Annotated in this window: 55 protein-coding genes and 1 tRNA gene; 48 read left to right on the top strand and 8 right to left on the bottom strand. The window is 66.0% G+C overall.

Going from position 1 to position 40,476, the window contains the following annotated elements; translation table 11 throughout:
• A partial coding sequence (locus BST13_RS40505) for a helix-turn-helix domain-containing protein (RefSeq protein ID WP_158087257.1) occupies nt 1-307 on the bottom strand: 307 nt, incomplete at its 3' end.
• Between the two features lie 126 nt (nt 308-433).
• Between BST13_RS40505 and BST13_RS35380 the strand changes: the two genes are divergently transcribed.
• The 17 genes from BST13_RS35380 to BST13_RS40030 all read left to right on the top strand — a co-directional run bounded on the left by BST13_RS35380 (nt 434) and on the right by BST13_RS40030 (nt 9,448).
• Nucleotides 434-640: a helix-turn-helix transcriptional regulator gene (locus tag BST13_RS35380; protein WP_158087256.1), complete on the top strand. Its 207-nt coding sequence runs from the start codon at nt 434-436 to the stop codon at nt 638-640.
• Nucleotides 637-1,092 carry a hypothetical protein gene (locus tag BST13_RS35375; protein ID WP_083170535.1) on the top strand — a complete coding sequence of 152 codons (456 nt, stop codon included), beginning with the start codon at nt 637-639 and terminating at the stop codon, nt 1,090-1,092. Before BST13_RS35380 ends, BST13_RS35375 begins: the two co-directional genes overlap by 4 nt.
• 56 nt (nt 1,093-1,148) lie before the next feature.
• The gene (locus tag BST13_RS40045; protein ID WP_245839938.1) at nt 1,149-1,895 is read left to right on the top strand and encodes a CDGP domain-containing protein; all 747 of its coding nucleotides are present in this window, start codon (nt 1,149-1,151) and stop codon (nt 1,893-1,895) included.
• Nucleotides 1,895-2,470, top strand: a complete 576-nt coding sequence (locus BST13_RS35365; RefSeq protein WP_083170533.1) for a 3'-5' exonuclease family protein — start codon at nt 1,895-1,897, stop codon at nt 2,468-2,470. The genes BST13_RS40045 and BST13_RS35365 overlap by 1 nt, the downstream gene beginning before the upstream one ends.
• Nucleotides 2,467-2,835: a WhiB family transcriptional regulator gene (locus BST13_RS40285; protein WP_281254789.1), complete on the top strand. Its 369-nt coding sequence runs from the start codon at nt 2,467-2,469 to the stop codon at nt 2,833-2,835. The genes BST13_RS35365 and BST13_RS40285 overlap by 4 nt, the downstream gene beginning before the upstream one ends.
• A complete protein-coding gene (locus BST13_RS35355) occupies nt 2,832-3,014 on the top strand; it encodes a hypothetical protein (RefSeq protein WP_083170529.1) in 183 nt (60 codons plus the stop codon). The genes BST13_RS40285 and BST13_RS35355 overlap by 4 nt, the downstream gene beginning before the upstream one ends.
• Entirely contained in the window at nt 2,995-3,354 is a 360-nt protein-coding gene (locus BST13_RS35350) for a hypothetical protein (protein WP_083170527.1), read from the top strand. The genes BST13_RS35355 and BST13_RS35350 overlap by 20 nt, the downstream gene beginning before the upstream one ends.
• 50 nt (nt 3,355-3,404) lie before the next feature.
• On the top strand, nt 3,405-4,280 hold the full coding sequence (locus tag BST13_RS35345) for a DUF2303 family protein (RefSeq protein WP_083170525.1): 876 nt from the start codon (nt 3,405-3,407) through the stop codon (nt 4,278-4,280).
• A complete protein-coding gene (locus BST13_RS35340) occupies nt 4,277-4,474 on the top strand; it encodes a hypothetical protein (protein ID WP_083170523.1) in 198 nt (65 codons plus the stop codon). The genes BST13_RS35345 and BST13_RS35340 overlap by 4 nt, the downstream gene beginning before the upstream one ends.
• Nucleotides 4,471-4,692 carry a hypothetical protein gene (locus tag BST13_RS35335; RefSeq protein WP_083170521.1) on the top strand — a complete coding sequence of 74 codons (222 nt, stop codon included), beginning with the start codon at nt 4,471-4,473 and terminating at the stop codon, nt 4,690-4,692. Before BST13_RS35340 ends, BST13_RS35335 begins: the two co-directional genes overlap by 4 nt.
• Nucleotides 4,689-5,384, top strand: a complete 696-nt coding sequence (locus BST13_RS35330) for a helix-turn-helix domain-containing protein (RefSeq protein WP_083170519.1) — start codon at nt 4,689-4,691, stop codon at nt 5,382-5,384. Before BST13_RS35335 ends, BST13_RS35330 begins: the two co-directional genes overlap by 4 nt.
• Nucleotides 5,381-6,241, top strand: coding sequence for a helix-turn-helix domain-containing protein (locus tag BST13_RS35325; protein WP_083170517.1), 861 nt, complete (start codon nt 5,381-5,383; stop codon nt 6,239-6,241). Before BST13_RS35330 ends, BST13_RS35325 begins: the two co-directional genes overlap by 4 nt.
• Complete coding sequence (locus tag BST13_RS39240) at nt 6,238-6,375, top strand: hypothetical protein (RefSeq protein WP_158087255.1); 138 nt, start codon at nt 6,238-6,240, stop codon at nt 6,373-6,375. The genes BST13_RS35325 and BST13_RS39240 overlap by 4 nt, the downstream gene beginning before the upstream one ends.
• 319 nt (nt 6,376-6,694) lie before the next feature.
• Nucleotides 6,695-7,066: a DUF5131 family protein gene (locus BST13_RS40035; RefSeq protein ID WP_245839937.1), complete on the top strand. Its 372-nt coding sequence runs from the start codon at nt 6,695-6,697 to the stop codon at nt 7,064-7,066.
• A 48-nt stretch (nt 7,067-7,114) separates the two neighbouring features.
• Nucleotides 7,115-7,903, top strand: a complete 789-nt coding sequence (locus BST13_RS35315) for a helix-turn-helix domain-containing protein (protein WP_142282927.1) — start codon at nt 7,115-7,117, stop codon at nt 7,901-7,903.
• Between the two features lie 222 nt (nt 7,904-8,125).
• The gene (locus BST13_RS35310; protein WP_083170513.1) at nt 8,126-9,004 is read left to right on the top strand and encodes a DUF1922 domain-containing protein; all 879 of its coding nucleotides are present in this window, start codon (nt 8,126-8,128) and stop codon (nt 9,002-9,004) included.
• A 54-nt stretch (nt 9,005-9,058) separates the two neighbouring features.
• Nucleotides 9,059-9,448 carry a hypothetical protein gene (locus tag BST13_RS40030; RefSeq protein ID WP_245839936.1) on the top strand — a complete coding sequence of 130 codons (390 nt, stop codon included), beginning with the start codon at nt 9,059-9,061 and terminating at the stop codon, nt 9,446-9,448.
• Between the two features lie 11 nt (nt 9,449-9,459).
• Here BST13_RS40030 and BST13_RS39235 read toward each other — a convergent pair.
• Nucleotides 9,460-9,576, bottom strand: a tRNA-OTHER gene (locus tag BST13_RS39235).
• Between the two features lie 107 nt (nt 9,577-9,683).
• On the opposite strand from BST13_RS39235, the gene BST13_RS38550 reads away from it, so the two are divergent.
• The 30 genes from BST13_RS38550 to BST13_RS35155 all read left to right on the top strand — a co-directional run bounded on the left by BST13_RS38550 (nt 9,684) and on the right by BST13_RS35155 (nt 37,286).
• On the top strand, nt 9,684-10,130 hold the full coding sequence (locus tag BST13_RS38550; RefSeq protein ID WP_095533842.1) for an HIT family protein: 447 nt from the start codon (nt 9,684-9,686) through the stop codon (nt 10,128-10,130).
• A 14-nt stretch (nt 10,131-10,144) separates the two neighbouring features.
• A complete protein-coding gene (locus BST13_RS38545; protein WP_095533841.1) occupies nt 10,145-10,375 on the top strand; it encodes a hypothetical protein in 231 nt (76 codons plus the stop codon).
• A gap of 488 nt (nt 10,376-10,863) precedes the next feature.
• Nucleotides 10,864-11,211, top strand: a complete 348-nt coding sequence (locus tag BST13_RS35285) for an HNH endonuclease (RefSeq protein ID WP_083170509.1) — start codon at nt 10,864-10,866, stop codon at nt 11,209-11,211.
• A 119-nt stretch (nt 11,212-11,330) separates the two neighbouring features.
• Entirely contained in the window at nt 11,331-11,936 is a 606-nt protein-coding gene (locus BST13_RS38895) for a hypothetical protein (protein ID WP_142282926.1), read from the top strand.
• Nucleotides 11,908-13,386, top strand: coding sequence for a terminase (locus BST13_RS35275; protein ID WP_083170505.1), 1,479 nt, complete (start codon nt 11,908-11,910; stop codon nt 13,384-13,386). Before BST13_RS38895 ends, BST13_RS35275 begins: the two co-directional genes overlap by 29 nt.
• Nucleotides 13,383-14,861 (top strand): phage portal protein, encoded by a 1,479-nt coding sequence (locus BST13_RS35270; RefSeq protein WP_083170503.1) that lies wholly within the window; start codon nt 13,383-13,385, stop codon nt 14,859-14,861. The genes BST13_RS35275 and BST13_RS35270 overlap by 4 nt, the downstream gene beginning before the upstream one ends.
• Nucleotides 14,842-16,635, top strand: coding sequence for a VG15 protein (locus tag BST13_RS40025; RefSeq protein WP_245839935.1), 1,794 nt, complete (start codon nt 14,842-14,844; stop codon nt 16,633-16,635). The genes BST13_RS35270 and BST13_RS40025 overlap by 20 nt, the downstream gene beginning before the upstream one ends.
• Nucleotides 16,632-16,835 carry a ribosome modulation factor gene (locus BST13_RS35260; RefSeq protein ID WP_083170501.1) on the top strand — a complete coding sequence of 68 codons (204 nt, stop codon included), beginning with the start codon at nt 16,632-16,634 and terminating at the stop codon, nt 16,833-16,835. The genes BST13_RS40025 and BST13_RS35260 overlap by 4 nt, the downstream gene beginning before the upstream one ends.
• Before the next feature lie 128 nt (nt 16,836-16,963).
• Nucleotides 16,964-17,578, top strand: coding sequence for a hypothetical protein (locus BST13_RS35255; protein WP_083170499.1), 615 nt, complete (start codon nt 16,964-16,966; stop codon nt 17,576-17,578).
• Between the two features lie 12 nt (nt 17,579-17,590).
• Entirely contained in the window at nt 17,591-18,511 is a 921-nt protein-coding gene (locus BST13_RS35250; RefSeq protein WP_083170497.1) for a phage major capsid family protein, read from the top strand.
• A gap of 157 nt (nt 18,512-18,668) precedes the next feature.
• Nucleotides 18,669-19,154, top strand: a complete 486-nt coding sequence (locus BST13_RS35245; protein WP_245839934.1) for a hypothetical protein — start codon at nt 18,669-18,671, stop codon at nt 19,152-19,154.
• Complete coding sequence (locus tag BST13_RS35240; protein ID WP_083170495.1) at nt 19,147-19,506, top strand: hypothetical protein; 360 nt, start codon at nt 19,147-19,149, stop codon at nt 19,504-19,506. The genes BST13_RS35245 and BST13_RS35240 overlap by 8 nt, the downstream gene beginning before the upstream one ends.
• Nucleotides 19,503-19,895: a hypothetical protein gene (locus BST13_RS35235; RefSeq protein WP_083170493.1), complete on the top strand. Its 393-nt coding sequence runs from the start codon at nt 19,503-19,505 to the stop codon at nt 19,893-19,895. Before BST13_RS35240 ends, BST13_RS35235 begins: the two co-directional genes overlap by 4 nt.
• A 2-nt stretch (nt 19,896-19,897) precedes the next feature.
• Nucleotides 19,898-20,134, top strand: coding sequence for a hypothetical protein (locus tag BST13_RS35230; protein WP_083170491.1), 237 nt, complete (start codon nt 19,898-19,900; stop codon nt 20,132-20,134).
• 93 nt (nt 20,135-20,227) lie between these two features.
• Entirely contained in the window at nt 20,228-21,043 is an 816-nt protein-coding gene (locus BST13_RS35225) for a hypothetical protein (RefSeq protein ID WP_083170489.1), read from the top strand.
• 96 nt (nt 21,044-21,139) lie between these two features.
• The gene (locus tag BST13_RS35220; protein ID WP_083170487.1) at nt 21,140-21,538 is read left to right on the top strand and encodes a hypothetical protein; all 399 of its coding nucleotides are present in this window, start codon (nt 21,140-21,142) and stop codon (nt 21,536-21,538) included.
• Between the two features lie 122 nt (nt 21,539-21,660).
• Complete coding sequence (locus BST13_RS35215; protein ID WP_245839933.1) at nt 21,661-21,948, top strand: hypothetical protein; 288 nt, start codon at nt 21,661-21,663, stop codon at nt 21,946-21,948.
• Nucleotides 21,949-26,370: a VldE C-terminal domain-containing protein gene (locus tag BST13_RS40280; RefSeq protein ID WP_281254788.1), complete on the top strand. Its 4,422-nt coding sequence runs from the start codon at nt 21,949-21,951 to the stop codon at nt 26,368-26,370.
• On the top strand, nt 26,370-27,572 hold the full coding sequence (locus BST13_RS35205; RefSeq protein WP_083170483.1) for a hypothetical protein: 1,203 nt from the start codon (nt 26,370-26,372) through the stop codon (nt 27,570-27,572). The genes BST13_RS40280 and BST13_RS35205 overlap by 1 nt, the downstream gene beginning before the upstream one ends.
• Complete coding sequence (locus BST13_RS39230; protein ID WP_158087254.1) at nt 27,572-27,739, top strand: hypothetical protein; 168 nt, start codon at nt 27,572-27,574, stop codon at nt 27,737-27,739. The genes BST13_RS35205 and BST13_RS39230 overlap by 1 nt, the downstream gene beginning before the upstream one ends.
• On the top strand, nt 27,736-29,502 hold the full coding sequence (locus BST13_RS35200) for a Gp37-like protein (RefSeq protein ID WP_083170481.1): 1,767 nt from the start codon (nt 27,736-27,738) through the stop codon (nt 29,500-29,502). Before BST13_RS39230 ends, BST13_RS35200 begins: the two co-directional genes overlap by 4 nt.
• Nucleotides 29,499-29,924, top strand: a complete 426-nt coding sequence (locus BST13_RS35195) for a hypothetical protein (protein WP_083170538.1) — start codon at nt 29,499-29,501, stop codon at nt 29,922-29,924. The genes BST13_RS35200 and BST13_RS35195 overlap by 4 nt, the downstream gene beginning before the upstream one ends.
• A complete protein-coding gene (locus tag BST13_RS35190; protein WP_083170479.1) occupies nt 29,921-32,167 on the top strand; it encodes a hypothetical protein in 2,247 nt (748 codons plus the stop codon). Before BST13_RS35195 ends, BST13_RS35190 begins: the two co-directional genes overlap by 4 nt.
• Nucleotides 32,168-32,178: 11 nt before the next feature.
• Complete coding sequence (locus BST13_RS35185) at nt 32,179-32,496, top strand: DUF7572 family protein (RefSeq protein WP_083170477.1); 318 nt, start codon at nt 32,179-32,181, stop codon at nt 32,494-32,496.
• On the top strand, nt 32,496-33,662 hold the full coding sequence (locus BST13_RS35180; RefSeq protein WP_142282925.1) for a glycine-rich domain-containing protein: 1,167 nt from the start codon (nt 32,496-32,498) through the stop codon (nt 33,660-33,662). Before BST13_RS35185 ends, BST13_RS35180 begins: the two co-directional genes overlap by 1 nt.
• Before the next feature lie 11 nt (nt 33,663-33,673).
• A complete protein-coding gene (locus BST13_RS35175; protein WP_083170474.1) occupies nt 33,674-33,952 on the top strand; it encodes a hypothetical protein in 279 nt (92 codons plus the stop codon).
• A 15-nt stretch (nt 33,953-33,967) separates the two neighbouring features.
• Nucleotides 33,968-34,351, top strand: a complete 384-nt coding sequence (locus BST13_RS35170; protein ID WP_083170473.1) for a phage tail fiber protein — start codon at nt 33,968-33,970, stop codon at nt 34,349-34,351.
• Nucleotides 34,352-34,536: 185 nt separating this feature from the next.
• Nucleotides 34,537-36,096, top strand: a complete 1,560-nt coding sequence (locus tag BST13_RS39565; protein WP_083170471.1) for a glycoside hydrolase family 19 protein — start codon at nt 34,537-34,539, stop codon at nt 36,094-36,096.
• Complete coding sequence (locus tag BST13_RS35160; protein ID WP_083170469.1) at nt 36,093-36,572, top strand: phage holin family protein; 480 nt, start codon at nt 36,093-36,095, stop codon at nt 36,570-36,572. Before BST13_RS39565 ends, BST13_RS35160 begins: the two co-directional genes overlap by 4 nt.
• Before the next feature lie 132 nt (nt 36,573-36,704).
• A complete protein-coding gene (locus tag BST13_RS35155) occupies nt 36,705-37,286 on the top strand; it encodes a hypothetical protein (protein WP_083170467.1) in 582 nt (193 codons plus the stop codon).
• 227 nt (nt 37,287-37,513) lie between these two features.
• Here the strand turns inward: BST13_RS35155 and BST13_RS39225 are convergent, their stop codons facing one another.
• The 4 genes from BST13_RS39225 to BST13_RS35135 are packed head-to-tail and all read right to left on the bottom strand — an operon-like array spanning nt 37,514 to nt 38,798.
• Nucleotides 37,514-37,687 (bottom strand): hypothetical protein, encoded by a 174-nt coding sequence (locus BST13_RS39225; protein WP_158087253.1) that lies wholly within the window; start codon nt 37,685-37,687, stop codon nt 37,514-37,516.
• Nucleotides 37,688-37,725: 38 nt separating this feature from the next.
• A complete protein-coding gene (locus BST13_RS35145) occupies nt 37,726-38,121 on the bottom strand; it encodes a CDGP domain-containing protein (protein ID WP_083170463.1) in 396 nt (131 codons plus the stop codon).
• On the bottom strand, nt 38,118-38,447 hold the full coding sequence (locus BST13_RS35140; protein ID WP_083170461.1) for a hypothetical protein: 330 nt from the start codon (nt 38,445-38,447) through the stop codon (nt 38,118-38,120). Before BST13_RS35140 ends, BST13_RS35145 begins: the two co-directional genes overlap by 4 nt.
• A 57-nt stretch (nt 38,448-38,504) precedes the next feature.
• Nucleotides 38,505-38,798, bottom strand: coding sequence for a hypothetical protein (locus tag BST13_RS35135; protein ID WP_083170460.1), 294 nt, complete (start codon nt 38,796-38,798; stop codon nt 38,505-38,507).
• Nucleotides 38,799-38,878: 80 nt separating this feature from the next.
• Here BST13_RS35135 and BST13_RS38890 point away from each other — a divergent pair, with 80 nt between their 5' ends.
• Entirely contained in the window at nt 38,879-39,052 is a 174-nt protein-coding gene (locus tag BST13_RS38890; RefSeq protein WP_142282924.1) for a helix-turn-helix transcriptional regulator, read from the top strand.
• Here BST13_RS38890 and BST13_RS35130 read toward each other — a convergent pair whose 3' ends face one another.
• Both BST13_RS35130 and BST13_RS35125 read right to left on the bottom strand, forming a co-directional pair.
• Nucleotides 39,053-40,048, bottom strand: coding sequence for a tyrosine-type recombinase/integrase (locus BST13_RS35130; RefSeq protein WP_245839932.1), 996 nt, complete (start codon nt 40,046-40,048; stop codon nt 39,053-39,055).
• A gap of 18 nt (nt 40,049-40,066) precedes the next feature.
• Nucleotides 40,067-40,312: a hypothetical protein gene (locus tag BST13_RS35125; RefSeq protein WP_083170458.1), complete on the bottom strand. Its 246-nt coding sequence runs from the start codon at nt 40,310-40,312 to the stop codon at nt 40,067-40,069.
• Nucleotides 40,313-40,476 lie beyond the last annotated feature (164 nt).

Raw genomic sequence — 40,476 nt, 5'->3', positions numbered from 1 at the left:
GTAATGAATAGGTCGGGGGTTCGATTCCCCCAGGCGGCTCCATGCCCCCACCATCGGGCCCACTGTCGGGTCGGATGGTTCCATCCTTGAGCCACAAATACGGCACGCCTGTCCGCATTGCCCACAGGCGAACTGACTGCGTGCTGGGCGGGGTGCGTCCATTTATCCACGCGCTCACCGTGTTTCGATGAACGTCTAGATAGTCAGCCATTTGCTGAACCGAGACGTCGGCGACTCTGAGTGCTTTCGCCAGGCGGTCGGCTAGGTCCCACTGGGGGACAAACACACCTTCTGTGCTTGTACTCATAGTCCGACTTTGACACATGTTTGTGCAAAGCGCAATGCGTACTGCATTCTACGGTTGAACACTCAAATTCATCGACACGCTGTGTTGACCTTGCGATGTGCAATGCACTGTGCAATGGTGACTCACATGCCAACGCACACCGATACCGAGTTCATCGGTTCAGCGGAGGTTTGCCGAATCCTGAAGGTCCACCAGGCCACCATTGGTCGGTGGGTCGCTGCGGGCGATCTCGAACCCGCGCACAAGCTCCCCGGGAAGAACGGCGCCTACCTCTTCCGCCGATCCGACATAGACGAACTCGCCGCCAAGCGCGCTGCTGAGGCCAGCGAATGACACTCGCTGGTGACATCCGCATGATCTCGGCGGCCGGCCTTCGTTTGGTCGCCGACATGCTCGACGGCCCTGAGCGTCTGGTGAGCGATCATGACGAACCCGTGGGTGGTGACGCTGGGGAAGCGTCGCCACCCACGGAGTTCTGCCAGCTGCCTGATTCGGTGATCCTCGGCAGGGCTGCGGACGTGATCGATTACGCCGCCAAGTTCACCGATGTCGCGATGACATTGCCGCCTGTCCGCACGTCGGACCAGTCTGTGCTCGACCGATTCACAGCCGAATTGCGTGACCGCGCTGCGCAATTCGAGGTGATCGAGTCTGATCCTGATCAGCTATCCGTGCGTCAGGACGATCTCGCCGCGCACATCTTCGGTTCGTGGCACGCGACAGGCGCTAGCTGGTCCGACGTCGCGCGCGAGCTACTCGCCGATTTCTACGTCACCAAAAAGTAAGCGGCCCGCGCCGGGTCGCACCCCGGGGCGGGCCTTTCGACAAACAGGAGGTACCCGTGTCTGCAACCACGATAGAGGAGCATCACGCGAAGTGGTCGCACCTACCGACGACGGTCGTCGCGTTGCCGCATTCGGAGCCGGTCACCGTCGATGACGTCGAATTCAGCTGCGACCTGGCGTACCTGCGTGATCTGCTCGACGCCATCGCCGACCAAGCCGTGGTCGACGGCAGCCAGTGGGATCCGATCGGCCTCACGGTCGCATTCGAGGACGCAGCGGCGATCGATGCCTGCCTGGACTGGCCCGTCGATCACGCCGCCGAGCTGCTCGACGCGTGGCGCCAGGGCACCTATCCGGTTCCCGAGATCGCCGACCTCGACGCATCGGTGCTCGGGACCGTGCCGGGCGCCCCGTGGCTGGTTCCGCTGAGTACTCGACGGCGGCCGGCTCGGCGCACGGTGCGTCGGTTCCTCGCCGCCATGGCCGCTGGCGCGGTCCTGGCCGGAACCGGGATCGCCTACGCCGCGCGGGCCGACGCGGCCCCGGGCATCGGCTGCCAGACCGTGCTGTGGGGATTCCTCGGCTCGCAGCGCCGCACCATCTGCGACAGCCCACAGCGCGCCGACGGCTCCTGGACCCGTGAGCGGACCATCTGGTGGCCCGAACGGTGGGTGCCGCTGGCCTGTGGCCGCTATTCCTGCTGGGGCGGCTACTGGCAGGACGCCGGCGGCAGCCGCGAAACCTACCCCGTCACCCCGGAGACGGTGCTGGCCGACGAGCCCGGTCATCTGGTGGGTGCCTGATGGGCGACATCGTGTTCATGGACACCGAGACCCTCGGCCTCGACCTGGATTCTCCGATCTGGGAATTCGCCGCCGTGCGCCGTGACGGTGAGACCGGCCGGGAGTACCCGCTGCATCTGTTCGTCGAGCACGACCCGCAGCCGTGGCTTGACACATTGCCCGCCGAGTTCGCGCAGGACTACGCGGCGCGCTACGACCACGACCGCGCGGTCGGCATCAACGCCGCAGCCGGGATGATCACCATGTTCCTGGAAGGCCGGCCGACCATCATCGGCGCGGTGCCGGACTTCGACACTGCACGAATCCGGCACCAGATGTTGCGTCCCAACGGGATTCAAGACCCGTGGCACTACCACCTAATCGACATCGAAAACGTGATCGTCGGGTGGGCCCGCGGGATCGCCACACCGACCTGGCCTGAGTTCTGGCCGATGACGATGCTGCCGCCCTACAGCTCCGACGAGCTGTCCGCTGCCGTCGGGGTCAACCCGGAGGACTTCGACCGGCACACCGCCATGGGCGACGTCGAATGGGTACGGGCGCAATGGGATGCCGTCATGAGTGGTGCCCGATGAGCAGTGCATGGATGGAGCGAGCTGCGTGCCGCAATAAGGACCCGGAACTGTTCTTCACCGAGAAATCCGGCAACGGCGGCCGCGCAGACGCCGCGCGAGCGGTGGCGATCTGCCAGCAGCAATGCCCGGTGATCTTGCAGTGTCGCCAGCACGCCAAGGCGACAGGCGAACGCCACGGCGTCTGGGGCGGGCAACTCATCGACGACGGAAAACCGCTACCGGACGTGCTGTGCGGCACCGAATCCGGCTACAACCGTCACCGCAGGCTCAAGGAACCCGTGTGCATCGCGTGCCGCAAAGCAAGCAACAAGGCGCGCGAAAAGCGGAGCGAACGCCGCGCTGCTCGTGAGGCGGCGCTCACGTGATCCGCGCAATCTGCATCCTCGTCGGCGCGGTCGCCAGCGGATCAGCCCTGGCCGGTATCTACCTCGGCGCCATCACCCTGTTCGGCGTCGGCCTGGCCGTCGCGGTCGCCGCCGGCCTCGGCGCCGATCTCCATCAATTCACTGAGAGGAACACAACGCATGTCCGACAACGGCTCTGACCCCAACGACTTCGCCGTCACGTTCGTACAGCACGCCAAAGGCCGCGCCAACGACGATGCCACGGCCAAGCTCAAAGAGGTTGTCGAGGCGGTCAACCGGACCGGTAAGCCCGGGAAGGTCGTCGTCGAACTCACCGTCAAACCCGTACCGAACATCGCCGGCACGTTCAGCCTCGAAGACAAGATCACCTACACCCTGCCGAAAGAACCGCGCAAGTCGATGTGGTTCGGCACCGACGACGGCCGCCTGACCCGCAACCAGCCCGGCCTCTACGGGCCCGTCTCCGCTGCCACCATGCCCGCACCCGACGGCAAATCCGCTGGCGCTGGCCACGACTGACACTGCCTGACCCTCCCCCAACAGCAACCAACCGGAAGGAATCCGAACCAATGTCCGACACCAACGAACTTGCCGATCTGGCCGAGCTGGCCGCCATCACCACGGCCAGCGTCGAGCACGCCCCACACGAGGCGCAGATCGTCGATAGCACCGTGGAGCACCTTCGCCACGCTGTCGCTGTCACCGAAAACGGTGGCCTGCAAGTAAAGGCGATCGACGACCGGGCCGCCGCCCTCGAAGCCTCCATCGTTCCACTGCGCGCCAAAGGCACCCGCACCGTGAGCGATGTCGACTCGTTCCTGCACGAACTGGACCGGCGCCCGCTGCCGTTGAATACCGGCACCCTGTGGGGAAACGCAGACCGCGGCAAGATCGACGCGATCTACAACGACCACGCCAGCGCTGTCGGCGGTGCCGCCGGATGGCGCGACGACATCCTCACCCTCAAGCTCACCGATGATCCGGATTGGGTGGCGTGGCACAAGATCTCGGGCCAGTACATGCCCCAGGGCAAGTTCGGCGACACGATCGAAGAACTGCGCCACTGCATCACCTCACCAGATCAAGCTGACCTCCTGTTGATCATCGACAGCATCAAGCAGTCCACCAAAGGCGAGTTCGAATCGGCCCCCACTCGCGCCAACGGTGCACTGACCTACGTCTACAAGATGGAGGTCGCCAGGACGGCAGGCGTCGCGGGCCGCGAACTCGAAGTGCCCGAACACATCATGCTGTCCCTGCGGCCGTGGGAAGGCCACCCGAAGCTCTACGACGTCCCGGCCTACTTCCGCACCGACGTTGTCGACGGACACCTGCTGCTCGCCGTCAAGCTGTTCCCGACCCGCGAGATCGTCCGCCAAGCATGGGCCGACCTCACCGCCCAGATCGTCGACCACCTCGACCTCCCGGTGTACGCGCAGCCATGAGTAACACCAAGTCGAACAGCAACGGGATCGGCATCGGCACAATCCTGTTCGTCGTCTTCCTCGTGCTCAAGCTGACCGGGGTCATCACCTGGTCCTGGTGGTGGGTCACCGCTCCGTTGTGGGCCCCGGCCGTCGTGATCGTCGTGATGCTCGGCCTGAGCGCTCTCATCATCAAGGCGGCCGATCGCCCGTGAATCCCATCCCGTCGCTGGACGACTGCAACTTCTACACGGTCCCCACCGGCGACGGACAGTTCATCGGCCGGGTGCGCGAGTTTCCCAACTTGCGCACCCGGCGCCGCGATCGCGCCCTCGACGCGCTCGACGACGTCATCACGCTCACCCGCAACCGCATCGCCGACCTCACCGGCATCGCAGCCCTGGTCGCCATCCAACAAAGGAACCACCCATGACCACCACACACCGCACCGCGGCCACCCGGTTCTTCTGGGCCTGGCTGATCGGCTCCGCGGCGGTGTCCATCGCTGGCAACGTCACGCACGCCATGCTCGGCGCCGCGCGCTCGCCCGTGATCGCCGCCGTTGTCGCATTCGTCATCGTCGCCATCCAACTGTGCGCCACCTACGGCGCCCACGCCCTGGTGCGCGCCCGCATCACCGGCGCCGCCTACCGCGCCGCCCTGTGCATCGCCGTCACGCTGGCGGTCGGCTCATTCGTGCTCATGTTCGTCGCACTGCGCGACCTCGTCATCACCTGGGCCGGCTACGCCCCCGTCACCGCGTGGATCGTCCCGCTCATCGTCGACCTCGGCATCACCGGCAGCACCGTTGGAATCGCCGCGCTGACCAACGCAGCCCGCGCCGAGCAGCTCACCACCACGCAGCCAACCCCGCAGGCCAGCGCCGCCGTGCACGTCGAAGTGCACACCGGAACCGCGCAGGTCGACGACCCCGCGCGCCACGACGCACACCACGCGACAGCAGTGCGCATCGTGGCGCAAGGCGCGGTACGCATCGCGCCCGAACGCGTCGCGCAAGTCCTCGCCGCACGCGCCGACGGCGCCAACGCGAGCACCATCGCGCGGACCCTCGGCGTGCACCACGCAACCGTTCGACGCATCATCGAGCACCAGGACGCAGCGTGACCGGGTCGACCTGCTCCAAGTGCAGGCGGCTGCGGCCACCACTGCGGCGCGGCCTATGCCCGAACTGCTACGAATCCGCGCGGCAGCGCATCGGGTTCGAATCGAAGTACGTCGACGCCGAACCAGCCCGCCAGCACGTCAACGCGCTCGTCGAGGCCGGCGTCTCACGCCGCCACATCTGCCGGATCGCAGGCCTACACCGCGGAGACCTGGCGACCCTGATGAACGGACGCGGCAAACGTGGACTCGCACCAAGTCGGCAGATCTTCCGCGACAAGGCTGATCGCATCCTCGCCATTCCGCTGCCCGCCGCGGCCCTGCATCGGCTGGTCTCTCCCGGCCAGTTCGTGCCGGCCGTCGGCACGCTGCGGCGGCTACGCGCACTCGTCGCGATCGGCTACACACAAGCGGATTTGAGCCGACGAATCGGGATCCTTCCGACCAACGGCTCCCGACTGTTCAGCGGCAAGCACACCGTGGTGACCGCCGCAACAGCGCTGCGCGTCGAAACACTGTTCAACGAAACGCAGCTGATCCCCGGGCCCAGCGAGCGAGCGCGCCGCCGCGCCGCAGATCTCGGGTGGCCACCGCCGCTGGCGTGGGACGAAGACACGATCGACGACCCGGCGGCCACGGCCGACCGCACCACCTGCAAACGCTCCCGCAAACCGGAGCTGTACGTCGAGCTGCGCGAACTCGGGTACTCCGACGCCCAGATAGTCCAGAAACTCGACACCACCGCAGTCGCACTGGAGCGAGCCCTCTACCGCGACAACATCCCAGTCAGGCCGGGACTGGTCGAGCTGGCCCGGGAAGAACGCAACGCACGCGTTGTCGACGAGCGGATGACGGCATGACCGACAACACCGCAACCACGGCGCTTCAGCACCACTGCCGACTGTCCATCGAGACGATGCACCCCCGATTCGGAAAGCTCGACAAGGCCGGCGGGTTCTCGATCGTCCTCACCGTGAACAGCGGCTACGAATGAATCGAGGCCGGATTCGGCGGGCCAGTCTGGCACGTCTCGGTCGCCCCGCTCCGGGCGTTCTACGGAGCAACCCTGTGCGGCCAGCGAGCCGAACAGGAACTCGACGGACTCGGAGACCCGCAACTCGGCGAATGGCGCGAATGGACCGGCCGCGCATTCCACCTCAAGCGACGACTCACACCCACCGAACAGTCCCAGGTCGGCCCGGCCGTCGACATCCGCCGCACCCCCGAGGCGGCCCGCCGCGCGCTGCAACTCAGCCCGCGGCTACTCGCCCTCGTACCTCCAGACGTACTCGCCGCCGAGATCGGAGATGCCCGTGAGCGATAAAACCAAGATCGAATGGTCCGACGCGACATGGAATCCCGTCACCGGCTGCACCGAGGTATCGGCGGGCTGCGATCACTGCTACGCCAAGACATTCGCCGAGCGTTGGCGCGGCACACCCGGTCACTACTACGAGCACGGGTTCGACGTGCAGCTCCGACCGGAGAAACTCGACCAGCCGCTCCGGTGGACCCGGCCGAGACGGATTTTCGTCAACAGCATCCCTCGACGGGGTGAGGCTTACCGGGCCGACTTTCCGCACCATCACCCGACCTCGATGTACCGGCTCGGGAAGGGGCGCGCTGGCCGCGAGCTGTACCACGACGGTCGCACCTTCGACGGGTACCCGAGGGGCGCAGCGTAGATGCTCACATTCGACAGTCGGAGGCAGTGGACGCGCCTGGTGCTCCGCATGCCGTGCAAAGAGCTTTCCGCGTCGTGCAAGACGGTCCTGCTGGCCCTGGAGGGCTACGCGGACTACCGCGACGGCACCGGTGCACACCCGGGCGAGCAGAACCTCTCTGAGGCCGCTGGGGTGGACGTGCGGACCGTACGGCGGGCCCTGGCCGCCGGCCGCGCACTCGGACTGATCCAGCAGACTGCGGCAGCAAACCCCAAGGCGGGCAAGGCCGCCGAATACCGCCTCACGCTGCCCGCGGCCGACGACAGTTCTACAGGACACGCCAGTCCTGTGAATAACTCCACCACCGGACACGTGGGTCCTGTGAACAACTCCACCGTAGGACACGTGAGTCCTGTTGAAACAGGCCACCACCGGACAGGAATGTCATTTCAACCGGACACGCCTGTCCTCTCACCTAAGCCCTACACCAATACCCAAGGGTTGTTACGTAACTCGGGTACGTCACCAGAGCCGCACATCGCCGAGATCCACCTCGACCATCCGCCCGCCAAATGCTGCCCCCAACACCGGGGCTACCGCGACGACTGCGGGCAATGCCGCAAAGCCTGGGGCGCATTCAAGGACTGGCAGGCCGTTGCCGCCGACCACGACGTCGCCATCGCCGCGGCCCGAGACGCAGACCGCCGCCGGGCCCGCCAAGCGATCGCCGATTGCCCCGACTGCGACGACTTCGGACGAGTCAGCATCACGCTCGACGATGACGGTGGCCGCGGCGAACACCTCGTGAAGTGCGATCACCCGAAAACCCAAGCAGCACAGGCGGTGGGCTATGCCTGACATGGATCGAGACGATGTCATGAACACCTTCGTGCGCGGTCCCGGACGTTGTCACCGTCGCCGTACCACAGGCGCGGTTTACGAGGCATACACCACCACGGGAGCCATCAATCGGCGGTGCCCGAACTGCGACGCCAAACCGCGGGCTTACTGCCGTCACGACGACGGCACGCCACGCACAATTCCCTGCACGCAACGACTCTCAGAGAGGCCAGGACGAGGATGACGACCAACTGCCTCAACCACGCGTGCAAACGGCCGTCACAGCTCTACCTATGCAACGACTGCACCCGAGTACTCGGCAACATGCTCGACCGCGTGCCCGAGCTGCTCGACGACCTCGACGCGCGCATCCAGAAACTCGACCGCGTACCGCACGGCACCATCGGCCGCATCCGCAGCGCCTCTGACCTCAACGTCATGGACTTCGACGCCGCAGAGACCGCGCGAGACACACGAAAGCTCCTGCGGCGCTGGGTCGAAACCATCGCCGAACGGCACACCGGCCGCCGCCCACCCGGCCTCGACACCATCGCAACCCGCGACCTCGCACGCTGGCTACAGGTCAACATCGAAGCGATCGCACGACTGGACTGCGCCGGCAACATCTTCGACGACGTCAACAAGCTCGTCGGATCGGGCGACAAGGGCGGCCAGCTGGTCTGCGCCATCGACCGCCGCGAACGACACTTCATCGGCCCCTGCTCGACGATCACCGGCCACGACAACGCCGGTCACCCGATCGAATGCAGCGAGATCCTCTATGCGCAGGTCGGCGATCGCACCGTCGACTGCCCAGCATGCGGCCAAGAGATCGACGTAGCTGCCAACCAGCGCCGAGCGCTCGCCAGCCGGGACCTGATGACCGAGCCCACCTTGCTCGAAGCGCTCGACAACGCCGGGGAGCCAATGAAACCCGAGACGCTCACCCGCTGGATCGCCATCAAGCGTCTACGTCCGCGCGGCTACCTGCACCAAGGGCAATTCGTCAAAACCCGTGTCCAAGAAACTGATCGGGCGCTCTACAGCTTCGACACTGCCCGCAGATTGCTGCGCCGCGACACCCGGCTCACCGGTCGACAAAAAGCGGCCGTCAAATGAAAAAGGCTGACGCAATTACCACTTATCGGCACAACCAAGGAGAGACGGAGAGAAATGACCATCACCGACCCCGATCAGGATCGCGGCCTGTACGGCAAGTACCGCGTCGAGAAGCTCAACGGAAAGCCGGTAGGCGAGTGCTTCGTGCTGGAAGCTCACGACCCCCACGCAATCGCGGCGCTGCACGCCTACGTAGGGTCATGCGCGGGCGAAAATCGCGCGCTCGCAATCGATCTCACGCGCATGGCTGACCGCTGGGAAACCGAGCAGAAGCGGCCGCGCGTCGAATTGCCGAAGTGCAGCTCATGCCACCGTGAGCGCACCCTCAACGACGCCTACGACTACAACCCGCTGCAGGTCGTCACTGGCCAGCCGCTCGGCTGGTACTCCGGCGACGACGGCGAAGTGTGCCCCGAGTGCATGACCAAGATGCTCCGCGGCTGACGTAACAGAGGTGGTACCGGTGACGGGACTTGAACCCGCAACTTCCGTCAGAAGGGCTCGGCTGTCGTGCGCATCGACAACACTCGTGGCCGCGATCCTCAGGGCTCTGCCGATTGAGCTACACCGGCGTGCCGAGACTACACGAATCATGCGCCGGTCGCCGTTCCGGCGATGCGGTACTCACGCAGCCGCGAGGGTCCGGCAGGCCTCCGGCGGCTGACGTAAGGAGGCGAACATGACGAAATGCCCGTTCTGCAAACCGAACTGGGGAAACCTGGACATCGTCCAGAAGTGGATGGGCGGATGCGTCGCCATCGTCAACCCGCTCAATCCAGTGACCGAGGGCCACGTCCTGGTCATCCACTGGGACCACGACGAGAGTGCGGCAGTCGATATCCACTCCTCTCGCCGCGCGGCCATGCTGATGGCTGTTGCCGCCGATTACGTGAACACGCAAGGCTTGCAGGCCAACATCATCACCAGCATCGGACCTGACGCCACACAGACGGTGTTCCACACCCACGTTCACGTCGTGCCTCGACGCCCGAATGATGGGCTGACGCTGCCCTGGACAGACCAGAGCCAGGCGTGCGGCGCGGTCGTGCATCCGAGCTACTACAGCGGGCCATTCGTCCATCCAGGGTCGCGCGATGCGTGCAAGATCTGCCCGCCGCTTACCTGACAGAAGGAACCGAGATGAGCGATACCGCACAACGATTCACGGTCGGGCGGGACATCTTCATGAGCGGGACCGCGCTCTGCCCCGTGTGCAGCCAGCCATTCAAGGGCGGCGAGCGCGTCTACGACCTCACCCACGATTCCACCCCATGGAGGGCCGAAGACGACGAAGACCGCGAGTACGCCAGCTACACCTGGCACGTCGACTGCGACCAAGGCTCACTCGCCGCCGCTAGCTACTCGAACTGACGTAAGGACATGCATGATGAGCGACAAGCCAATTGACCTTGGTTCTGCACTTGGTGCGTTCGGAGAACTCATCGAACCGTGTGAAGCCGTACCGCTGGGCGAGGTGTGGGCCGGGCCGCGCAACAGTGACCCGCTGCGCATGTTCGGGCCCGGAACCACCGACGGCGGCCGTGCTGAGGCTGGGTGGTTCAAGGTAGGCACGCTCGACGGCGACGGTCCAACCCTCATCCCCGATGGTCCATGCGAATGCGCTTGCGATGACTGTGTCAAAGGTCGCCACTGTGACCGAGCATCGTGCGCCCAACCGGCCTGACGTAGGGCCCGCGTAGCAACTCGCCGAGCTGAGCGGCAACACACCGCTAGAACCGTGCTGCGCAGATATGTCCATCCTGACCTGCTAATATCCCTTCCCGAGTCGGTACCCCCATGTCTGAACCCCTTCGGACCTGGGGGTTTCCTCGTTTCTAGCTACCTTCGCCGGAGGTGAAATGAGGACAGGACGAGCAGGCCGCGGCGGTGCACGCAGGGTCCAGCGCAACACCACGACACGCGACAAGCACCGCCGGATCATCAGGCTCGGCCTACCGCCGAGCCCATACGGCCCGAAGCCCGACTGCTACCACTGCGGCGAGCCGATCGACTACGACGCGGACTACCTCGATCCGCTGGAATTCACCATCGATCACCTGAAGGCCTTGGCCAAAGGTGGATCGGACACGATCGACAACATCGTCCCGGCACACCGCAAGTGCAACCGCGACAAGTCCGACAAAGACATCAATGACCTTCCCGCGGGCATCACCTTCGTGACCGCACGGCGTTGGTGGTCCGACTAAGCCCACCCCCCTGGGCGGTCGACCCGAGGGGGTCGGCCGCCGCCCCTCACGGCATAGGCGGCCCTCTCTCCCTGGGCTTTTCTTTGTTTTTCGATCCACAGGCAAGGAGGTGATCGACGATGGCACGCAACCCCGATACGCCCTGCTCAAGCTGCGGCAAGATGCTCTGGGGGGGTAGCAGATCACTTCCGGGGGGAACACGGCAGTGCCAGGACTGCCGTCAAGCTGGCCGGCCCAAGGATCACGTCCTGTTCAGCGACACGCCCGCACCGGGCCGGCACCTGGCCCTCGTCCGCGCCGACGGCACTGTCCCGGGCGCCGCCACTGCGGCGCCTGCCGCGTCGGTGCTGACCGCTGCCGAATCCGGTGACGAGCTGCAGCAGCTCATCGCGATGAGCGCGCGGGTCGCCCAGTCGATCGCCAGCCCGGGGACCAATGCCACGGCGCTGGCCGCGCTCGTGCGCCGCCAGCTCGAACTCCTGCGTGAGATCGCCGACCTGTCCGGCGAGCCGGTCAACCGCGACCGGCTGACCACGTTGCGTGCCCGGGTCGCTCGCGCTCTCGACGACACCCGGACCAGTCCCACCGCGCTGTCGGCGCTGACTCACCGCCAGGCCGACATCAGCCGCGAACTGGCCGCGCTGGCCGCCGCCGCCGGCGAAGGCCAAGACGGCGCGCTCGTCGCCACCACCAGCAATGAACTCTGGGACGCCTCGGCTATCTGAGGTCGCCCGCCACCTGATCCAACCGGCCGGCATCGTCTCGACCGCCTGGCCCAAGGTCCGCGACACCTGCGCCAACCTCGGCTGGGGCTTCGACAACTGGCAGGACGGCGCCGGCCGGCTGATCCTCGCTCTCGACGCCGAAGGCCTCTACGCCGCCGACACCATCGTCATCTCCATACCCCGCCAGGTCGGTAAGACCTACCTGATCGGGGCCATCGTGTTCGCGCTGGCGCTGATCATTCCCGGCCTGACGGTGATCTGGACCGCGCACCGCTTCAAGACCGCCCGCGAGACGTTCGACTCGATGAAAGCCATGGCCAGGACCGACAAATGCTGGCCGCACATCCGCGATATCTCCGACTCGCACGGAGACGAAGGCATATTCCTGCACAACGGGTCACGAATCTTGTTCGGAGCCCGAGAAAACGGCTTCGGTCTCGGGTTCACCGGCGTCGGCATCCTGATCCTCGACGAAGCTCAGCGGGTCACCGAAAAGGCGATGGACGACCTGATTCCGACCATGAACACCGTCAAGAATCCGCTGCTGTTCATGATGGGCACCCCACCCCGGCCGACTGACCCGGGCGAAGTGTTCACCATGCAGCGCCAGGACGCGCTCGACTCGGTCAGCAGCACCTGGGCCGACGAGGACAACCCATCGGTACACGGCGTCGGCACCGAACTGTCACTGTTCATCGAGTTCTCGGCCGACGCGGACGCCGAGCTCGACGACCGCGACCAGCTCCGCAAAGCCAACCCGTCATATCCGCACCGCACCGGGGAACGCGCGATCCGCCGCATGCGCAAGATGCTGTCCGACGACGCTTTCCGCCGTGAGGGGTTCGGCATCTGGCCCAAGGTCAGCGTTCACCTGGCGATCATCAGGGACGGTCAGTGGCGCAAGCTGTTCGGCGCCGGGCCCGACGACGACGTGGCACCCGACGCTCTCGGGGTGGACATGTCCCACGGCATGGACATCTCGGTCGGGGCAGCCTGGATCGACGGGCCCACCGCCCACGTCGAGGAAGTGTGGGCCGGATCCGATGTCGCGGCCGCCATCGACTGGATCGCGAAGACGGCCGGCCGACGCATCCCGGTGGTCATCGACGACCTGTCCCCGGCCGCGCAGATGATCCCCGGTCTCAAGGCCCGCAAGGTCACCGTGATCCGCTCCACGGCCCGCTACATGGCCAAGGGCTGCCTGTTGTTCCAGACCCGCGGCAAGGCCGGCACCGTCACCCACGCCGGCCAGGAGTCCGTGACCAACGCGCTCAAGGGCGCGCGGCGCCGGCCGATCGCCGAGGCCGGCGGATGGGGATATGACCGCCGCGACTCGACGGCCATCATTCATCCGCTCGTGGCGGTCACCTTGGCCTTGGCCGGGGCCACCGAAAAGCACCGACCAGCAAGGGATTCAACGCGATCAGGAAGGAGGGGAGGCGTCCTGTGACCTCCACCGAAACTGCCCGAGTGCGTTTGCCCGGTATCGGCAGCGACGACAATGCCCTGATCAATGGCCTGCTCGGCGAACTGGACAAGCGTCGACCGCGCAACTACCTCCGCGCCTGCTACTACGACGGTCGTCACGCGGTCCGCCGCTTCGGATCGGGTGTGGTGCCCCCGGAGTACTTCAAACTCGGCCTGGTGCTCGGCTGGTCGGCAAAAGCTGTGGATATCCTCGCGCGGCGCTGCAACCTCGACGGCTACACCTGGGTAGACGGCGACCTGGATTCCCTTGGCTACCAAGAGGTGTGGGATGAGAACTATTTCGGTGCCGAATCCTCCAGTGCCGGTGTCTCCTCCTTGATCCACGGGCCCGCATTCCTGATCAACACCACTGGGGCCGAGCACGAACCCGCCTCGCTGATCCATGTCGCTGACGCAATCACCACCACCGGCGAACTCAACGGCCGCACGCGCAGACTGGACAACCTGCTCTCAGTGCTCAAGCGCGACGAGGAACGCAACCCGCTGAGCTTGGTGCTATACCTCGACGGCCGCACCGTCACCGCGACCAGGGCCAGCATGGGTCGCCGCTGGACGGTCGAGGACAAACCCCACCCCTGGGGCGTGCCGGCGGAAGCACTGATCTACAAGCCCCGAGTCGGGCGACCGTTCGGTTCCTCGCGGATCTCGCGGGTGGTGATGTCGCTACAGGATCGCGCACTACGCGTGCTGACCCGGATGGAAGGCCACGGCGACCTCTTCTCCTACCCGGAACTGTGGATGCTCGGCGCGGACCCGCGCGAGGTGCTCACCGACGATCAGGGCAATCCGCTGCCGACGTGGAAGGCGATGATGGGCCGGATCAAAGGCATCGCCGACGATCCCGACGCGCCGGACGACAAGCTGGCCCGCGCCGACGTCAAGCAATTCCAGCAGTCCTCACCGGCCCCGCACATAGAACTGTTTCAGCAGTGCGCCAACGACTTCGCCGGCGAAACCGACCTGCCCGTATCGGCGCTCGGGGTACAGGCCAAGACCAACACCAGCCTCGCCGACGGCTCCGACAACGCCGAGAAACAGCTCATCGCCGAGGCCGAAGGCACCACCGACGACTGGTCTCCGGCGTTCCGCCGCTCCATGGCCCGCGCGCTCGCGATCAAGAACGACCTGGACGAGATCCCGGCCGCATGGGCGAGCATCGACACCAAGTGGCGCCCACCGGCCTACCTGTCGCGCTCGGCTGTCGCCGACGCCGGCATGAAGCAACTCGCCGCGGTGCCCTGGCTCGCTGAGACTGAGGTCGGCCTGGAGCTGCTCGGCCTGTCCGATCGGGACGTCAAGCGGGCCATGGCGCAAAAGGGTCGCGCCCAGGCGGGGTCGCTGGTCGACAAGCTGACCGCCTCCCCGGTCACCGAAGTTCCGGCGCCCGCACCGGGTACCGCACAACAGGCCGCGGCCAGTGCCGGTAGCGGTTCCTGAGTTTCAGCTGCTGCTCACGCAGCTGGCCGCCGACCTCGGCGTGAAGGTGGAGCGGCTGCTGAGCCGGATCGACCGGCTCGACCAGAGAGAAGCGCTGGCGTTCCTCACCGAGGCCTACCCGGCCTTGGCGATGCCCTACCTGGACCTGGCCGCTCAGACCACCGCGACGTTCTACGCAGACCAACCCGTCGGCCCTCAGCCACCGGGTCAGGAATTCGTCCCGGACGTTCCCACAGACCTGGTGCCGGCCGACCGGCTGGCGGCCTCCGCGCGGTGGGCCTTGTTGCAAGCCAAACCGATTCCCGCGCTGCAAGGCTCGGCGATGCGCGCGGTGTTCGACGGGTCGCGCGACACGATCATCCACAACGTCGACCGCGAGAAGGGCGCCCGGTGGGCCCGCCACGCTTCGGCCAACGCCTGCGCGTTCTGCCGCATGCTGGCCACCCGTCGCGCGGTATACACCTCAGAGGCCGCAGCGACCCGCGTCGTGGGCCGCGGGGTGGACCTGACCGAAGCGGACCGCAGAGCCATCCACGGCGGCCTGATGACCCGTGACGAGGCACTGGATCGCCGCGCGGTGTACCGCAACGCTCGGCAAGCCGCAGCGGCCGGCAAGAGCGTCGGGAACACCCGGGCCAGCATCGGCCGCACGCGCGGCACCCGCCCGCTCGGCGAGAAGTACCACGACCATTGCCACTGCGTCGCGGTCTGTGTGCGCCCGGGCGACACCTACGAACCGCCGGCCTACGTCGAGCAGTGGGAACAGGACTACATGGCGGCCGTTCGTGGTGCTGCCAAAGACGGCCAGACCAAAGGCGAATACGGCGCGATCGACATCACGGCCGTCGTGGGCCGCATGGAAGCCATCGAACGCGAGCGCACCGCAGCCTCGGTGCCCGCGGCCCGCACCCGGCCCGCCGGGCCCGCCAAAGATGCGGCACCGGCTCCGAAAACGGGCACCGACGGGCCACGTGGACCGAAGGACCCCGGCGGCGGTGGCCACACTGGGCTGGCCGATCCCGGCGACACTCCTGATCCCAAAGACATCGCCGCGTGGCTCGATGCCGAGGATGCGCACCGGGCCGCCGTCGAGTACTGGCGCCGCGTCGATGCCGAAGACCTGCACAGCATGCCGGCGCCGGCCGCCAAGCCGGTCACCCCGATGGAACGGGCCGCACGCGAACTCGACGAGGCCATCGCCTCTGGCGACGACGACCGTGTCGAACGGGCCGCCATCGCACTGGAAAACCTCGAGGACGCCGAACGCAAAGCCGCCCAACGCAAGGAACGGCGGCGCGAACGCGACCGCGCCCGCCGGTCGGCCAAGGTCAACGCGCAATCCGATGAGATCCTGGCCAAGATCGACCAGGGGTATGACCCGGCCGAGGCTGAGGCCGAGGTCACCGGCAAGTCCGTCGAGTCGATCCGCCGGCGCGACTTCACCCGCATGGCCCGCCTGGAGGGTCTACCGGGCGACAACTTCGAGCAGCTGCTCTCCTCGGCGTTCCACAAGCACATCAGCGAGCTCGCCATTGAGGCCGAGAACGCCACCAACGGGTTCATGCTCAGCGCCCGCTACGACGGCAAGGTAAACCCCAAAAACCTCTGGTATGTCAGCGATAAGAAGGCACGCGAGATGATGAGCGGCGACATGGCGGCATGGTTCGACGAGCACGGCGGGCGGATCACCCGGCAGATCTTCAAAAAGATGGTGCTCTCCGGGCAGTACTCTCTACGCAGATACACCGCCACCGGTGAGGACTTCTTGCAGTGATCACGCCCGAGGATTGCAAGCGCGCGCGGGCCGAGGGCCGCGCCGCGCAGCTCGGTGACGTCAACCCCTACGCCGGTAAATCGCTGGCCCTCGCCAAGCTCTGGGCCGCCGGCTACGAGGACATGACCCTCGCACGGCTGTACTCGACCCCCACGATGCAGCGCTATCTCGCCAACCGGACCGACGCCAACGACGCGTAGGCCGTAGGCCCCCTATTCGACCGTTCCCGCGCAACGTGGGGCGGCTATTCGACGTCCCCGGACGTCACCCCCCTTGAAACCACCTCGGCCGCAACGGCAGAGGACTACCCGAAACGGGAGAAACACGCATGTCTGAAATCAACGAGCTGCCCATCCACCCGACGACGGGGCTTCGCGCCATCGGCATCGGCAAGCGCGGTCCCTGGTGGCCGGTCATGGGCGGAAGCGGTGAGGGCGACGGCGGCGCCGGCGACGGCGACGGCGACGGTGGTCAAGGTGACGCCGCAACGGGGTCGCAGGGTGCCGATGGCGACAAGAAACCCACTGAAACAGTGGAGTTTTGGAAGGGCAAGGCCCGTGAGCAGGAGACCCGGGCCAAGGCCAACGCTGCGGCGGCCAAGAAACTGGCCGAGATTGAAGAGGCGAACAAGTCGGAAGCCCAGAAGGCAGCCGACCGCATCGCCAAAGCCGAAGCCGAAGTTGCCGGCGTGCCGGCGAAAGTCGCCGAGGGACTCAAGGCGCACCTGGTGGCGCTGCACAAGATCGCCGACGAGGACGCGGAACTGTTCCTCACCGCTACCGATCCCGATCTGCTGCTCAAGCAGGCCGCTCGGCTGCTCGCCCAATCAGGCGGCAAGCGCAAGAACAACAACTACGTTGCCGACCAGGGCAACGGCGACAAACCCGAAAAGCCCAGCGGCATGCGTGAATTCACGCGGGAGCTGTTCGGCAACAACACGTAAGGAGACGACATCATGGCGGTACTCACCAGCCCGCAGCTCAACCTTCCCAACGAGATTCTCGATCCGTGGCTCGGCAAAGTGAAGTTCGGATCGGCGATCGCCACCCTGTCCGGGGCCGAGCCGATGAAGTTCGGGACCGGCCAGTTCATGACCTTCGACATCGGCGAAGCCGAGTACGTCGGGGAAGGGGCCAACAAGGGGCCCTCGACGATCACCCCGACCACCAAGACCACCAAGCCGTTCAAGTTCCAGAAGACGGTGCGGTGGACCGAAGAGGTGAAGTGGGCCGACGAGGACCAGCAGCTGCACGCCATCGAACAGATCCTCGGCCTGATCCAGCCCGCGCTGTCCCGGGCGCTGGACTTCGGTGTGTTCCACGGCATCAACCCCACCGGCGGCGCACCGGTCACTGCGATGACTGAATACCTGTCGCAGACCACCAACTCGGTGGAGATCGTCGCAACCACACCTCCGCAACTGCTCCTGGACGCCGCTGACGCGCTGGTGTTGGCTGATCGCTATAACCCGCGGGATCTGGCTCTAGACCCCGTGTTCGCCGCCTCGTTTGGCAAGCAGCGCGTCCCGGTCGCCACAGGGGAACCGATCGGCCCGAAGATGTACCCCGATCTCGCCTACGCCACCGCGCCGGCCGGACGGCTGGAGAACCACAACACGTCGGTCTCCGACACCGTCGGCGCTGTCGGTGTCGCGGCTACGGCCACCAAGGTCTACGGATTCGACGGCGACTTCTCAGCGATCCGCTGGGGCATCCAGCGGGCCATCGGCCTGAAGATGATCGAATACGGCGACCCCGACGGCCAGGGCGACCTGCAGCGCAACAACCAGGTCGCGTTCCGCGCCGAGGTCGTCTACGGGTGGGGCATCGCCGCACTCGATGCTTTCGCCAAGCTCGTCGACGCGGTGGCCGGCTGACCATGCCCCGCTACCGCACGGAAACCGGTGTGGTCGTGGACGTGCCTCAGGACAAGGCACAACGCATCGGCGGGCTCACCCCCGCCGATGCACCGACAGCGCCGCGGCCCGGCCCGAAAAAGGCCGGCCAGAAGGCGAGCGGGCGGAGCGAGGACTGATGGCTGATCTGCTCACCCCGGCCGATCTGGCCAACTTCGCCGAGATCGATCCCGGCAAGGCCCAGGACATGATCGACGACGTGATGGGGCTGGCCATTCTGTCAGCCCCATGCCTCGGCGAAGACAACCTGGACCCGCTGAAAGCCAAAGCGGCCAAGGCGATCCTGCGCGGGGCCGTCCTGCGATGGAACGAGGCCGGCCAGGGTGGGCGGACCCAGGTGTCTGACACTGTCGGTCCGTTCCAGCACTCGGAAACCTTCGACAACTCCACACCACGGCGCTCGTTGCTGTGGCCGTCGGAAATCGCTCAGCTGCAAGCGATCTGTACGGGAGGCGGTGACCGGAAGGCGTGGAGCTACGACACCGCGGGCGGGGGGAGCGTGCAGCACGCCGACACCTGTGCGATCAACCTCGGGGCGACGTTCTGTGACTGCGGGGCGATCTACACCGGTGCCGGACCATTGTGGGGGTCCGGCTGTGACTGAGACCGTGACGGTCACACCGCTGTTCGGTATGGACGCGGGTAGCAACCCGCTGCCTGCGGGCGTTCCGGTCGTGCTGACTCCGCTCGTGGTCGCACCCGGGAACACGGCGCTCTCGTTCGGTGAGGACGGTGAGCAGGACACGGTGGAGTTCACCGTGTATTTCGGTCTCACCGCCTACCGGCCGGACACGGACGCCTGGGTTCAAACGACCGACGTCGTCAAAGACGACTACGGCATCAGGGTCCGTGACCGCGATTGCCTTGCCCGCGTTCGGGTATGGCAGCGACCGCGCACCGAACCAAGCGGTGTTGAGGTCCTGTGCAGGTCCACTACCGGTAGGTCCGTCGGATGACGCGCGTCCTGGCCGACATTCTCCCGGCAGTGCGTGGGTGGCTGGACGCCAACATGGCTGGCGTCCTGGTGCGCGACAACGTGCCGGCCAAGTGGACCCCAGCACAGGGATCGCTACTGACCGTCGCCGACGACAGTGGCCCGGCTCATTGGCCGGTGAAGTCGCAGCACATGTTGCGGCTGACCGCCTACGCCGCCGGCCGCGACGACGCGGTGCGCATCGCCACCGTGGCAGCGGGCAAGCTCGCCGAATCCAACCCCCGCCCACCGGGTGTCGCGAACATCAAAGGCGGCGACATGGGTGGGGTCCTCGATGGCCGCGACAAGGCCACCGGCGCCATGTTCGCGTCGGTGTTGCTGACCGCACAGGCACGAACGGTGGAGGTGTAGCGATGAGTTTCGAACTGGACCACAGGGGTGCCGAGGAAGTCCTCAAGAGAATCGCCGCAGGCGAAATCAACGCTCTGGCACGTAAAGTCGGCAGCCACGCCGGTGACGATGCGATCGTCGCCGAGTACACCACCGATCGTGCTGCGGCGTCGATCTCGGTTCCGGCCGAGCAGCAGGCCAAGGACGGTGTGCTCACGCGCGCCGCCGCGGCTGCTGGCCTCGAAATCCACCTCAGATAGATCCGCAACAACCCCATTCCAGCCCCGTCTACCTGGCGGGGTTTTTTGTTGGCCCGCAAGGGCTGTCAACGCCCTTGAAGGAGGGAAATCACCATGGCGTACACCATCAATCCCGATGTCACACTGATTCCGGACAAGGCCGAAGTCTGGCTCAAGCTGGCAGCCGACGTGGCGGACATCAACACGATGATCCCGGCGACACCGGACGCCGACCTGGAAGTCCTCGGTTGGCTGTTCTCCGGCCTGCTTGACGACAAGAAGGGCATCCCGCTCAACCCGTCGATCGAGAAGAAGGAGTACGACGGCTTCGGGCATCCCCTGTTCCGGGTGAAGCTCAAGAAGGGCAAGCTCGAAACCGGTTTCACCGTGCTGGAAGACAACGCGGTGACCCGCAAGGTCGTGCTGCCCGGCTCGGCGCCGAACAAGATCGGCGCGCCGAAGAACGTGCAGATCTACGTGCTGTACCGCGTCGTCGACGAAGACACCCTGCAGGGCAAGCGGGTGTGGGTGCAGCTGACCCCGGCACCGGTGGAGACCAAGAGCCACGGCGGCTTCATCGAGGGCGAACTCAGCTTCGCCGAACTCACGGTGCACCACACCCAGGACGCCAACGGCGATGTTTTCCAGGTCGTCGATGCCAGCTCGGATGACGTGGTCAAGACGTTCACGATCGCGGCCGGCGTCACCGCGTACACCGCCACAGCCGGTGCGGACACCACGGCGTCGATCACCACGAAGACCGCGAACGCGCTGCAGACCGCGTTGCGTGGCCTGGCGTCGGTGCAGGCGCTGCCCGCGCCCGGCGTGACCGTGGAAGGTCCGTCGGGTGGGCCGCTGGTGGCGACGTTCACCGGACCGATCACCCCTGTGTCGGCGGCCGGTACCGGCGGCACTGTCACCGTCGACTGACACCAAGACCCCCGGCCCGAGTGAGCATGGGACTCCCTCACTCGGGCTGGGCCTCCAAACCCACGGAGCCCCAACACCACTCGTAGGAGTCCAATCATGACCACACCCCGCAAAACCCCTGCACGCAAGGGCATCCCGGCGAATGCGCCGCAGCCGCAGGACCACAAGCAGAAGCGGTCCGCCGCCGCGCGCAAGGCCGAAGCCGAAGCCGAATCCGGGTACGTCACCATCGAGCAGTGCGGCATGGAGCTGAAGATCGCCGTCGGCGGCAACATGCCGCTCGACGCGATCCTCTTGTTCCAAGAGGACCCGGAAACACTGCAGGAGTACGGTATTGAGGCTGACGACCCCGGCAGGGACGCGAAGCTGAACCTCGCTGCAACGAAGCTGATGCTCGGCCCCGAGCAGTGGTCCGAGTTCCGCAAAAAACGGCCTACCGTCGATGAATTCAACGAGATCGGCGTGAAGCTCGAAGCGATATCGGGGGGAAACTAGGCCGCCTCTATCGCCTGCTCGACAAGTACGGCGACGAGATAGAGGCAGACCTCCTGCACTACTACCCCCAGGTCGACCTGCTCGACTTCTACCGCGGGACGCTGACCACGCGGCGGCTCTGGGTGCTGATCCGAGATTTGTTCAAGCGCCCAGAGTCCTCGCTCGTACGAGCCATTAATGACGGCCAGCCCGGATGGTCACCGACCGATCACCTGATCGCCGACCTGTGGGCACTGCTGCTGCGGGTGAACTCCAATCCGAACAGCCCACACCCCGATCACCCGGTGCGCGCCGCGATGGAAGAAAAGGCGCGCGCCGCGGCGCACGCGGCCCGAATTGCCGAATTGAAAGCCGACTACGCGAAGCGAAAACGCGCGTACAGCAAAGAAATACGTGAGGAGGCCATGTAGGTGACGACTATCGGCTACGCGACGCTGCAGCTCATTCCGTCGCTACGCGGGGTGCGCGAAGCCATCGCCACGGCAACGCGCGACTGGTCGATCACCGCACATGTCGACGTCGACGGCGCGCGCCAGGCCGGCCTACGTGCCGGCCGTGACATTCGGCAAGGCATCGACGGTTCACGATTCGCTGCAGGCCTGCACCGGCAGGTGGAGCAGGAACTCTCGACGGCCAACGCTTCCCGTGTCGGGAATCGGTACGGCGCGAGCCTCGGCGCCTCGATGTTGTCGGGCATCCGGGCCATCAGCTCCGGTGTCGATCAGGCGGCCTCAGGCGTCGGGTCCGTCCTGCGCAACGTCGGCGCGATCGCCACCGGCACAAAGGTCGCGTCCGTTGCCGCGCAGGGGCTGTCGAAATCGCTGCTCACCGCCGGTGGCGCGCTGACACTGCTCGGCGGTGGTGGGGTCGGGAAACTGGCGGTCGGCTTACAGCTGGTGTCGCGGGCCGCCGGTAACGCGGCCCGCGACATCGGTCGAGTGACCTCGTCGTTGATCCTGCTCACCGCCGTTGGCCGCGGACTCTCGACGCTCAACCAGCTCGGGAAGATCACTGCGCTGGGAACGATCGGCTTCTCGGCACTGCTGGGTGTCGCGACCGGCGTCTCCACGCTCCTGGGCGGCCCGATGGTCGCGGCGCTCACCGCAGTGGGTGCCGCGATGGGTATCGCCGCCGGCGCGGCAGCCGGCATCCTCGGCCCCGCGCTACTCGCGCTCACCGCCGGCTTCACCGGCCTGTCCGACGCCGCCAAGGCCTACGCCAAGAGTGACGGCGGCGCATCACAAGCCAAAGCCGTTGCAACGGCGGCAAAACAGGTCGAGCAAGCGGAGAAGGGCGTCGAACGCGCCAAGCGGGAATCCCGCGACGCCGAGCGTGATCTGACGCGGGCCCGCAAGGAAGCAGCCGACCAGATCAAAGACATGAACCTCCAGCTGCGGGGCGCCGCGCTGTCCGAAAAGGACGCGCAGTTGTCCCTCCTGGAGGCGCGGCGCGACCTGCAGGACCTCGGCCGCGACGGGCAGCCGGTCGACATGATCGACCGGGAGCGCGCGGTCCTGCGGGTCCAGGAGGCTGAGCAGCGGCTCGCCGAGACGCAGAACTCCAACAATGAGCTCGCCGACAAGACGGCTGAAGCGAATCGGCTAGGCGTCGAAGGCTCCGACCAGGTTGTCCAGGCCAAGCAACGAGCGGCCGATGCCAACCAGGCGGTCATCGATTCCGAAAAGCAACTCACCGAGGCGCTGCAGGCGGTGGCCGACGCCCAGAATAAGGGCCAGTCGGGGGTTGACCCGTTCGACGCGATGATCGGCGAGCGGATGGCCCCGATGCTCGATGCGGTCAAGAACTTCCGCCACGCGGTCACCGACGAACTGTCCGTTGCCCTCGCGCCCACGTTCACCATGCTCGGCGGCCTGGCCGACAACCTGTCCCCGAAGATCGTCGGACTGACCACGACACTGGGCAGCCTCGGCAACAAGATCACCTCCGGCCTGACCGCGCCGGCAACGATGGCCGCGTTCGACCAGATGATCGCCGCATCGGACAGCTTCTTTCAACACTTCATCGGCGGCAGCGGAATCGGCGCCCTGACAACGGGAGTCGCCCAATTCGCGGCGACCGCCGCGACGACGTTTTCGGGCGTCGGCAACGGTCTCGATGGTGTTCTGGCCAAGTTCGGGAACTGGCTGGGCAGCATCAGCCCGGAGCAGATGAAAGCCGTGTTCGAGACCATCTCCCAGCAGGTCCGCAACATCGGCAACGTCGTCGCCCCGATCTTCTCCGGCCTGCGGGAACTCGGCGCGATCGCCGCGCCCGCGCTGGCCCCGGGCTTCAAGGCGATCGGCGATGCGATCGCGCAGGCGACACCGGGCGTGACGACCATGGCCCGGGAACTGATGCCGGCACTCGGGCAGGCGATGCAGAACATCGCGCCGGTCCTGCCGGGAATCGTCAACGCGTTCACCCCCTGGGCGACAGTCGTCGCGGTGCTCGCACCACACTTGGCCACCGTCGTTGCGCACCTCGGACCTTTGGCGCCGATCATCCTCGCAGTCACCCTGGCGGCCAAGGGAATCGGCGCAGCAATGATCGTGTGGAACACCGCAATGGCCGCAGCGTCGATCGCACAGGGCGTGTTCGCCGCCGCAACCGGCGCGGGCACAGCGTCCCTGGGCACCAACACCATCGCGCTCACCGCGCACAAGGTGGCCATGGTCGCCGGCGCCGCCGCCACGAAAGCCGTCACGGCCGCGCAATGGCTGTGGAACGCCGCGATGAGCGCCAACCCGATCGGCATCGTCGTCGTGGCCATCGCCGGGCTCGTCGCGGGAATCATCTACGCCTACAAGCACAGTGAGACCTTCCGCAAGGTCGTCGACGCCGCTTGGAAGGGCATCAAGGAGGCCGCGAAAGCGGTCGTCGACTGGTTCGTCGACACCGCCTGGCCCTTCCTCAAAAAGGTCTGGGAAGCGATCGGCACCGGATGGAACTGGCTCGTCGACACCGCCGGCAAGGTATGGACCGGGATCAAAGACAAGTTCACCGCGATGGTCGACTGGTTCAAGGGCCTGCCCACCGCGATCACCAACGCCGCCAAAGGAATGTGGGAAGGCCTCAAGAACGGACTTGTTGCGGTGCTCAACTGGATCGGCGACAAGTGGAACGCGTTCGCCGACGCTCTGAGCTTCCACATCCCGAACCCGTTCGGCGACGACATCAACGTCAGCATTCCGAAACTGCCCAAGTTCGTCGCCGCCGAGGGCTTCTCGTTAGGCGGATACACCGGGAACCTGCCCACCAAACAGATCGCCGGTGTGGTGCACGGCGACGAGCAGGTCATCAAAGCGTCATCGCGACGCATGATCGAGGCAGCACACCCCGGCCTGCTCGACCACATGAACGCCACCGGGCAACTACCCGGCTACGAGCTGGGCGGTCGCGTCGGTTCACCGGTGAACAAGAGCGCCACCGCTGAGGGGCTCAACGCTGGCGCCGATTATCTGCGCACGCTGATCATGAAGACGTGGCCGCAGATTACCCGCATCGGCGGCCGTCGCGCCGAAGACGGCTACGGCGAGCACTCAACGGGCAACGCCATCGACATCATGATCCCGAACTACGGATCGCCGGAAGGCAAAGCGACCGGTGACGCGATTCTCGCGTTCCTCCAAAAGAACGGCCCTGCACTGCAAGTCGACGGCATCATCTGGCGGCAGACCAGCTACGGCTACGGCGGCGCGCTGACCGCCGGCACCGGCATGAGCGACCGCGGCAGCGACACCCAGAACCACATGGACCACCTCCACGTGATCCTGGGCAAGGGGAGAGGAGCTGGAGCGACACCAGTGGCCGCTCCGACCTCGCCGCTGTCGGGCGCAGCCGATTCAGGGGCCAATTCAGCCACGTCGTCGCCGTCTGATCTCAGCGGCTTGCAGGGCATTACGGATCGCAGCGCGCTCATGGCCCAAGCCGGAACTGGATCGGGGTCAGGGTCGTCAGGTAGCTATCCGACGACGCTGTCTGGCTGGGCAGGATTCGCGGCCGAGAAGTTTGTTGGCGGCCAAGTGTCCTCGCTGCTTGGGGTGCTGGGTATCCCAGACTCCCCGTCCTGGCTGCAGGGAGTCAGCTCCCTCGTCGGCGGCATATCGGTGTCCGACAAGGACGGCAACAAGATCTTCGGCGGCGGCGGATCAACCGGCGGTGGGCTGGCGTCACTGTTCAGCGGTACCGGAACAGGATCCCAGCCGCATGCGGGTACCGGTGCGGCACCTGGGCCAACGGATCAAGCGACGCCGGCGGCGAAGGCCACGCCTGGTGCCGATTGGGATGCGATGGCGCAGAAAGAGTCCGGTGGTAACTGGGCGATCAACACCGGCAACGGCTACTTCGGTGGTCTGCAATTCGATCAGCCGACGTGGGACGCGTACGGGAAGCAGTTCGCGGCGCGCGCCGATCTCGCGACCAAGGAGCAGCAGATCGAAGCTGCCGAGGCCCTGTTGCGAGATCGCGGCGCCGACGGGCCCAAGGCGTGGCCGAACACCTGGACGCCGTATACGCCGCCCGCTACGCCGCAAAAGAAGCCGTGGTGGGGCCAGCCGAAGCTGTACGACACCGGCGGCTGGGTCGACGAGGGTGTGCACCTGGTGGAGAACCGGTCGGGCGGACCCGAACCGCTTATGACCCAGGACTATTGGCGCATCGCGCAGGATGGAATCAAGGTGGCAATGACAATGGCCAAGGGCTTCACCGGCGGCGGCGGTAAGCAGCTGCCACCGGTGACCTACAACATTCAGGCGCGCGACACCGAGGATGCGTTCATTCGAGCGCAACGCCAGGAACGTGAGCGGGCCGCGGCGAAATTGCAGAGGTTCTGATGGCCGTCGCAACGATCACCCTCGAATCGGACAATGGTGATTCGGTCGTGGTGTCCGCGCCCAACGATGCCTACCTGGGCGACGACATCATTCTGGACACCGACCCGAATGGCCTCTACGACACCGGGTTCACCGTGCGAACCCTGTCCGGTGCGTTCGAGCCGGGCGGCCGGATCGTCGGTGACACCATCCCAATCCGGGAGATGGTGTTGCCGTTCTGGCTCACCCCCGAGTCCCGGCCGCGGTTCCAACGGCTCTGGGGCACACCGGGCAACTTCCGCAAGGTCAAGTGGCACTACGACGGGCCATCGGGACGCCGGTCGCTCACGCTGCGGCTGTCCAAGGAAATCCAGTACACCACCGAGGACGGGTTCGACGCCGACATCGACCAGGAGTATCACGCCGTCGTCTCCGTGATCGCGGTCAACCCGATGTTCGAGGGCACCGAAACCGTTGCCTCGTGGGAGAATCCGGCCGACCGGTTCACGATCAAGATCCAGGCCGATGGCGGCAACTTCACCCTGACATACGGCGCCAACACGACCGGCAACCTGCCGTTCAACGCAAACGCGGCCACCATCAAGTCGGCGCTGGAGGGCCTCGCATCGGTGGGCGCTGGGAACGTCACCGTCACCGGAACGGCGGCCACAACGACGTCTGCGAGCAATCTCGTTGTCCTGTTCACCGGCCCGGCCGCCGGCAGCAGCACCCTCACCGGCACGAGAGTCAGCCTGACTGCGGGGGGCATATGGGGCGATCTGGGACTGGTGCAGGGCAAGGTCACCGTCGCCGGGGAGTGCATCGGTTGGTTCGAGGTGTGGAACCCGACCGATCAGAACCTCTGGCTCGAATGGGAATTCGACCCGGCGAAGGCCTGGCAGTTCCCCGACTTCGGGTTCGGTCAGGAACGTAGGTGGAACCGCCCGGTCGGGTCGGATGCGGCGCGGATGATCGTCACCCAGGAACTCACCCAGTTGCTGTCGGTGATGTCTGACCCGTTCATGGACACCTACGTCAACGCTGACTTATCCAATGCCGCTGGGCTTTTCAACGGTGTCGAACCTGTGTATCCGGTCCCACCGTATACCGGGACTGTCGATGATCCGGTGCTGATGCCGGTGGTGTGCAACGGGCCGAAGGGTGCGAAAGCCACGTTGCGGCAACGCCGATTCTGGTCAGCCGAGTCGGGGTTGGAGGCCTGATGAAGATCACCGACAAAGGTAAGGCGGTCATCGAGTCCGGCCTGTCGCTTCGGCAGGCGCACGAGATCGAGACCGGATGCTCCCAGCGCCGCCCATGTCGCGACTGCGACGAGGAAATGCGGCGCCTCTGGTACGGCGATGCGTATAGCGACGAGGGTGACGAATGACGATTGCGACGTTCGCGGAGCCGTTCACCGGCACCGATCACGAGGACTTCGCCGCGTGGGCGCGGGAGCTGCGTGAGTACCGCATCGAACGCGCCTACGACCGGCCGAAAATCTGGCTCTACGACGGCGACTGGGTCTACCGCGGCCAGGTGCACGGCGAGCTCGGCGGCAGAGTCACACCGGTCGTCAACGAGACCGGCGTCATCCAGCTGCGGCTCCCGATCGACCTCGATGACCGGAGGCGAACCTGGGCGGCGTTCTGGGCGCTCGACGAGGAAGCGCGCGGCACCAGCAATATCCACGTCCGCATCGAGACGATGGGCGCCCGCCTCTGCGGCCGGATGAAGCCGCAGAACGGCGTGACCGTCGTGCGGGGCGACAAGGGCGACGAGGTGGTTATCGACTTCCTCGACGACATCGAGGAACTGAAATTCGTTCACACAGCAGGTAATCCATTCCTGCCGGTGTCACTGATCCAGCAGCCCAAGGCCTGGATGATGTACCTGCAGGCCGATCACGCGCTGCTGCTGACGATGGCGTGCAACCTGCTGCGCCTACAGCTGACCAACATTGACATCGGCGACCTGATGAAGTTGCTCGACCCGGCGAACTGGACCATCGAAGGGTTGGTGGATGCGCTGCGGGGGTTTTGGCAGCAGTCACAGATCGTGGTCAAGCCCCGCAACTTCGGCGATTCTGTCGCGCCGCTGGCTCTGGTCGTCGGGTCCATCAAGACATCGATGTTCGATGTGGCAGCACCGATCCTCGAGGACGCGGAGCTGCAGTGGGATTTGCGGCGGTGGTTCACCGGCGACCCGGAGCCGTGGCCCGGCGCGGGAACCAACTGGCGCAACGGAACCCTGTTCGTCGGCATCGTCAACAAATCTGGGTTCCGCGAAGGCACGAGCATCGGCGGCAACCTGCTCACCGGCCTGACCCGCACGATCGCCAACGTCACGTCCAATCATGTCGAGGACTCCTACGACCTGTTCACCGGGGAGACGATCGACGAGACCGGCTACCGGCTGCCCGGCATCCTCGGGACGCTGCCCGCGCACCCCTACGTCATCTACCGCGACGGCGACATCACCGGCATCCAAACCTCGGAATTCTCGCGGTCACCCGGCGGGCCCGGCCGCATCACCGTCGGTGGCCAGTCAATGCCCGGCGTCAACGAGCTGATCTCGGCGGCCGTGAATTATGCCGGTGACGTCTTGGGCGACAACCTGGGCGCGACGATCAGCGCAGTCGTTGGCTACACCATTTCGGTTGGGTCGCTCGGCGGTGCGTTGGACAGCTTCCTGAACCCGATCTATAAGGACTCGATCCTCGCCTATATGTCGGTACCGCTGCTGCTGCGGGTCGCCAAACAGGGGTGGGGCCACTACCTGGAGACCACCAGCACCAACGTCACCCAGGCGTTCACCGCGCTGTCCGTGATGGATCTGCGGCGTCGACGGCGCGAGACCGACCCCGACACCGATTTCACCCTGACGGTCGCGAACGCGGCTCCATGGCTGATCGGCGACAACGGGTTTGGGCACTGGTGGCTCGGTGATCGGGTTGGCGGAACCTCGAAGTACCTCATGCCGCGGGTGTTCGTGCGCCGGTGCCGCCAGCTCGACATCGCTTGGGGCGACGGCAAGGGACTCGGCATCGATGCCACCTTTGGCGCCACCCGCCGCGACGCGGATGCGATCGAGAAGCTGGCGGAGCTGACGGCGAAGGCGATGAGTGGACTGAACCAGATAGGACTGTGGTGAGCAAAAAGAGTCGGCGGATATCCGGCGCGAGTGCGAAAGCGATCGCGGACAAGGTTATTGAGTCTCAGGTCATTCCGAAGAAGATCCCGGATGTCGGCGACATCGAGGGCCAGACGAAGGCGATCGGCGGGGCGCTGGCGTCAGCGCTGCTGACGGCGACAGAGATGCCGTTGCACCTGCTGCAGCCTGTGGTCGGTGATCTGGCGGCGCAGCTCGTCGCGCTCGGGGTGCGGCAGACTGAGCACATCGACCCGGAGGCCGTGCACGCGCCGGCGTGGATCACTGATGGGGTGCGGGAGCGGTCGGTCAAGCTGCCGGATCCGCCGCAGCACACCGACGGTGAGCCGTTCGTGGCGCGGACCGCGACCGCGCCGACACCGCCGAAGCGGATCGCGAAGGCGGCTCGGGCGGTGCAGGCGTGACCACACCGGGTGGCGTCACGAACCTGCCGGTCGAAGCACTCACGCTCGATAAGCTGGCCAGTCGGCTGCAGGACATGTCCCCGTCGGCGATGCGGGGCCGCGCTGCTGAACGGTTCCCATCCATTTTCGATGGGTCCAGCGGCGGCCATCCCCTCACGGACCTGACCCCGTTCGGGATCCTGACGAGGATCTGGGCGGAATTCAATTCAGCTGTCGCCAACGCTGATCCGGCCGATGTCCAGGGTCCCGAGGACCTGCCGAACCTGCTGCTCAAGTTCATCGAAGACCTGCCGGTCGTCGGCGAACTGGTCGGCCTGCTGGAGGCCATCCTCGGCACCTACGACGGCGATGACCCGGTACTGCTGCAAATCCAGGACATCTTCGGGATCTTCCGGGTCCTGTTCGCAGGCCTCGACTTCACGAACCCGTCGTCAATGGACCCCGCGGCGATATGGCACACGGTCGTGTCGACGTTCCTGCTGCCGCTCAACCTGCTGCTGGGTCCGAATTCGCCGCTCCCGGCGGCGAATCTGTTTGGCCCGATTCAGTTGCCGCAGTTCGCCGGTGGGGTGCCGATCCCGTTCCTGACGACCGCGGTACCGAACCTGTTGGAGCGGTTCACGGCGACATCTGTGCCGAACAACGACGGCTGGTCGTACGACGCGGCAGCCGACGCGGCCAAGGTGATCTGTGACGGCACCGCGAAAATCCTCTATCTGAAGTCCGGTGTCATCAAGGTCGAACCCGACCAGCCGCTGAACACCGAGATCAAGGTGAAGTACTCCGGGGTGAGTTCGACGGCAGGCCAGGGTATTCGGTACGTGCTGGAGACGTTCGCCTCGGCCGATGGTTCCGGCCCGGCGACACCGGTAGTCCTCGGGTCGATTCCGAACCCGTCGGGCACCATCAGTTCACCTGTCACGCTGGGTGATTCGGAGTGGGACATCCCCGCCGGGGTGCAGTCGGTGCGACCCGCCCTGACAAACGACCCGCTGGCGGCCGGCGCGGTGTACTGGCTCAACACACCAGTGCTGAAAATCCCGCCGGTCGGGGTGCTCGCCGACGGGCTGCCCGCAGCCATCCAGGCACGCATCAACGAGCTGAACAACCTGCTCGACGCGCTGCTCCACGCCCCGGCCACGGTGCTGGGGATGCTCGGCATGGATCGCATCACCGGCCTGCTCGACCTCAAGACGATCCTGGAGACGATCCGCGACATTCTCGCGGGTATCCCCACCGTGCCGTCGCTGCCGGTTCTGCAGGACATCAAGGACTGGTGGACTTCGCTCGGGCAGAAGACCCAGAAGCTGATGGCATCCGGGCAATTGAACGGCGCGGACATCACCGGCACCGTGCCGAAGACGGTGGTCGAAGGCCTGGTCGACCTCGGCGACACCGTCACCGACGGCCTCGCCGGCATCTTCAACGGATGGTTCGGGTCCGGCGGCACCGGGACCCCGGCTCAGGCTCAACAGACCATCGAGGCGATCCGCGATGCGGTGATCGCCGGATTCAACGTCACCACGTTCACGTCGTCACAGACGAACTGGGTGCGCCCGACGGGCATCACCGAGGCCATCGCGGTGCTGGTCGGCAGCGGCCAGCCCAGCAGTCCCCCGTCAGGAAAGATCGGGGGCAATCCGGGGCTGGACGGTTCGTACCTCGTGCAGCCGCTCGACGTAGCCACGCTGCCCGCGCAGCTCGATATCGCGGTCGGCACCAACGGTGCCCGGTCTTATGTGCGGGCCGCGACCGGGAACCACACCGGCACGGTGCTCGCTCAGTCGCCGTCGCCTGGTTCCCCGGGTGGTATCGCCACTGCATTCGGGTTCACCCCGACCAGCTCGCAGCCGGGGCAGGGCGGCAAGGGCGGCAACGGCCAGGACGCGATCAACACCCCCAACACGGCCTCCACCCCCGGAGACCCGGGAACGTCCTCCACGCTCGGCACTGGCGGCCTGGGCGGCACCACCACATCAGGCGTCGGCAACAACGGCCAGCCTGGCGGGTCCGTTTCGGCGGGCGCCGCCACCAAGTGCGGTGGTGGCGGCGGTGGTGGCGGGGCCGGCGGAACCGGTGCCGTGGTCGGTGTCGGTCGAGCCGGCGGCAACGGCGGGGCCGGCGGCTTCCCCGGTGGTGGCGGCGGCGGCCCTGGCGCTGGCTCGCGGGGCAGCACCAGCAATGGCGCAGACGGTGCGGTCGGCCCGGGCGGCGCCGGGTGTGTCTGGATCTTCACGCGATGACAGGAGATGCAGTGTCTACAGCAAGTCTTGTGGCGGAAGCGCTTCCGCAGTTCGCACCGACCACGAACCACTACGCCTGTTCGGACGGCTGGTATCTGCTGGTGACGGTGCACGACCGGCTCGCAGTGGCGACCACGCCATCCATGCCGTTCGACATCCCCATCGCCCGATCACATCTGCCGGCCAGCGCCGAGGTATTCCTCTGCGACGAACACGCGACCGTGCTCGATGCTGACGGTGACCCAGCCAACGGCATGACACCGCTCGCGCTGGTCGACGCTGATACACACGCCGCGGCGCTGGTATCACTGGGTTACACGGTGGCGTAGTGGCCTGGTCCACCACCCCACCACCACCGTTAATCCCCAAACCGGGCTGGACCACAGACCCGACGATTCCGAAACCGCCCGGAGGGCAACAGCAGTGGTGGGTCGTGCTCAGTCTCGGCACCGCGCTGACCGTGCAGGTGGTCAGCGACCTGGAGCTGCAGGCGCTCAAGGGCCTCGACGTGGTGCGTGCGATCACCGCGACACGGCAGCTCGCAATACAGGCCGTGTACCGACTCGTCCTCGACCGGCCGATCACCGTCACCCGAAACCTGTCGTTACAGGCCACATTGCAACTCGACGTGGCCGCGGCCGTCGAGATCGAACGCGCCTTATTCCTATCGCGAGTCATGGGCATCGACCTGGCGCAGGCCGTCACCTGGTCGGCCGCAGTAAACCTGCAGAAAATCCGGCCAATCGACCTCACACAGGCCATCACCGTTCCGCGCGCGATCAACCTCGATCGGGTCGTCCCCGTGGGGTTCAGCCAGACCATCACGGCCAGCCGAAGCCTGGAATTGCAGCGCCTCAGCCTGATCGACACCGCCACCACCCTCATGGCCAATCGGGCACTGGCACTGAGCTTCCCACCGACCGGGCTGCCTGCGCCTCAAACATTCACCACGGTCGGCCCCTACAGCTACGTGTTCCCGCGCAACTGCGACTTCATCGACCGCGTCCTCATTGGCGGTGGTGGCGGCGGTCAGGGCGGCCAGGGCACCGGCATCGCAGGGTGCGGTGGATACGGCGCCCAGTGGGCCGGTGACACGCTTCAGCGAGGGGTCACGATGCCGTGGGATGTCACAGCGATCACCGGTGCCGTCGGTGACGGTGGCGCCGGTGGCCCTTCCAACCCCGCCTTCAATCAGCCTGGTGTAGACGGTGATCCGACCACCGCAACATTTGTCGGAGCCGGGTCGACGCTGACAGCCGCCGGTGGACTCAAAGGCGACGCCGTGATCAACGGGCAGAACGGCAAATCGCCCGGCAACTTCACATGGAACGGCATCACCTATATAGGTGGCGCTGCGGTCACCTCCGGCACGGCCGCACCCGGCAATCCACCTGGCGGCGGGGGTCGCGGCGGCAACCTCGGCGCGTTCGGCATCGGTCAATCCGCTGGCGGCAAAGGTGCTCGTGGCCAGGCGTGGTTCCGCGCCTACCAATGACACTCGATGAGATGCGGTCAGAACTGGCTCGCATCACGTACAAGCCCGGGTGGGAATTCACCCTCTACGACACCGGCGGTGAGTTGCAGCTGGCCGTCGTTACACCGGAAGTGCCGTGTTCGCGCGGTGGGCCACCAATCCGCGTTGGGGCACCGACGACTATTCCGCCGACCCGAACACGCACCGAGTTCCACGCTTTCGTCCGAGCCGCTATCGACACCGTCGAATCTCATGAGATCGACGAATGGCTCAAGGTCGATGGCCATCCCATGAATGACCCGCACAAGTAAAGGGAGGCAACACCAATGCCGTACGGCGTCTCGTCCTATCTGGCGAACAAGCTGCTTGATCACACATTCCGCAACATCGCCTACACACCGCCGGCAACGGTCTACGCCAAGATGCACACTGGGGACCCGGGCGCGGCGGGTACCGCGAACGCCAGCTCGGTGGCGACCCGCTACGCGTGCTCATGGAACGCCGCCGCATCGGGTTCGATCGCGATGAACAACACCCCGGAGCACACCCTGGGCGCGTCGGAAACTATTGCTGGGGTCAGCTTCTGGGACGCATCGACTGGAGGCAACTTCCTGTACTCGGCAGCAGCGTCGGTGTCAAAAGGTGGCACGTCTGGCGACATCATCAGAATCAACACGAACAGCATCGGTTTCACCCCGATCGCGACATGATCCGCGGCGTCGCTGTCCTCACCGCCGCCATGCTCGCTGGACTCGCCCTGGCCGCCGCGATCTTCTGCGTCGGCGTCGAGATCCAGGACGGCCACGAAGACCTGGCCGTCTGACCCGAAACCTACTGCGAAGCCGCGACTCTCGCCGGAGCGCGGCTTTCGTCGTCTCAACAGGAAGGAACCCGCGTGACCTTTATCGTGACCCGGCAACGCGCGCAAGAGGTGCACGATCTCGCGCGCGCCCGCGCCGGCCTGGGCTATGACTACGGCGGTGCGTTCACCCGCAACCCGCGGGACTCGACCGACTGCTCCGGGCTCGTGCTGCAAACCGCCGCCTGGTACGGCGGCCGGGCGGACTGGCCCGGAAACCGGTACGGCTCAACCGAATCGTTCCGCCTCGATCACAAGATCGTCTACGACCTCGGATTCAAGCGGATGCCACAAGGCGGGCCGGCGGCGTTGCCGTTCAAGCCGGTCATGCTCGTCGGTCTGCAGCACGGTGGTGGGGGGGAGTTCTCGCACACCGCGTGCACGCTGATGACGATGGACATCCCCGGCGGGCCGGTGAAGATGTCCGCCCGCGGTGTCGACTGGGAGTCCCACGGCAACGTCAACGGCGTCGGTGTCTCCCTCTACGACGGTGCCCGCGCGTGGAATGACCCGCTGTTCCACGACTTCTGGTACCTCGACGCAAAACTGGAAGATGTACCTACCGTGCCCGGTAGTCCCGACGCGGTCGACGTGCTCGCCCGCGCGACCGGCCTCACCCCCGAGCGGGCCGCGCAGATCCTGCCCACGATGTCCGGCGGCCTGAGACAGGCCGAATGCACCACGCCGCCGCGGAGTGCGGCGTTCATCGCCAACACCGGGCATGAGTCAGCCAATTTCAACGCCACTGAAGAGTACGCATCCGGTGATGCCTACGAGGGCCGCAAGGATCTGGGCAACACGCAACCCGGCGACGGCCGCCGGTTCAAGGGCCGCACATGGATCCAGATCACCGGGCGCGCCCACTACACGGATTTCTCCCGGTGGGCATTCGACCGCGGATTGGTGCCGTCGCCAACGTATTTCGTCGACCGCCCGACCGAGCTCGCCGACCTCCGGTGGGCCGGCATCGGCGCCGCCTGGTACTGGAAGGTGCAGCGGCCGATGAACGCCCTTGTCGACGCCGGTGAGAACGCGCGGTGGGGCGACTACCGCGGCTTCGCAGCAGTCACAGCCGCCATCAACGGCGGTACGACCGGCATCGACGAACGCCGAGCCAGATACAACCGCGCCTTGGCGCTCGGCGATCAACTGCTCACCCTCACCGCCCCATCCAAACCCGTTGACCCACTGGAGGAACTGCTGATGTCCGACCTGGAAGTTGAATCCCTGTCCATCTACGCCACCCCGGGCGAGCCGAAGATTCCGATCGTCCGCATGGTCCAGTCGATCGATGCTGCCCTTCACCGCGGGGAGATCGTCGAACCGGATGCCGCGCTCGGCGACCCCGACGCACTGTCTCGGATGCTGCGCACCGCGGCTGGCAAGGGCAAGTACGGCACTCTGCCCGGGCCGGTCAACCACGCCAGGAACAAGCTCGCCAAGATCGCGGCCGAAAACCCGCCCGCGCTCAGCTATCTCGTCGCTGCAGCCGCGGGCGGCGACACCACAGCGCGCGACGTCCTGAGCGTCATCGAAGCCACTAACCCTGCAGCCTTGCAGGCGTTCATCAACTCGCAGAAGGGATCTCAGAAGTGAGCAAGACCGACGATCAGAAGGCCAAGATCCGGCAATACCGCTACACCGCGGCCGCGGTGATCACCGTGGTTGGCACGCCGCTGGCGGTCGCGCTCGTCGAGGGCGGCGTGTCGAAGTGGGTTGCCGTCGCCGTCGCGGCCGCGAGCATGCTCACCGGCGCAGCGGGGTCGGCGGCAGCCGCGTCCAAGACCCGGTCGCAACGCGCCGACGGCGTGTTCGACGAACCGGCCCCCGAACCTGAACCCGTCTCGCCGGCCGATCAGATCATCAACGCACTGCCCGCGGTGATCGGGAACGTCGCGCATGCCACCTCGGAGTTTGATCGTGTGAAGCAGGCCGCCAGCGATGCGCTGGGGGCAGCGGTGCCGGTGCTCGGTCCGCTCGTGCAGCAGGCCATCAACATCACCGGCAGCGCGGCGGATCGCGACGAGCTTCTTCGTCAGCAAGCTGCTCGGTACCCCGGCATTGGGCTCTGATGCCGGGACCCGTGTGGTTCCTGGCCGGGGTGCTGGTGTGGCCCACGATCTACGTCGGATCGTGGGCCATTGCCTGGCTGCGCTACCGGCGGTCGCGGTGATCACCGCCGGAGTGAAGGGGCCCTGTGAACAGTGAGTCTGGCCAGTTCGATCGCCGATGCCATCAGCACCGCTACGGCCGACTATCAACCCGACGACATGATCGACGTGCTCGGCCTTTTGGTCTCGAACCTGCCCGCGATCATCGCCGCAATCGCCGGATGCTCAGCGTTGGTCGTTGCGATCCGCGGCCAACGCAAAGGGAAAGAGCGTTGGGAGGGCGACCGCAAAGTACTCAACGACGTCAAGGTGAACACCGAAGCGGTTCGCGACGAGGTGAAGAACGAGCACATCGATGACAACCTCCGTCACCAGCTCGATCGCGTCGAGGCAGCGCAGAAACTCGCTGCGGCCGAGCAGAAGCGGACCAACGAACAGTTCGCGGAGATGAACCGACGCCAGGCCGAGATGAACCAACGACAGGCCGATATGCGGTCGCGTCAGATCGAACACGGCCGCGACATCAACGGCCTCCGCGAGGACGTCGGCGCGGTGCGTGACGACATGGGCGGCCTGCGTGGCGAACTGCGTGACGACCGCACCAACCTTCGCGAATTCAAGGCCGGCGTCAACGGGTTCATCAAGCGGGTACACCCCGGCGAGGACCCGCTGTGACGCCGTAGCCGCGCACAAGGGGGCCGCCTCTGACCTTCCGGGTCGGGGCGGCTCTTTTGTCGTCGGTGGGCGCTATCGTGTGCGCGTGCCCGAACCCGGCGAACTCATCCAGGAAGGCGATCGGTGGGTGATCGTCGAGCCGGAAGCCTGCCCGAACGGCCACCGGTTCGGCCTCAGTGGCGGCGCGCTGGTGCAAGACCTGCGCGACGTCGACCTACGGGCCGCCGCTACGCCCCGACTGCACCCTGGTCACCGGGCCCGGCGTCCGCGAGTACTGACCGCTCATCGAGGAGCCGGTCCATCACCGCGGTAGACCGCACCGGGTGGCCGGCCTCCGCGCACGCTCGCCGATACGCGGCCAGCACGCGCAGCTCGGCGTCGACGACCTCGATAGTCCTCATGACCATTAAGACGCAGGCGACGCGCGGTCGGTTCCGAGCTATCCGAGGTGTCCGGGCTCGCCCGACGGGATGGTGTCAGGGGTGACGACGTAGATATCAATGTTGCGACTTGCCTCAATGACGTCCCGTGAATCCTTCGCCCAGCTCGGGCACCCACCCTCATAGAGGACGCCGAAGCATGTGCTGTGCACGTATCGCGGGTGCCACAGTGCGCGGTACCGCCGCCATGAGCCGTCCGGCCGGATCGGGTCATCGCATATCGATCGGACATACGGATTGAGACCAAGGAACGGGATGGACTCGCAGCCTGGATCGTTGCTCGTCGGGTAGCGGTCGCTCGTCAGCCACTGCTCCACGTCGGCCTGGGCGGGGGCAGCGAGACCCACCGTTGCCGCCGCGAGCGGAGCGATCAGCGAGAGAACCCACTTGCTCATGACGGATCACCGTAGGTCCGAGCAACCCGCTTGACGACGCCGAGGTACTCCGAGCACTGCCGCTCGACCGACTCCCATACGATGTCGATCGAACTTTCCTGATCCCAGCCATCGGACTGGTAGCGATCGATCAACGCACCAACCGAGTCGGCCGTGCCGCCGGCCTGGTCGAGGATCACGCAGTTGCGCTGGCTGTTGGCCCAGATCTCGCCCTGCTCGTCTGGAGTGATCAAGCCGAACACGTCGGGCTCCGCGTGCGCCGCAGGGGCCTGCATGATCCCAGCAGCAATGCCCACGACGGCGATCAGCGGCACCAGCACCTTCATGGCCGGTGAGCGTACAACCAGCTCGCTGCGTCTTGTGACAGACCTGTCAAAAAGCTGTCAGTCCACGACGCGGAGATGCGGCCGGGCCAAGCCGCGAGAGTTGCCCGCCGCGTGTCGATAGGCGATCGCGATGCGCTGTGCCATCTTTGCGATCACATCGTCGGTCACGTACATCTTTGCGGCTTGCCGGCCGATCCTCATCAGCGCGGCCAATTGGTCCAGGTGGTCCGAGATGTCATCACGAGCAGCGGCCATGACGTCGTCGGGCATCTGTAGGCCGTGTCGCTCAGACAGGGTCTTCGCGAGCAGTGCGGCACGTTCGTCCAGCCAGGGTGATCGGCGCGCAGGCATGGGAACCGACCCTAACGAGCGGATGTACTCAACGGGACACCCAAACGGATACACCCTTTCGGGTACTTACCGTCGGCGCAGTGGTCAGATACCTGAGCGTCACCGAATTTGCCGACAGAGCTGGCCTATCCCGCAACACCATCAAGGCCTACGCCATGATCCCCGGCCGGCTCCCTGAACCTGACGCGATCGTCGGCCGGGTCAAGGGCTGGCTGCCGGAAACTATCGATGCGTGGATCGCCAAACGCGCCTGATTACGCCGCCTCGGCCGCAGTCTCGCTCTGCGAATCCCGGTCGTCGCTCTCGCACCATTGCTCGATGACGCGCCGCATCTGGTCGGTTACGGTCGCGACAGGGTCGACGCGGAACGGATCGAGCAGCTCGATACCCTCGGCGCGCCGAGCGTTGGACACCTGGGTGTAGATCTCGGTGGTGGCCAAGTTCTGGTGACGTAGCAGCGTCTGGACGACACGTACGTCAACCCCCGCTTCCAGCAACGCCGTGCCGAACCAGTGCCGCAGGCAATGAGCCGAGCCTGGCACGCCTGCGCGGACCATGGTTTCTTTGATGGTGCCGCAGATCGATTCGCGGCGTTGGTGGCCACGGTCCACTCCGGGAAACCAGTAGCCCCGACGGGGCATCTGGTAGGCGATTTCGAGGACGCGGTGATGCAGGGGGAGTGTCGCGGTGAAACCGCCCTTCCCGGTGACGGTCACGGTGCGTGCAATCAGGTCGAAGTCTTCGCCCTTGACCTTGGCGATCTCGTGGGCGCGGAACCCCTGAAACGCAGCCAGCAGCAGCATTGCACGGGTGCGGCGTCGGGCACGTACCTTGAGCAGGCGTTGGACTCCCTCGTTGGTGACCGGATGGGGGATACCCTTGGAACGCTTCGGGGCGTCGATCATGACCATGGGGTTGTCGAGTCGGCGGCCAGTTTTCTGGAGCCAGAGGAACCACGCGTTGAGGTGGGTGTAGTAGGTCCAGCGGGTGTTGGCGGACCAGTCGCCGCCTTCGGCCAGCCAGGTGACGACGTGATCGATCTGGGCGTGCTCAGGATTAACGTTGCACCACTGGGCCATGCGGTGGACGGCTTGCGTGCGCTCGTGGACCGTGCGGGCGGACAGTGATTGTGCGAATTGCCAAGTGCGCCAGATTGTTAACGACATGTGTTGGTTCCCCTCGAACCGTGATTTAACTACCGCGTCACTGTGCAACACCTGATGATCACCTGACAGGAAAACGACGGTCACCGTTGAATCACCATTCGATCACGAGCCGGTCACTGATCGGCGAGCCCCGAGCACCTGCTCACCGATCCATGCCACCCACTCGCGCGCATCGGGCTCGGAGTAGGCCGCCAGCGGACCGTTCGGCGGGCCGGGCTCATAGCTGAAGATCTCCCAGTGCCCGTTGACATGGATAGCCGCAGCCAGGAGCGAGCCGGCGCCGTCGACAACTCGGAGACGTGGATTGCCGGCCTCCGTGGTGCCGCGGACGATCTCGACGGCGCTCATGCGGGGATCGGCTCTGTGGCGGGCCGGTCAGCTGGCGGGGTGCGGCGTGGCCGGATGGGGATCACGGGCGCGGGCTCTGCCTCGGGGTCTAGTGCGCCATTAGAGGCCCAATGGTCGCCTAGTAATGAATAGGTCGGGGGTTCGATTCCCCCAGGCGGCTCCAT

The sequence above is a fragment of the Mycobacterium aquaticum genome (genome assembly GCF_002086485.1).
GTDB classification, from domain to species: domain Bacteria; phylum Actinomycetota; class Actinomycetes; order Mycobacteriales; family Mycobacteriaceae; genus Mycobacterium; species Mycobacterium aquaticum.
The sequence above is the reverse complement of the archived record's forward strand: the minus strand, read 5'-3'. Positions and strand labels throughout refer to the sequence as shown.

Excerpts from the sequence above, each read along its gene's own strand:
- BST13_RS35205 (WP_083170483.1), top strand. The coding sequence starts at position 26,370 with ATGGCCGTCGCAACGATCACCCTCGAATCGGACAATGGTGATTCGGTC.
- BST13_RS35175 (WP_083170474.1), top strand. The coding sequence starts at position 33,674 with ATGCGGTCAGAACTGGCTCGCATCACGTACAAGCCCGGGTGGGAATTC.
- BST13_RS35170 (WP_083170473.1), top strand. The coding sequence starts at position 33,968 with ATGCCGTACGGCGTCTCGTCCTATCTGGCGAACAAGCTGCTTGATCAC.
- BST13_RS35135 (WP_083170460.1), bottom strand. The coding sequence starts at position 38,798 with ATGCCTGCGCGCCGATCACCCTGGCTGGACGAACGTGCCGCACTGCTC.
- BST13_RS39230 (WP_158087254.1), top strand. The coding sequence starts at position 27,572 with ATGAAGATCACCGACAAAGGTAAGGCGGTCATCGAGTCCGGCCTGTCG.
- BST13_RS35220 (WP_083170487.1), top strand. The coding sequence starts at position 21,140 with ATGACCACACCCCGCAAAACCCCTGCACGCAAGGGCATCCCGGCGAAT.
- BST13_RS38550 (WP_095533842.1), top strand. The coding sequence starts at position 9,684 with ATGACGAAATGCCCGTTCTGCAAACCGAACTGGGGAAACCTGGACATC.
- BST13_RS35275 (WP_083170505.1), top strand. The coding sequence starts at position 11,908 with ATGAACTCTGGGACGCCTCGGCTATCTGAGGTCGCCCGCCACCTGATC.
- BST13_RS40285 (WP_281254789.1), top strand. The coding sequence starts at position 2,467 with ATGAGCAGTGCATGGATGGAGCGAGCTGCGTGCCGCAATAAGGACCCG.
- BST13_RS35230 (WP_083170491.1), top strand. The coding sequence starts at position 19,898 with ATGAGTTTCGAACTGGACCACAGGGGTGCCGAGGAAGTCCTCAAGAGA.
- BST13_RS35145 (WP_083170463.1), bottom strand. The coding sequence starts at position 38,121 with ATGAGCAAGTGGGTTCTCTCGCTGATCGCTCCGCTCGCGGCGGCAACG.
- BST13_RS35350 (WP_083170527.1), top strand. The coding sequence starts at position 2,995 with ATGTCCGACAACGGCTCTGACCCCAACGACTTCGCCGTCACGTTCGTA.
- BST13_RS35365 (WP_083170533.1), top strand. The coding sequence starts at position 1,895 with ATGGGCGACATCGTGTTCATGGACACCGAGACCCTCGGCCTCGACCTG.
- BST13_RS35225 (WP_083170489.1), top strand. The coding sequence starts at position 20,228 with ATGGCGTACACCATCAATCCCGATGTCACACTGATTCCGGACAAGGCC.
- BST13_RS35330 (WP_083170519.1), top strand. The coding sequence starts at position 4,689 with ATGACCACCACACACCGCACCGCGGCCACCCGGTTCTTCTGGGCCTGG.
- BST13_RS35200 (WP_083170481.1), top strand. The coding sequence starts at position 27,736 with ATGACGATTGCGACGTTCGCGGAGCCGTTCACCGGCACCGATCACGAG.
- BST13_RS35235 (WP_083170493.1), top strand. The coding sequence starts at position 19,503 with ATGACGCGCGTCCTGGCCGACATTCTCCCGGCAGTGCGTGGGTGGCTG.
- BST13_RS35315 (WP_142282927.1), top strand. The coding sequence starts at position 7,115 with ATGCCGTGCAAAGAGCTTTCCGCGTCGTGCAAGACGGTCCTGCTGGCC.
- BST13_RS35375 (WP_083170535.1), top strand. The coding sequence starts at position 637 with ATGACACTCGCTGGTGACATCCGCATGATCTCGGCGGCCGGCCTTCGT.
- BST13_RS35255 (WP_083170499.1), top strand. The coding sequence starts at position 16,964 with ATGTCTGAAATCAACGAGCTGCCCATCCACCCGACGACGGGGCTTCGC.
- BST13_RS35285 (WP_083170509.1), top strand. The coding sequence starts at position 10,864 with ATGAGGACAGGACGAGCAGGCCGCGGCGGTGCACGCAGGGTCCAGCGC.
- BST13_RS35380 (WP_158087256.1), top strand. The coding sequence starts at position 434 with ATGCCAACGCACACCGATACCGAGTTCATCGGTTCAGCGGAGGTTTGC.
- BST13_RS39225 (WP_158087253.1), bottom strand. The coding sequence starts at position 37,687 with ATGAGGACTATCGAGGTCGTCGACGCCGAGCTGCGCGTGCTGGCCGCG.
- BST13_RS38545 (WP_095533841.1), top strand. The coding sequence starts at position 10,145 with ATGAGCGATACCGCACAACGATTCACGGTCGGGCGGGACATCTTCATG.
- BST13_RS35140 (WP_083170461.1), bottom strand. The coding sequence starts at position 38,447 with ATGAAGGTGCTGGTGCCGCTGATCGCCGTCGTGGGCATTGCTGCTGGG.
- BST13_RS35340 (WP_083170523.1), top strand. The coding sequence starts at position 4,277 with ATGAGTAACACCAAGTCGAACAGCAACGGGATCGGCATCGGCACAATC.
- BST13_RS35310 (WP_083170513.1), top strand. The coding sequence starts at position 8,126 with ATGACGACCAACTGCCTCAACCACGCGTGCAAACGGCCGTCACAGCTC.
- BST13_RS35345 (WP_083170525.1), top strand. The coding sequence starts at position 3,405 with ATGTCCGACACCAACGAACTTGCCGATCTGGCCGAGCTGGCCGCCATC.
- BST13_RS35245 (WP_245839934.1), top strand. The coding sequence starts at position 18,669 with ATGGCTGATCTGCTCACCCCGGCCGATCTGGCCAACTTCGCCGAGATC.
- BST13_RS38895 (WP_142282926.1), top strand. The coding sequence starts at position 11,331 with ATGGCACGCAACCCCGATACGCCCTGCTCAAGCTGCGGCAAGATGCTC.
- BST13_RS35125 (WP_083170458.1), bottom strand. The coding sequence starts at position 40,312 with ATGAGCGCCGTCGAGATCGTCCGCGGCACCACGGAGGCCGGCAATCCA.
- BST13_RS39240 (WP_158087255.1), top strand. The coding sequence starts at position 6,238 with ATGACCGACAACACCGCAACCACGGCGCTTCAGCACCACTGCCGACTG.
- BST13_RS35250 (WP_083170497.1), top strand. The coding sequence starts at position 17,591 with ATGGCGGTACTCACCAGCCCGCAGCTCAACCTTCCCAACGAGATTCTC.
- BST13_RS40030 (WP_245839936.1), top strand. The coding sequence starts at position 9,059 with ATGACCATCACCGACCCCGATCAGGATCGCGGCCTGTACGGCAAGTAC.